Source organism: Aquibium sp. ELW1220 (assembly GCF_030398385.1).
Taxonomy (GTDB): domain Bacteria; phylum Pseudomonadota; class Alphaproteobacteria; order Rhizobiales; family Rhizobiaceae; genus Aquibium.
Genome location: NZ_JAOAOQ010000004.1, coordinates 111062 through 165692 on the forward strand (window position 1 = coordinate 111062; position 54631 = coordinate 165692).

Genomic DNA, 54631 nt, shown 5'->3' on the forward strand with positions numbered 1-54631 from the left:
GCGCGGTAGATGGTCTCCACGAAGGGTATCGCACCGACAGCCTTCTCGAACAGAGAGATGAGGCGCTGTCCGATGACACGGCCCGCCGCCCAGCCCAGCACGTAGAGGAAGACCAGCACCACCAGAACGGCGGCGATCGACTGCAGCGTGTCGTTCAGCAGGAGATCGGCGATGCCGGGATTCGTGGCCCGCAACCCGCGTGCGACGCCACGGATCCAGGGTTCGCCGACGCTCGACAGCAACTGGAAGAGGAAGCGCACGATCACATAGGTGATGACGAGCGGCGCGGCCGTGAGCAGCCCGATGACGATGGTGCGTCCGATCGGCTTCAAGAGCCTGGCCTCCATGGCGGGTTGGCGAGAGGGAACGTGACGACACAGTCTAGCCGAGCCGTCGGCTGCGGAGTACCCCCGCGCCGCGTGGCAGACGCGCAGCGGCGCCGGAGGTTCCACCGGACGCGCCGGATGCCCAACTTGCGCTGCCGCGGCCCTTCGGCTATAGCACCGCCACCCGCGTAGACACCCTTGGAGGCAACGCGGCTGAGGGCCGCCCCGTCAGGCGGCTTTCGACGTTTGAGGTCGGCCGTGCCGACCCCAGGCGCTCCAGCAACACCGAAAGGAAATGCCATGAGCCAGCAGGCTTACGAGCTGAAGGCCGAGGCGCGCGAACGGGTCGGTAAGGGGTCCGCCCGGGATGTTCGCCGCAACGGTAAGGTTCCCGCCGTGATCTACGGCGGCAAGCAGCCCCCCGTCGCCATCGCCCTGTCCTACAAGGACGTCTACATGAAGATCCACGGCGGCGGTTTCCTGACCACCGTCGCGACCATCGACGTGAACGGCGAGAAGATCCAGGTCCTGCCGAAGGACTTCCAGCTGGATCCGGTCAAGGACTTCCCGATGCACGTCGACTTCCTGCGCATCGACCGCGACTCCGTCGTCACCGTCGAAGTGCCGGTTCACTTCGTCAACGAGGAGAAGAGCCCCGGCCTCAAGCGCGGCGGCGTGCTCAACATCGTCCGTCACGAGGTCGAATTCGTCTGCCCGGCCAACGCGATCCCCGAATTCATCACGGTGGACCTCGAAGGCACGGATCTCGGCGACTCCATCCACATCTCCTCCGTGAAGCTGCCGGAAGGCGTCAAGCCGACCATCGCCGATCGCGATTTCACGATCGCCACGATCGCCGCGCCGGCCGGCCTGCGCTCGGAAGGCGCCGAGGAAGAGGCTTCCGAAGGCGAAGAGTAATCCTGTCGTCGGGAGGGCTGACCCGTGCACATCATCGCAGGTCTCGGCAATCCCGGCTCCAGATACGCCCGAAACCGGCACAATGTCGGTTTCATGGCGGTGGACGCGATCGCCCGCCGCCATTCCTTCTCGCCTTGGGCGAAGAAGTTCCGCGCCGAGATCGCCGAAGGCATGCTGGGCGGCGAGAAGGTGCTGCTGATCAAGCCGCAGACCTTCATGAACGCGTCCGGAGAATCCGTCGGCGAGGCGATGCGCTTCTACAAGCTCGCGCCGTCCGACATCGTCGTCCTCTATGACGAACTCGACCTCGCTCCCGGGAAGATCCGCATCAAGACCGGCGGCGGCGCCGGCGGCCACAACGGCATCCGCTCGCTCGACAGCCATGTCGGCAAGGACTATCGCCGCGTCCGCATCGGCATCGGCCATCCGGGCGACAAGGCACTGGTGCACAACTGGGTGCTCGGCGACTTCGCCAAGATCGACTCGATCTGGCTCGATCCGCTGCTCGACGCCATCGCCGACAACGCCGACATGCTGGCCAGGGGCGACGACAACTCCTTCATGAACAAGGCCGCCCTCGCCGTCCCCGGCGACGGGAAGTCGCGCCGCGACGGCGCGGAAGAAGAAGCGCCGGCCCCGCCGAAGGGCAAGAGCCACATCCGCCAGGCCCGCCCCCCGCAACAGCCGGTCAAGCTGCCCGAGAGCGGCCCGATGGCGGCGATGCTGAAGAAGCTGTTCGGCAAGGGGGAGTAGGCGGGCTGGGGAGTGTGGCTCGGCGTCTGGTTTCGACCCCTTGCAGTCAGTAGGCATGGTTTGGCAGCAGCCCGAAAACAGCCATTCGAAGGGAAGTCGGATCTCGGCTCGAACGGAACCGACTGCGGAATGGCGGGTTTCGAGTGATGGTCTTCGGTAACCTGCCGTACTTAGGCCGCCCATGAATGGTTCATTTTTCGAGGCAGCTCGCGCCCAACTCGGAACGCGGGCGACCGCCCCGGCGCTACCTTTCGCAGCCGGGATCGAACTGGCCTATGACCAGCTCGAAGTGAAATGCGGGCCGTTCAAGCCGGGCGCTGACATTACCGACTCGGCAGCTCCAATGTGTGATGGCCCTGCAGGCTGACGTCAGCTCCCCATCAGGTCCTTGATCCCGCCGATGAAACTCGCGTCGTCCTTAGCCTTTCGGTCGCCGAGAAGCGCATGGGCGTCCTGGCCCGCGCGGAAGCGGAGGCGGTTTCCGGTCTCGTTGGCGCTCTGCCAGATCACCTCGGCCACAACGTTGGGGGAGGACGGGCTCGCGGCCAGCTTGCCAAACAGCCGCCCCATGGCCGCGGCGGTCGGGGCATAGTCGGAGAGCGTTTCATCCATCGCAAAGTCGAAGGAACGGCCGCCGAAATCTGTCTTGATCATCCCCGGCTCGACGATGCGCACGCGGATGCCGAGCGGCTCGAGTTCATAGTGCAGCGCCTCCGACATCCCTTCGACGGCGAACTTGGTGCCGTGGTAGAGCGTGCCGAGCGGGAAGGAAATCTGCCCGCCAATGGACGAGATATTAACGATGGTGCCCGAGCGGTTCGCCCGCATGTGAGGCAGCACGGCCTTCGTCACCTCCAGCAGCCCGATCACGTTGGTGTCGAACTGGCGCCGGATGCGATCGGTCGAGAAGGCCTCGAGCGGGCCATATGCCCCGTAGCCGGCGTTGTTCAGCAGCACGTCGATCCGACGGAATCGCGCGATCCCCTCGGCCACCGCCTCCGCGATGGACCCCGCGTCGGTCACGTCGAGCCGTGTCACCATCACGTTGTCAAGCCTGGCCAGGTCCGCGCCGGCGGACGGGTCGCGCATGGTGGCGATGACATTCCAGCCCTCGGACTGGAACCGCAGGGCCGTGGCCTTGCCGATGCCGGACGAAGCGCCCGTGATCAGGATAGTGCTCATGATTGTCTCCTCAGGCGTTCAGGTCGAGCATCTGCGCAATGCCGAATTTGGTCATGACTGTGCGGGTCACGTCGTGCAGCACGTCGTTGTAGCGTTCGATCTGGGGGCCGACGCCAGTGTGGTCGACGACCGTGCGGAACGGCTTTTTCCCGAAGGGCATGTCTAGAAGGATAACCACGGCTTCAGCGATCCGCTCGGGGCGCTGGTCGGGCGTCGCCTCCAGCATCTGCGCCAGACCTGCCGCCGACATCGCGGGCACCTGTGCGAACGCGCCATAGCCAGCCTCGCGGCCCGGATCGTCGGGCGTGACCATCCCGTCGAAGAAGGCCGTTGGCATGGCGCCCGGTTCGATAATGCAGGATTCGATGCCAAAGCTCGAAAGCTCGGTCCGGTAGCATTCCACGATAGCCTCCAGCGCCCATTTCGAGGCCGAATAGGTACCGTAAAACGGTGTGGCGATCCGGCCGATCAGGCTGGAGGTATAAAGGATCGTGCCGCGGCCATGCGCGCGCATGTGGGGCAAGGCCGCGCGCATTACTCGCTGGATGCCCATAACGTTGACGTCAAAAACGCGGTTCATGTCCTCGGGCGACATCAGTTCCTGAATGCCGTAGGAGCCGATCCCGGCATTGTTGAACAGCACGTCCAGACCGTCCAGCACCGCGATGGCCTGCGCCACGCCCGCGTCACTGCTGGCGCTGTCCGTCACGTCCATCTCGACGATCCTCGCGCCCGCGGCCTCCAACTCGGCGACCGTAGCGGCGCTGCGCCCCGCACGGCTGCGTACGCTGCCCACGACTGCGTGCCCGCGCTCCAGAAGCGCCAGTGCCGTTGGCTTGCCAAAACCGCCCGCAATACCGGTGATGAAAATCTTCGCCATGTTCGCCTTCCTTTTGGTTGCTCAGACGAGCCTAATGCGACGGAGTCCCTCATTCTTTCCTGATTTTACGAGTTTCTTGCCTGATCCTCCGGGCACGGCGAGTTTCGAACAACAAGGCACGGGCTCTGTGCTAAAGGGAGGGCCAACGAGGAAAGCATGACACACGGCAACCTTTTGCATCACGTATCGTCGTTGCTTGACCGGGAGGGACCCGCGCAAGGCGTGCTTGCGGATGGCCCCAGCGGACTGCATTTCCTGCGGTTCGCGGCTCCGTCCGGGCAGGATGCGACCGTCTACCGCCCGCTTCTGTGCCTTGTTCTGCAAGGCGCCAAGGAGGTCGGCACGAGCACGAGAACCCTGCGCGTCGCGGACGGACAATCGCTCGTTGTCAGCCATGCCCTGCCCGTCGTCTCTCGCATCACCGAGGCCACGCCGGACCGCCCTTACGTTGCCCTCGTCGTCCCGATCGACCTCGACCTTCTGCGCGGGATGGTCGCCGACGTGGCGCCCGCCCGTGCCGCCAGCCCGCATGACCCGTTCTCGATCTCGCTCTGCCAGACTGACCTGGAAATGGAGGAAGCGCTTCTGCGCTATCTCAGGCAATGCGAGAGCGAAGAGGCGCGCCGCCTGCTGGCCCCGATCACGGCGCGGGAAGTCCACGCGCGGCTTCTCCTCGGTGCCCATGCTGAGCCGCTGCACAAGCTGCTCTGGCACGAGACAACGGCCAGTCGTATTTTCGAGGCCACGCGCGAGATCCAGTCCGACTTGGCCCGGCCGCTGGCGGTGCGCGACCTTGCGGACCGAACCGGCATGAGCAGTTCGGCCTTTTTCGAGCACTTCAAGGCCGTCACCGGCACCTCGCCGTTGCAATACCAGAAGGACCTGCGTCTCTTGCGCGCCCGCGAGGCGTTGCGCAGCACGAACAAGAAGGTCTCCGAGATCGCGTTCGGGGTCGGATACGAAAGCTCGGCCCAGTTCTCGCGGGAATACGCCCGCAAGTTTGGCTTGCCTCCAAGGCAGGACCGCTCCGTCCACGCAGCAGAGTAGCCGTCATTCAGCTGCTATCCTATCCGGATGGCCGTCGCTCCTTGAGATTTTCAGTGGCTTAGGGTGCGCTTAGTACCCAGATTTTAGGCGCGTTGCCGTCGAAGTGCGGTGGTCACCTGGATGGCCGCTTTCCCAACTCGTCGCCTAGAAGCCGACAGTCCGCATTCCACCCCATTGCAGCCACCCACCCCCACCTCCCCCCATGCAACGCCCCGCCCTCCCGCGCGTTTCGATCCCGAACGCACCAGCCACGGGAACGCCTGCATGAACGAGCCTTCCGAGCCGGGCGAGGTGGAGAGCCTCGTCGAGACGGTGGAGAGCGCGGCCGAGGGGGATGGCGACGTTTCCGTGGGGGAACTCGTCGAGACGATCGGCAATGACGCGCTGGCGTCGCTGATGCTGGTCTCTTCGCTCATCATGGTGTCGCCCGCGAGCGGCATACCCGGCCTGTCGACGGCCGGGGCCACCATCGTCGCGCTCGCCGCCATTCAGCTGGCGGTGGGACGACACACGATGTGGCTGCCCGGCTTCCTGGCGAAGCGGCGCGTTGCCCGCTCCAGGCTCCACAAGGCGGCCGACTGGCTGGACAAGCCGGCCCGGTTTCTCGACCGCATCACCGGCCAGCGGCTCAGCTTCCTTGCGGCGCGGCCGTTCAGCATCGCGCCGGCACTGCTGTGCGTCCTGATCGCGCTCTGCGTGCCGTTTCTGGAACTCATCCCCTTCTCCGCCTCGATCGCCGGCAGCGCCATCGCCTTCATCGCGCTCGGGCTCGTGGCGCGCGACGGCGTGCTGATCATCCTCGGCCTGCTGGCGACGCTGGGCGCGGCGACGCTGGTGTGGACGGTGGCGACTTAGGCCCTGGTTCGCTTGACCGCTCGTCACGAAACCACGATATCACGAAAACAGGAATCTCGTGATATCGTGAGGTCGCGGTGAAGAACGTTACCGTTTCCATGGATGACAGACTGGCCCAGGAAGTGAGGGTCGAGGCGGCGAAGGCCGGCAAATCCATGTCCAGGTACATTTCGGACGTGGTCGAGGCCGCCGTACGCGCATCGCCGGCAGGCGAGATACGCAACCGGCAACTGGACGCGATCGAGGCCATCCTGTCCGGCCCCAGATGGGACGTCACGGAAAACGGCAGGATGCCGACGGCGGACGAGCGCAATGCCCGTCGCTGAGGTCTTCGTCGATACCAACGTCCTGTTGTACGTGCACGATGCCCGGAACGCCGAAAAGCGGGACATCGCAGCTCGGTGGCTTCATCGGCTTGCTCGGGACCAGCGCGCGCGCGTCAATCTTCAGGTCCTGAACGAGCTTGCCTCCGTACTCGAGCGCAAGCGCTGGTTCGATACGCATGAAGACGTCTTTCGCATCGTCGATCACTTCGCGGCGCTCGGCTCCAGTCCCGTCACCCTGAAAGCCGTCGAAACGGCTCGGACGATCAAGCGCGCCAACGGGTTTTCCTGGTGGGACTGCCTGCTTTTGGGCTCCGCGGTGGAACTCGGGTGTAGCCATTTCCTCTCCGAGGATTTACAGGACGGCCAGCAAATCGGCGGCTTGACGGTCGTCAATCCATTCCTCCACGATCCGGCCGAAATCCTCGGCCCCTAGGAGAGTTCATACCCATGGGCTTCAAATGCGGCATCGTTGGGCTTCCCAACGTGGGCAAGTCGACCTTGTTCAATGCGCTCACCCGGACCGCCGCCGCGCAGGCGGCGAACTATCCCTTCTGCACCATCGAGCCGAACACCGGCGAGGTGGCGGTGCCGGATCCGCGGCTGAAGAAGCTCGCCGCTGCCGGCAAGTCGAAGGAGATCATCCCGACCCGCATCTCCTTCGTCGACATCGCCGGCCTGGTGCGCGGCGCCTCGAAGGGCGAAGGGCTCGGCAACCAGTTCCTCGCCAACATCCGCGAGGTCGACGCGGTGGTGCACGTGCTGCGCTGCTTCGAGGATGACGACATCACCCATGTCGAGGGCCGCATCGACCCCGTGGCCGACGCCGAGACGGTCGAGACCGAGCTGATGCTGGCCGACCTCGACAGCCTCGAGCGCCGCATCGTGCAGTTCCGCAAGCGCGCCGGCGTCAAGGACAAGGAAGCGCTGACCATCCTGCCGGTCATGGAACAGGCGCTCGCCCTGCTCAACGACGGCAAGCCGGTGCGCATTCTTCTGGGCAAGCTGGCAGCAGACGAGCTCGAGATCCTGCAGTCGCTCAACCTCCTGACCGCGCATCCCGTCCTCTACGTCTGCAACGTCTCGGAGGCCGACGCCGCCAAGGGCAATGCGCACACTGCCGCCGTGGAGAAGATGGCCGCCGCGCAGGGCGCCGGTACCGTCGTCATTTCCGCCGCGATCGAAGCGGAGGTGGCGCAGCTTCCCGACGAGGAGGCGCAGGAATTCCTCGCCGATCTCGGCCTCAAGGAGCCGGGCTTGGACAAGCTCATCCGCGCCGGCTACGACCTTTTGCACCTGATCACCTATTTCACCGTCGGTCCGAAGGAGACGCGCGCCTGGACCATCCACCGCGGCACCAAGGCGCCGCAGGCGGCCGGCGTCATCCACACCGACTTCGAGAAGGGCTTCATCCGCGCCCAGACCATCGCCTATGACGACTTCGTCACGCTGGGAGGCGAAGTCCCGGCCAAGGAAGCGGGCAAGGCGCGCGACGAAGGCAAGGAATACGTCGTCCAGGACGGCGACGTGCTGCTGTTCAAGTTCAACGTCTGAGCGACGCGCGGCGGGGTCGCCTCCGGCACCGGACGCCGATGCGACGCGTCCGGGAGGCGCCCTTGCCGATCCAGTCCCCGTCCCTTCGCCCGGCCACCCGAGCCGACGCGGCCTTCTTCGTGGATCTCGAGGAAGCCTGCATGCGCGCCTACGCGGTGGCGCTGTGGGGCGAGTGGCGCCCCTCGGCGACCGTCGAGAGCTTCGATCCGGCGGGCATGCGCGTCATCCTGATGGACGGACAGGACGCTGGCGTGCTCGTGACAGGACCGGAGGCAGGGCATCTGCGCGTCCAGAAGCTCTATGTATCGCCCGACTGCCAGAACCGTGGCCTGGGCGCCTGGGCCCTCGGCGTGGCGATCGCCGAGGCCGAGGCCGCCGGGCTGCCGGTGATGCTCACCGTGCTCACCACCAACCCCGCCCGCCGCTTCTACGAGCGCGAGGGGTTCCGTCTCGCGGGCGAGACCCCGGAGCGTCTCACGATGGTGCGTCCGTAGCGGGGACCGCGCCCGCCGGAAGAACGGCCGTTTCCGCGCCGTCCCGGGGCCGACGGCCTCCGTCCCCCCGGTCCCGCAGGTCCGGCCCGATCACGATCGCGAGGGTGCGCGCCGCCCCGCTTCCGCCGGTTCCCGCCGCGTGCGATGTCTGGGGCATGAACACGCAGACCCACATGCTGATGGGCGCCGCCCTGTTCGGCCGGCCGATGCCGAGGCTCGCCTGGGCGGCGGTTGCCGGCGGCATCGCTCCCGACGTCCCGATGTACCTCATCGTCGCCGGGCTGCGCATGGTCGGCTACCCGATGCGCGAGATTTTCGAGCGGCTCTACTGGGAGAACTGGTGGCAGATCGCCAATGCGATCGGCCATTCCTTCGTGCTCTGGGGCGGACTGGTCGCCGTGTCGCTTACCCTACTTCCCCGGCCCTGGTCGGACCGCTTCGCGGCGCAGCCCGCGTCGGCCACCGGACGCAACGATCCCGCGCCTCCGGCCGGCCGCCTGACGCGATCCGCGCCGCTGCTCTTCGCCGTCTCGGCCTCCGCGCTCCTGCATTCGGCGATCGATTTCCTCGTCCACCGCGACGATGCCCACATGCAGTTCTGGCCATTGACCGAGTGGCGGTTCCGTTCGCCGCTGTCCTACTGGGATCCGGCCCACGGCGGGACCTGGTTCGGCCTCTTCGAGGCCGCGCTCGGCATCCTGCTGATCGTCGTCCTCTTCCGGCGCTACCGCTCGCGCCGCCTTCGGGCGCTCCTTGCCCTGGCGCTCGTGCTCTACGCCGCGGTTCCCGCCTATTTCATCTTCGGCATGGCGCACCATTGACCAGGCCCGCCCGGAGGCGGGCCTGGCGATGGTCGCTGCAGACGCCTCAGGTCCGCTTGACCGGGCAGGTCGAGAGGCCGAGCACCGTGTAGAGCGGACACCAGCCCATCAGGCCGGTGGCGATCGGTACGAGGCCGATCAGGCTCCAGTAGCGCCAGGACGCATCGGGGTAGAGGAAGAAGAGCGACAGCAGCACGAGGCCCGCCACGACGCGCAGCGCCCGGTCGATCGTGCCTTCATTGATCTTGAACATGTAAGTCCCTTCCTTGATCCAGGATGGCCGCCAAGGTGCGCCACCCGTCAATGGCGCCTGTATGGTCTTTCACGAGCGTCCGGTCGGTGACGTCGTCACATTCGGAAGACTGCAATGTGCTGGCACTCCGGGCGGTCCGCCCGGGCTAATGGAACGCATCATCCGCCGACCAACGCAGCCAGGCGTCCCCGGTCCGTGATCCTGATCTGGCCGCGATCGAGGTCGACGAAGCCTTTCGCCGCCAGCGCCTCGAGCCGCCGCGAGACCACCTCGCGAGCCGAACCGATGGCGGTGGCGATCTGCTGGTGGGTCAGGTGCGCGACGCCGGAGGCATCGGCCCGCTCGAGCAGCAGCCCCGCCAGCCGCTCCTCGATCCGCACGAAGGCGACCTGTTCGAGCACGCGCGTCACGTCGCCCATGCGTTCGGCGAAGGCGCGGAAGACGAAGCGCCGGAAGGCCTTCGAGCTTTCCATCAGGTTCATGAACAGGCCGCGCGGCACGATCGCCATGGTTACCGGCGTCTCTGCGATTGCTTCCCCCGTATAGTGCTGGCCGCCCAGCATGCCGAGCGTCGTCTGGATGCAGGTCTCCCCGGCCTCGACCGTGTAGAGCAGGATCTCGCGGCCCGACCGCCCCGTCAGGTAGACCGCGACGCGTCCGGACTTGACCAGGACAAATCCCTTCGCCTCGTCGCCCGGGCGAAACAGCACCGTCCCCTCCCCGACCGTCGTCCTCGGCAGCCGCGAGAGGTGTTCTGCGGCGGACGGGTCGAGCGCCGCGACGAGATCGTCGATGTGATCGTCCATGGTCCCCCGCTCTGCCGCCGCCGTCCTGCTGCCCGCATTGTCGCGCGCATCGCGCCCGGGCGAAAGCCCGCTGCGACGATCCTCCGCAGGTGCGGGCGGCGCTTGCGCTCGCTGCGGAAACCGGCGAAAAACCGTTCGGCTTTGAACAAGGTGACCCGGATGACGGACAAGACATGGGCCTATGAGGATTTCGAGGTCGGCAGGATCATCGATCTCGGCCCCCGCAGGGTGGAGGCACCGGAGATGATCGAATTCGCCGCCGAATTCGATCCGCAACCGATGCATCTCGACGAGGAAGCGGGAAAGGCCAGCATCCTCGGCGGTCTCGCGGCGTCGGGCCTGTTCACCGCCGGCATCTTCATGCGCATGATGTGCGACGCCTATCTGCTGGACTCCACGTCTCAGGGCTCGCCCGGCGTCGATTACCTGAACTTCCGGCGGCCGCTGCTCGCCGGCGACACGCTGAGCGGCCGCACGACGGTGCTCTCGCGGCGCGTGTCGTCCTCCCGGCCAGGTCTCGGCTTCGTCTCCGTCCGGCATGATCTGTTCAACCAGCGCGGCGAACTCGTCTGCGAGATGGCAAACACCGGCATGTTTCTGCTGCGCAACCCCGGAGCGGCCGCATGAGCCTCGACCAGAGACTGGCCATCGGCGAGACGATCGTGCTCGGCAGCCACACCTTCGGCGCCGACGAGATCAAGGCCTTCGCCGCGAAGTTCGACCCGCAACGCTTCCATCTCGACGAGGAGGCGGCCAGGTCCAGCGTCTTCAAACGCCTCTGCGCGTCCGGCTGGCACACGATCTCCACCTGGATGAAATACAACGCAGCCGCCATGCCAGCCATCGTGGAACGGTCGAAAGCCTTTGGCGAGGCTATCGAGTTCGGCCCGGCTGCCGGCATCCGCGAACTGAAATGGCTGAAGCCCGTCTATGTCGGCGACACGATCACCTTCACCCGCAAGGCGCTCGGCCACCGCCCTCTCGCCTCGCGTCCCGGCTGGCGGATGATGACCATGGAGAACGAGGCCCTGGACCAGGACGGGACGGTGGTGATGCGCTTCTCGACGATGGTGCTGATGAAGACCGGCTGACCCGGCAGTCCCGCCTGCGCTACATTCCGTAGTGCCAGCTGGGTTTCGGCTCCGTGCCCAGGAACTGCACGCCGATCCGGTCGCCGATCCGCCAGCGCAGGCTGGCGCGATAGCCGATCCCGTCGGTGGGGACATAGAGAAGGAACGTTTCGGGCACCACCGTCGAAGGCGGCAGCCGGATTTCGGCACCATGCTCGTGCATGTTGCGGATCGTGCAGCTGATTTCCGAGTGCTTCATGCCGAGCAGGATAGTCGCGCCCTTGAGCACACGCCTTCTGTGTTCGCGGGCACCAAGGAGGGACGGCTGCGGGATCATCGGGCATCTCTTGGCATTGCTCGCCGAGACTAGCTGCCAATCGTTAACCGAGGGTAAGGATTGCGCGGAACCGGAGGATGGGACCGCCGGAAAATGCAGAGCGGTCAACAACTTATAATTGACGCCCCATTCCCGCCGGTGTGCCGCGGCCGCATGGCTCCCGCCGTTCTAGTGCCCTTCGAAGGCGATCAGCGTGCGCACGTCGACGCCCAGCGCCTCGAGCTTTGCGCGACCGCCGAGATCGGGCAGGTCGATGACGAAGCAGGCCGCAACGATGTCGGCGCCCATCTGGGTGAGAAGCCGGCAGGCGCCGTCCGCGGTCCCACCCGTGGCGATCAGGTCGTCCACGAGCATAACCCTCTCGCCCGGCTTCACCGCATCCCGGTGCATCTCCATCTCGTCGACGCCATATTCGAGGCTATAGGCCACCCGCACCGTGTCGTGCGGCAGCTTGCCCTTCTTGCGGATCGGGATGAAACCGGCCGACAGCTGGTGCGCGATCGCACCGCCGAGAATGAAGCCGCGCGCCTCGATGCCGGCGATCTTGTCGATCTTGGTCCCGGCATAGGGATGCACCAGTTCGTCCACCGCCCGCCGGAAGGCCCGCGCATCGCCGAGCAGCGTGGTGATGTCGCGAAACAGGATACCGGGCTTCGGGTAGTCGGGGATCGTGCGGATCGCCGACAGCAGCGTGTCCTGGAGGGTGGGGTTCATGGGTGCGCTCGGCTCGTCGGTCTGTCGGTCGGGAGGCGCGCCTTCCGGTGGAATCGCGCCGGCCCGCCTTGGTACAGGACTTGGCAATGCAAGGACAGGGGCGATGATCGACCGCTCGCGCGCCTTCGCCAGCGGCTATGCCGACATCGCGATCGCCGCGACGGCGAAGGTCCACCATCTCGTCGTGCTCACCGCGAACGGCCGCCATTTCGAGCCGCTCGGCGTGCCCTGGATGGACCCGCTGAAGGCGATACCGGCGGACTGACGAGCGAAACCGCGCGCAATGGGCTCACCGGCACCCCCGGAATGCCGAAAAGGGCGCCCTGCAGGACGCCCCCTTCATCGTTCGTTCCCTGGCCGGCAGCGCTCAGTGCGCCACTTCGGTCCAGACCTTGCGCTTGGTGAGATAGACCAGGCCGGCGAAGATCAGCAGGAAGATCATCACCCGGAAGCCGGTCTTCTTGCGGTCCTCCATGTGCGGCTCGGCCGCCCACATCAGGAACGCCGAGACGTCGCGCGAATACTGGTCGATCGTCTCGGGCGAGCCGTCCTCGTAGGTCACCTGGCCATCGGAGATCGGCTGCGCCATGGCGAGCGACTTCCCGGCGATGAAATACGGATTGTAGTAGGTGCCTTCCGCGATCTCCATGCCCTCCGGCGGCTCCATCTCGTAACCGGTCAGAAGCGCGTGGATGTAATCGGGGCCCGATTCGGCATACTGCGTGAAGACATCGAAGACGAAGGTCGGGAAGCCGCGTTCCACCGCCCGCGCCTTGGCGATGAGCGAGAAATCCGGAGGCGCCGCACCGCCGTTCGACGCAGCCGCAGCCGCCTCGTTGGGGAACGGCGACGGGAAATGGTCCGACGGCAGCGCCGGCCGCTCGAACATGTCGCCGTCCGCGTTCGGACCGTCGGTCACCGTGTACTCGGCAGCGATGGCCCGCACCTGGGCGTCCGAATAACCCAGTCCCTCGAGCGTCCGGAACGCGACGAGGCTCATCGAGTGGCAGGCCGAGCAGACCTCGCGATAGACCTTGAAGCCGCGCTGCAGCTGACCCTTGTCGTAGGTTCCGAACGGACCGGCGAAGGACCAGTCCATCTCCTGCGGCTTCAGGATCGGGAAGTGCGTGGGCTCTGCGGCGTTGTGGCCGCCCTCTTCGGCAGCAGTGGCGACCGCTGCCGAGAACATAAGGCCCACCGCCGCCAGACCGCTCAGAATCGTCTTCATTCGAAAAGTCCTTTCAGATTCCAAGGTCGGCTCAGGCGCGCTTCTCGGGGGCAGCAGCAGCGCCATGCGGCGTCACCGTTGCACTGCCCTTGGTCTTGGCGAGCACGGCCTCGGTGATCGAGTTCGGCAGGCGGCGCGGCGTCTCGATCAGGCCCAGCAGCGGCATGATGACGATGAAGAAGCCGAAGTAGTAGAGCGACGAAAGCTGCATGGCCGGGATGTACCAGCCTTCGGCAGGCCGCGAGCCGAGCCAGCCGAGGAAGATGGCGTTGATCACGAAGAGCCAGAAGAACAGCTTGTACCAGGGGCGGTAGACCGCCGACCGCACCTTCGACGTGTCGAGCCACGGCACCACGAACAGCACCGCGATGGCTCCGAACATGGCGAGCACGCCGCCGAGCTTGGAGTCGATCGGTCCGATGTTGAAGGTGACGGCGCGCAGGATCGCGTAGAAGGGCAGGAAGTACCACTCAGGCACGATGTGCGCCGGCGTCTTCAGCGAATTGGCGACGGTGTAGTTGTCCGGGTGGCCCAGGAAATTGGGGATGTAGAAGACGAAGTAGGCGAACACGGCCAGGAACACGACCATGGCGAAGCCATCCTTGATGGTCGCGTAGGGCGTGAAGGCGACGGTGTCGGTCTTCGACTTCACCTCGATGCCGGTCGGGTTGGTCTGGCCCGTCACGTGCAGGGCCCACACATGCAGCACCACGACGCCCGCGATCATGAACGGCAGCAGGTAGTGCAGCGAATAGAAACGGTTCAGCGTCGGATTGTCGACGGCAAAGCCGCCGAGCAGCAGCTGCTGGATCCACTCGCCGACCAGCGGGATGGCGGTGAAGAAGCCGGTGATGACGGTGGCGCCCCAGAAGGACATCTGGCCCCAGGGCAGCACGTAGCCCATGAAGGCGGTGGCCATCATCAGAAGGTAGATGATGCAGCCGAGGATCCACAGGAGCTCGCGCGGCGCCTTGTAGGAGCCGTAGTAGAGCCCGCGGAAGATGTGGATGTAGACGGCGATGAAGAAGAAGGACGCGCCGTTGGCGTGCAGGTAGCGCAGCAGCCAGCCGGAGTTCACGTCGCGCATGATCTTCTCGACGGATGCGAAGGCGAGCTCGGTGCTGGCCGCGTAGTGCATGGCGAGCACCACGCCGGTCAGGATCTGCAAGACCAGCATGATCGAGAGGATGCCGCCGAACGTGTAGGCGTAGTTGAGATTGCGCGGCACCGGGTACGCCACGAAGCTGTCATACACCAGCCGGGGCAGCGGCAGGCGCTTGTCCACCCAGCGTCCGATACCCGAGGAGGGCGTGTAGGTCGAATGTCCACCGGCCATGTTGTTCGCTCCCCTGTGACTCAGCCGATCCGAATGGTCGTATCGGAAATGAAGGAAAAGGTCGGGATCGGAAGGTTCGTCGGCGCCGGACCTTTTCGGATGCGCCCGGCCGTGTCGTAGTGCGAACCGTGGCAGGGACAGAACCAGCCGCCGAAGTCACCGGCCTGGCCGAGCGGCACACAGCCGAGATGGGTGCAGGAGCCGATCATCACGATCCAGTTCTCGCGCCCTTCGCCGCCCGAGCGATCCTCGCTGGTGGCCGGTGCGTCGCCTGGCAGGTTGTCGTTGCGGGCTATCGGATCCTTGAGATCGGAAAGCGGCGTGCCGCGTGCTTCCTCGAGTTCCTGCGCCGTCCGGTTGCGGATGAAGATCGGCTTGCCGCGCCACTTGGCGGTAATCGACATGCCCTCTTCGATCGCGGAGACGTCGACCTCGATGGTCGCCAGCGCGAGCGTGGAGGCATCCGGGCGCATCTGGTCGATGAACGGCCAGGCGACGCCGGCCGCGCCGACGACCGCAGCGGTCCCCGTCGCGACGTACAGGAAATCCCTGCGATTGGGTTCAGTGGTGTCGTGTGCGCTCACGGGCCCTATTCCTCTCGCCACTCTTCGCCGGCGCGGGCTTCCGCATCCCTAGGTCGGGCGCCAGATCGCGCAACCATGGCTACGCGACCGGCAGGAATCCCCCGGCGATTGGCGTGGTTTCTAGGCGCGATGCCTTATCTTGTCCATATGATAGCCATGGAGGTGGGCAGTTTGTCGCGGGCATTTCACAGCGGCGGGAAAGGGAGCGATCCGCAGCCCGGTCCTGGACGCCCGATATGGCGCGGGGGATCAGCGTGCGCCTAGCCTGGAAAGCACTTCGCGCGGGATCCGGTAGTCGGCGATCACGTCGTGGTGGCGACGGATTCCGCACAGTTCGCGCTGGATGAAATAGCCGTAGACCGCGTCCGCCGCCTGCGCGACGAGACGCCTGCGTTCAGCCTCGTCGCCGGCATGGGCCGCGAGTGCGGCGATCGTCTTCTCAACCTTCTCGCCCGCCCTTCCAAGCGACGACGCCTTCTCGCCCATGATCTCGACGCCGAGCGGATCGAGAAAGCTGTCCTGGGCTTTCAGATCGGGCGGTCGCAGCGACAAGGATCGTCACTCCGCCGCAAGGCTGCCGGGCAGGAAACCGCCGGACTGCCGCTTCCAGAGCTGGGCATAGAGCCCGTCGCGGGTGAGCAGGTCGGCATGCGACCCTTCTTCGACCACGCGGCCACGGTCGAGAACGATCAGGCGGTCGAGCGCGGCGATCGTCGAGAGACGATGCGCCACGGCGATCACCGTGCGGCCCTCCATCATCCGGCCGAGATTGTCCTGGATCGCCGCCTCGACCTCCGAATCGAGTGCGGAGGTCGCCTCGTCGAGGATGAGCACCGGCGCGTTCTTCAGCATCATCCGCGCGATCGCGATGCGCTGCCTCTGGCCGCCCGACAGCTTCACGCCGCGCTCGCCGACATAGGCCGAGAACCCCTTGCGCCCCTTCGGATCGCGCACGTCGGCGATGAAATCCAGCGCTGCCGCCTTGCGCGCGGCTTCCGCGATCTCGTCCTCGCTGGCGGCGGGAAGGCCGTAGGCGATGTTCTCGCGGATCGAGCGGTGCATCAGCATCGGCTCCTGGCTCACAACGCCGAACTGCGCCCTGAGCGAGGCCTGGGTGAGCGTGCGGATGTCGACCCCGTCGAGCAGGATGCGGCCCTGCTCGACGTCGAACAGTCTCAGCAGGAGGTTGACGATCGTGGTCTTTCCGGCCCCCGAAGGTCCGATCAGGGCAACGCGCTCGCCAGGCCGGATGTGCAGGTCGAGATCGGCGATGACGCCTTCGCCTCGTCCGTAGTGGAAGGTGACGTTCTCGAAGCGGATGTCACCCGAAGCGCGTGGTGCCGCCACCGCACCCGGCCTGTCGCGGATCGCCGGCTCCACCGAGAGGGTGCCGGTGGCGTCCTGCACGGTCGCGTAGGAGCGGATCAGGCCGTTGATGTTGAACATCATCCAGCTCGACATGTTGTTGAGCCGGAACACGAGGCCGAGTGCGGCCGCCACCGCGCCTGTCGAGATCGACCCTTCCGTCCAGCCGATCACCGCGAGCGCGCCGATGGCTGCCATCATGGCACCGTTGAGGAGGTTCACGGCGGCGCGCACGCTGGTGATGTTGCGGGTCAGCCGCGTCACGGCGCGGTAGTAGTTCGACAGCCCCTCTCGTACGAAGGCGTGCTCGCGGCGCCCCGAATCGAAGAGCTTCACCGCCATGATGTTGGTGAAGGAATCGACCATGCGGCCCGAAAAGATCGAGCGCTGGTCGGCCGTCGCGCGGCCTGCCTTGCGGAGTTCTGGCAGGAGGTAGCGGATGATGAGGCCGTAGCCGGCGCACCAGACGAGCAGCACCACGCCCATCAGCGGGTCGAGTGCCGCGAGCAGCGCCGCCGCCAGGAAGAGGAAGGTCACGAAGGACCAGATCGACTGCAGCACCGAAACGATGAAGTCGCCCACGGCCTCGCCGCCCTGCATGATCTTCTGGGCGATGCGGCCGGCGAAATCGTTCTGGTAGAACTCGTAGGGCTGGTCGATGACCCGCCGGAACGCCTGCCAGCGCACCATGGAGAAGAAGCCCGGCACGATGATCTGCTGCTCGACGAGCGCCGAGCCGATCAGGACCGCCGAGCGCACGACGAAGACGAGGAGCACCAGCGCGAGGAGTTCCGGCCAGTGCTGGGCCACCAGTTGCGCCGGGTCGGACCGGTCCAGCAGGTCGACGAGCCAGCCGATCGACCAGTAGAGCGCGGCGTCGACCGCGCCGACGAGCCCGCCCATGATCAGAAGCAGCACGAAGGGTCCCCTCGCCTGCCGCGCGAAGTAGAGGATGAAGCTCCACGCGTCCTTGGGCAGCACTTCGCGGTCGGTGTCGTGGAAGGGATCGAGGACCCCTTCCACGCGCCGCCAGAACCTTTCCCGGAGGCCCGCCGCCTCGCCGTCGTCGTCGCTGATCGTCGTCATGTCGCCTTTCTTGGAGATCGGGCGCGGTGGCCACGTCGGCCACGGCCTCGGTAGCCGTCACTCGGCCGCCTGCGCCTCGCCGACGTCGAGGAAGCCGCCCGACTGATGCTGCCACAACTGGGCGTAAAGACCACCGCGCACGATGAGTTCCTCATGCGTGCCCTCCTCGATCACCTCGCCCTTGTCGAGCACGATGAGGCGGTCCATCGCGGCGATGGTCGACAGGCGGTGTGCGATCGCGATCACCGTCTTGCCCTCCATCAGGCGGTAAAGGTTCTCCTGGATCGCCACCTCGACCTCCGAATCGAGGGCGGAGGTCGCCTCGTCGAGGATCAGGATCGGCGCGTCCTTCAGCATCACCCGCGCGATCGCGATGCGCTGGCGCTGGCCGCCGGACAGCTTCACGCCCCGCTCGCCGACATGAGCGTCGAAGCCCCTGCGGCCCTTGGGATCGCCGAGTGTCGCGACGAAATCCACCGCCTCCGCCCTGCGCGCGGCCTCCAGCATCATCTCCTCGGTCGCGTCGGGGCGACCGTAGAGGATGTTGTCGCGAACCGAGCGATGCAGCAGCGAGGTGTCCTGCGTCACCATGCCGATACTGGCGCGCAGGCTGTCCTGGGTGACCGTCGAGATATCTTGCCCGTCAATCAGGATGCGGCCGCTCTCGATGTCGTAGAAGCGCAGCAGCAGGTTGACCAGCGTCGACTTGCCGGCGCCCGAGCGGCCGACGAGGCCGACTTTTTCGCCCGGCCGGATTGTGAAGGCCAGCTTCTCGATGACGCCTTTCTGCTTGCCGTAGTGAAAGCGCACGTCGTCGAAACGGATCTCGCCGCGCTTGACGACGATGTCCTTGGCGCCCGGCCTGTCTTCCACGAGGCGCGGCATCGAGATCGAGTTGATGCCGTCCTGCACGGTGCCGATGTTCTCGAACAGCGCCGACAGTTCCCACATGATCCACTGCGACATGCCCCACAGGCGCAGCACCAGCGCCAGCGCCACCGCGATCGCGCCCACCGACACCGCATCCTCGAGCCAGAGCCAGATGCCCACGGCGCCGACGAGGAACAGGCAGACCGAATTCAGCATGTAGAGCATGCCGTAGAGGCCGGTCACCAGCCGCATCTGTGCATAGACCGTGTCCAGGAACCCGCGCATGCCGTCGCGCGCGAAGCCGGCCTCGCGGCGGGCATGCGAGAACAGCTTCACCGTCTGGATGTTGGTGTAGCTGTCGACCACGCGCCCGGTCATCATCGAGCGCGCGTCGGCCTGCTTCTCGGCCACCTCGCCCATGCGGGGCACGTAGTAGCGCATCAGGAGCACGTAGCAGACCAGCCATCCCGCGATCGGCGCAGCCAGCCGCCAGTCGGCCGAGCCGACGATGATCAGCACGCCGAGGAAGTAGACCACGACGTAGTTCATCACGTCGATCAGCTTGATGACGCATTCGCGTACGGCGAGCGCCGTCTGCATCAGCTTGGTGGCGATGCGTCCTGCGAACTCGTCCTGGTAGAAGGTCATCGACTGCTTGAGCAGATAGCGGTGCACCTGCCAGCGGATGCGCATCGGATAGTTGCCCATCAGCACCTGCTGGTTGATCAGCGAATGGAACCAGACCATCAGCGGCAGGCCGACGAGCAAGAGGCCCGCCATGACGGCGAGCGTCGTCCCCTCGTCGCGCAGGAAGGTTTCCCGGTCGCGCACGGCCAGCCAGTCGACGATGCTGCCGACGAAGGAGAACATCCACACTTCGGTGATGGCAATCATCGACATCAGGATCGCCGACGGCACCAGCCAGCGCCAGGAACCCTTCGTGTAGTGCAGGCAGAAGGCCACCAGCGTCTTCGGCGGCTCCTGCGGCTCTTCGGCCGGGAACGGATCGAGTCGGGTCTCAAACCAGCGGAACATGGCATTCGTCTTTCGAAACAGGGGCTTGCCGACGAGAGCGGAATCGCGATGCGAGACCGGCCGTCACATCTGCGCTGGCCGGCCAGAAGATGGAGGAACTGCGGCCCGAGACAAGCCGATGTGCAACAGGTTCCCGCCAGAGCGGTGTCAGCAGGAGGTCCGGCCACGCCGCCCCCGATGAGGCGGCGGGCGTGAAATCGGGGAATGACCGGCCGAGCCGGCGATGGCGCAGAAGGGCAGACATGACACGAAATCCGGGAGCGACGGAACGATGGTCCGGCGGGATTCGGGCGATGACGTCAGTCTGGAAGAGCGTTCGTCGGGTCCGAAGCCGCCGTCAGAGCGGGCGCGCGTGGCGCAGGCAGAATGAAGATGGATACATGATGACGTCCATTCCTGCCTCCTCGGTTGGGGTTGACGATCGATAAGCCTATAGACCGCTTCGCGCGGCTTGGCTACCCGGTGGATCGCATCCGGGTCGCGCAAGCCCGGTTTGTTGCCCATCTACAACATCGAGGAGGCAGCCGTGCCAGACGACATCCGCATCGCGCTGTTCCAGCCCGACATTCCCGGCAATACGGGGTCGATCCTGCGGCTCGGCGCGTGCCTGGGGATTGCCGTCGACGTGATCGGCCCGGCAGGCTTCGACCTGTCTGACCGCACGCTGAAGCGCGCCGGCATGGACTATCTGGAGATGGCGGCACTCGCCCGCCACGACGACTGGGCGGCCTTCGAGGCCTGGCGCCGCGCCGAAGGCCGTCGCCTGCTGCTGTTCTCGACCAGGGCCACCCTGCCCTACACGCGCTTTGCCTACCGCCCGGGCGACGTGCTGCTGTTCGGCCGCGAAAGCGCCGGTGCCCCCGATCACGTGCATGACGCGTCCGACGAACGCCTGCTGATCCCGATGCCCGGCGGCGGCCGCAGCCTCAGCCTGGCGCTGGCGGCGGCGATGGCAGTGGGGGAGGCGTTGCGGCAGACGGAAGGCGTCAATCCGCCGTCGGCAGCCGGCGCATCGTGAACTCGATGACATCTTCGGGCCTCTCGCACCAGCTTTCGATGGCGGTCCAGTAGGCCTGCTTGGGCCAGCGGTCGAACCATTCGCGCGCCTTGTCGCGGGCGGCCGTGCGCGGCAGGGCGTAGGTCTCGCGGACGAAGCCGTCGCGCGGCAGTCGGGCCGAATCGCCGGAACGGTGGCGGTCGAGCCGCTTCTTCAGGCCGTCGAGCGGCGGTCGGGGCGGCGTGCGCACAGAACCTCTCCTCGCTTGATCAGGAAAAAATCTAGGACCCTGCGGCACCGATTGCGAGTCATTTCTGATTCGCCGCTCTCCCCGGTCGCTTGGCAGGATCCGCCGGCGTCGAAGCGTCCGGCTTGCGGCGATGGCTGGCTTGGCCTTATCTCGGCATGACAGCGACCAGGACGCCAAGCGGAGGGGCTCCATGCAACGACCCGACATCCCGGCAGACATGCCCGACGACATCGAAGGCAAGAAGGCCACGGCGCGCGCCTGGTTCGAGAGCCTGCGCGACCGCATCTGCGCCGAGTTCGAGCGGCTGGAGGACGACCTCACTGGCCCGATGGCGGACAAGGCGCCGGGCCGTTTCGAGCGCACGCCCTGGCAGCGCGACGAGGGCAAGGGCGGCGGCGGCACCATGTCGATGATGCATGGCCGCGTCTTCGAGAAGGTCGGCGTGCACACGTCGACCGTGCATGGCGAGTTCTCGGCCGAATTCCGCAAGAAGATGCCGGGCGGCGAGGAGAACCCGGCCTTCTGGGCCTCGGGCATCTCGCTGATCGCGCATCCCTGGAACCCCAATGTTCCGGCCGTGCACATGAACACGCGCATGGTGGTGACCGCGCGGCAGTGGTTCGGCGGCGGTGCCGACCTCACCCCCGTGCTCGACCGCCGCCGCACCCAGGACGATCCCGACACGGTCGATTTCCATACCGCCATGGAGGCCGCCTGCGCACGCCATCAGGCCGTCGCCGACTATCCGAAGCTGAAGGCCTGGTGCGACGATTACTTCTACCTGCCGCACAGAAACGAGGCGCGCGGCATCGGCGGCATCTTCTATGACTGGCTGCACTCGAAGCCCGAGGCCGGCGGCTGGGAGGGAGACTTCGCCTTCACCCGCGACGTCGGCGAGAGCTTCGCCACGATCTACCCCGCGCTCGTGCGGCGCAACTTCAACGAAGCCTGGACCGAAGAGGACCGCGACGAACAGCTCGTCCGCCGCGGCCGCTATGTCGAGTACAACCTGCTCTACGACCGCGGCACCACCTTCGGGCTGAAGACCGGAGGCAACGTCAAGTCGATCCTGTCGTCGATGCCGCCGATGGTGAAGTGGCCGTAGGCATGGAAACCGGCATCAATCGATGCTATTTCTGATGCGGAACGACAGGAGGCGCCGGTGCGCACTACAGTCACCCTGGATGATGTGCTGCTCGAACAGGCGCAGCGTTTCAGCGGCATCAAGGAAAGATCGGCGCTTATCGAGGCAGCCCTGAAAGCGCTTGTCGAACGTGAGGCCGCGAGGCGCCTGGTCAAGCTCGGAGGAAGCCAGCCCGATCTGGAGATCCCGGACCGGCGGCGTCCCGCGGCAGAATGATCCTCGTGGATTCCGTCATTTGGGTCGATCACATCAGGCAGGAACTGCCGAGGCTCAGCCGACTTCTGGACAACAGCGAGACTCTCTGTCACCCATTCGTCGTCGGAGAGATCGCGCTCGGAAGCCTGCGTGATCGTCAGTTCGTCCTCGAAAGCCTGTCATCGCTTCCGCAAGCACCCCTTGCCGACCACGAAGAGGTTCTGTTCCTCCTCGAAGAGCGGAGACTTTTCAGCTTGGGGATCGGATACGTCGACTTGCACCTTGTCGCTTCCTGCCTTCTGTTGCCTGGCACCTTGCTATGGACCCGTGACCGGCGACTGGATGCTGCTGCTCACTATCTGGGGATAGACTATCTGCGGGACGGCTGATCCTGCAGCGCCGCAGCCGTCAGGGCCACAAGTCGACGCAACAAAACGCCGCGTCCTGTGTTAGGATGCTGCCGTAAACGACGACAAACCACAGGAGGAAATCATGAAGGAATTCCACTGCGGAACGCTGGTTCCCGGCTGCGACTGGCACACCCGACACGAGGAAGAGGCCGAGATCATGCGCCGTGCAGTCGAGCACATGCGCATCGACCATGGCGAGACGGTCATCCGTGAGACGATGATCGACGCGATCCGCTCGCGCATCGAGAAGCGGCGCGACGCCGCATAAGGGCAAACACGCCTTGTGCGAACCCGGCGGGAGCGAGGCTCCGGCCGGGCTTTGCGGCTCAGCCGGATTAGCTGCTTTGCACGTGTGCGGTGCCGGGTGCGGCATTTACTTCGGCGTGGCGGGAACCCCTCACCTTGCCCGGCGAACGATAGCGCACCAATGCATCCGGGCATGCGTACCCGCAGGGCCATCACTGCTTGCTGACTCGATCTCCTAAAATTTCGCTCAAAGATACTGGTTCTTCAGGCTTTCCGCCTTTTCGAGCAATCCGGCGTGATCGGGGGTGAAACCCGCGTCCACCCACGCCTCCTCGAGGTCGCGCAGCAGATTGCCCATCTTCGGCCCGGCCGGCACGCCGATGGCGATCAGGTCCGCCCCCGCCAGCGGGAACTTCGGCGGCGTCCAGCCGGCGAGGAAGCGCCGGAGGCGGAAATAGCCGCCGGCTTCCAGCATCGCCTTGTCGTCGGCAGCGGCCCGTGCGCGAGCACCGGCGAGCGCGAGCGTCACCCGGTCGGCTATGCCTTCGCGGCCGGCCCGGTAGGCGAGCCTGGCCAGGTCGCCTTCCCCCATCGCCGGCGCGATCGACGGCGCAGCCGCCCAGGCGGTGAGCCGGTCGCGTTCGGCATTGGCCGCCCTCAGCCGCAGCGCCAGCGCCCCGACCCGCACCGGGTCCGGCGGCACCATGCTGGCCAGCCGCAGCAGCGGGTCCGGCGGCCAGCCGAGGTCGCGTTCGGCGGCGATGAGACCGTGAACGGCGTCGATGCCCCATTTCTCGCTTTCGGGCAGGACGCGGGTCAGAACGCCGGACTGCCGCATCCAAAGGAGCGCCCGCGATGGATCGGCGGCCGACAGCAGCTTCTTCAGCTCCATCCACACCCGTTCCGCCGACAGGCCGTCGAGCCCCTCCTTCAGCCGGGCGCAGGCCTTCAGACCGGCCGCATCGGGCCGGCCGGCGCCGTATCGCGCGAAGAAGCGGAAGAAGCGCAGGATGCGCAGATAGTCCTCGCGAATCCGGTCTTCCGGATCGCCAATGAAGCGCAGCGTGCGGGTTTCGATGTCGGCCAGCCCGCCGACGAGGTCGATCACCGTGCCGTTCGCCGTCGAGTAGAGCGCGTTGATGGTGAAGTCGCGCCGCTCGGCGTCCTGTTTCCAGTCGCGACCGTAGCGGACCTTGGCGCGGCGCCCGTCGGTCTCGACGTCGGCCCGGAGCGTCGTCACCTCGTGCGGGATGCCCGCCGCCACCACCGTGATCGTGCCGTGCTCGTAGCCGGTCGGGACAGCCTTGAACCCTGCCCTCTCGGCCCGCGCGATCGTGTCGTCCGGCAGCGTCGTCGTGGCGATGTCGATGTCGCCCGCGTCTTCGCCGAGCAGCGCGTTGCGCACCGCGCCGCCGGCGATCCGCGCCTCCTCGCCGCCATCGGACAGCACGGAGAGCAGCCGCTGCAGCGACTCGTCCTTCAGCCAGGAGGCGCGGTCGGCAATCGAGACGGTGCTCACGCGTAAAGTCTCTCCCAGAGCGTGCGGATGATGCCGGCGGTGACGCCCCAGATGTACCGTTCGCCATGCGGCATGGTGTAGAAAAAGCGCTCCTGGTCCTGCCAGACCCGGCTTTCGCGGCGATGGTTCACCGGGTCCATGAGGAAGGAGAGCGGCACTTCGAAAGCGTCGTCCACCTCGTCGGCATTGATGGTGAGCAAAAAGCCCGGCCGCACGACGGCAAGCACCGGCGCAATCCGGTAGCCGCTGCCGGTCACATAGTCCGGCATGCGCCCGACGACGTCGATGAAGGAGGCGTCGAGGCCGATTTCCTCTTCCGCCTCGCGCAGCGCGGCGTGGACCGGCGTCTCGTCCTCCGGATCGATCCGCCCGCCGGGGAAGGCGATCTGGCCGGAATGGCTGCGCAGTTTCTCGGTGCGCTTGGTGAGCAGCAGCGTCGCGTCCAAGCCGCGGTCGACCACCGGCACCAGCACCGCCGCGTCCCGCAGCAGCGTCGGGCGGATCAGGTGCGCGATCGTCGGATTGAGCACGTGGTCGCCGAATTCGACCGCATGCGGCGCCTGCTCGCGCGCCGCGCGGCGGCGAAAGTCCTCTGCGGAGAAGGATGGGGCCAGCGAGGCGTCCATGGTCAGCGGCTCAACCTCTCCAGGTCGGCGGCCGGCATGATCGGGAAGACCGCGCCCTTCGAGCGGATGGCGAACATCATCCGCCCGTCGACTTCGATCTCCTCGCCATGCTCGACGAGTTCATACATCACCGGACGCGCCACCAGCGCCTCCAAACGGCCGCGCACCAGGAGATAGGGCTTCAGCCCTCCGGTGTCCGGCTCGTCGACGAAGCGGATCGGATGGTCGGGACCGGCCTCCACGACGTCGCCGACATTGGTGCGAAAGGTCATCACCTGCGCATCCCCTTCACCCGCGACGTCCGCCTCGACCGCGACGAAATGCGCATCCGCGACCCGGATGCCGACGCGCTCGACCGGGGTGACGAGATAGGTCCTGCCATCCTCGTCCTTGCGCAGCACGGTCGAGAACAGCTGAACGAGCGCCGGCCGCCCGATCGGCGTTCCCATGTAGAACCAGGTGCCGTCGGCGCGGATCTCCATGTCGAGGTCGCCGCAGAAGTCCGGGTTCCAGCGTTCGACCGGCGGCAGGCCCTTGCCCGCCCGTGCTGCGCGCGAAACCAGCGCCGCCAGTCCGGCCGGATCGGCCGCCGCCTTCAAACCGCCGCCTTCACCGCCGTGGATGGGGGTGTGATCGGAGTCGCTCTTGGAATTGTTGTCGGGGTCGGCCATGGTCACGAAATAGTCACTCCCGTTTCGCTTGTCAGCCTGCGGGGCTGATTTAAGTTCGATTGCCTGAGATGCCGAAAAGGCGCGGATCGAGGGAACGACGAGGCTGGCGCTGGGTTCGCGGCAAACAGAGGGAAACACGCATGGGCGTTATGGCGAAAGACAAGGCGATCAGTGACGCGGACATGATCGCCGAGGCCGAAGCCGCCCTGGCGGACCTCGCGCGGATCCGCGCAGGCGTCGGCAAGGTCATCTTCGGTCAGGAGATGGTGGTCGAGCGCACCATGGTGGCGATCCTGGCCGGCGGCCATGCCCTTCTGGTCGGCGTTCCCGGGCTCGCCAAGACGAAGCTCGTCGAGACGCTCGGCACCGTGCTCGGCCTCGACGCCCGCCGCATCCAGTTCACGCCCGACCTGATGCCCTCCGACATCCTCGGTTCCGAGGTGATGGAGCAGGACGAGGCTGGCAAGCGCTTCTTCCGCTTCCTGCCAGGCCCGATCTTCGCCCAGCTGCTGATGGCCGACGAGATCAACCGCGCCAGCCCGCGCACGCAGTCGGCACTGCTGCAGGCGATGCAGGAGTATCACGTGACGATCGCCGGTGCCCGGCACGACCTGCCCGCCCCGTTCCACGTGCTTGCCACCCAGAACCCGCTGGAGCAGGAGGGCACCTATCCTCTGCCCGAGGCGCAGCTCGACCGCTTCCTGATGCAGGTCGACATTCTCTACCCCGAACTGGAGGCCGAGCGCCGCATCCTGCTCGAGACCACGGGCATGGCCGACAGCCGCGCCGAGAACGTGCTGTCTGCCGAGCGGCTGCGGGCGATCCAGGCGCTGGTCCGGCGCATGCCGGTGCCGGAGAGCGTGGTCGAGGCGATCCTGACTCTGGTGCGCTCGGCGCGCCCGGGCAACGGCAATCCGGATACCGACAAGCACGTCGCCTGGGGCCCCGGACCGCGCGCCAGCCAGGCGCTGACGCTCTGCGCCCGCGCCCGCGCCCTTTATGACGGCCGGCTGGCTCCGTCCGTCGACGACGTGCACGCCCTCGCCGAGCCTGTCCTGCAGCACCGCATGGCGCTGACCTTTGCCGCCCGCGCCGAAGGCATGAACGTGCGCGACGTGATAGCCCGGCTGGTGAAAGCATCCGCCTGATGGCCCGTGTCGGCGAGCAGACGGCCCCGGTCACGACTCGCGATGCGCTGGCGCGCGGACGGTTGCGGGCGTCTCTGGTCCCTGATCTGCTGGTCGACGCGCGCCGCATCGCCAACACCGTGATCTCCGGCTGGCACGGACGGCGGCGCCGGGGCGTCGGCGAGAACTTCTGGCAGTTCCGCCCCTATGTCGAAGGCGAGGCCGTGTCGCGCATCGACTGGCGCCGCTCGGCCCGCGACGACCAGCATACCTTCGTGCGCGACCGCGAATGGGAAGCCGCCCATACCGTCTGGCTCTGGGCCGATCCCTCGCCCTCGATGCTCTACAAGTCGGCCTCTGCCAGCGTGTCGAAGGAATCGCGTGCGCTGGTTCTGGTGCTGGCCATGGCCGAGCTTCTGTCGCGCAGCGGCGAGCGCATCGCCTGGCCCGGCCTCTCCGATCCCTTCACGGCCCGCAACGGCGCCGAACGGCTGGCGGCAGTGCTCGCCCAGGCCGCCGACGTGCCCGCCCGCCCCGATCTCCTGGCCATCCGCCGCTTCTCCGACCTCGTGGTGGCGAGCGACTTCCTCGACCCTGTCGAGGAGACGATGGAATGGCTGGACGTGCTGGCAAGGCATGGCGTGCGCGTGCACCTGGTCGAGATCGCCGATCCGGCCGAGGAGACTTTCCCCTATTCGGGGCGCACCGAATTCGTCGATCCCGAGACGCAGCAGAAATACACGGCCGGCCGCGCCGAGACCCTGTCGCAGGAATATCGCCGCCTCTACGTCGCCAGGCGCGAGGCGCTGATCTCCTGGAGCACAAGGCTCGGCTGGAGCTATACGGTCAACCACACCGACCGCCTCGCCTCGGATGCGCTGGTCCGCCTTCACATGGCAATGTCGGGCGGAATCGGAAACGGAGGCGCGCGATGAACTTCCTCGCCTTCGGCCAGCCGCTCGTCCTGTTCGGTCTGCTCGCGCTTCCGGTGATCTGGTGGCTGCTGCGCCTCACCCCGCCGAAGCCGCAGACGGAAGTGTTTCCGCCGCTGCGCATCCTGATGCGCGTGCTCAAGCCCGAGGAGACGCCGCACCAGAGCCCTTGGTGGCTGACGCTGTTGCGGCTCATGATGGCGGCGCTGGTCATCTTCGCTCTGGCCGATCCGGTGTTCAATCCGCGCGAGCGGCTGGAAACCGGTGGCGGCGCGGTGGCGATCGTCATGGACAATGGCTGGGCGACCGCCGACGACTGGGATCTGCGGGTCGCGACTGCCGAGCGCCTGATTGCCGATGCCGGCGCCTCGGAGGCCCCGGTCATCCTCGCCTTCACGGCGGACAAGCCCAACGCCGAGATCGGACCGTTCGACGCCGAGCAGGCCGTCGACCGGCTGCGCGCGGCCGAGCCTCGCCCCGTGCCGGCGGACCGTGCCAGCGTCTATGGCCGTGTGGCGGCGGCGCTCGAGACGGCGCCGGGCACGACGGTGGCAGTGCTGACAGATGGCCTCGCCACCGCGGGTGACCAGGCCGCGTTCTCCGCCCTGCTCGCAGAAAACGCCGGCCGACTCGTCTGGATCGAACCGGAGCGCCTGACGATGGCGGGCCTTACGGCCGTCGACAACCAGCCCGACGCCTTCCTCGCCACGGCGGTGCGTCCGGCCGGCGATACCGCGCCGCGACAGCTGACGGCAGGGGCCTTCGACGATCGCGGCCGTCGCATCGCCGACACCGTCTTCACCTTCGGCCTGGGTGAGACGACGGCCGTCGGCGAGATCCGTGTCCCCTTCGAACTGCGCAACGACTTCGCCGCCATCCGCCTCGACGGCGAAAACCAGGCCGCAGCCGTGCGCGTGCTCGACGAGAACTCCAGGCGCCGCCGCGTCGGGCTGATCTCGCAGTCGGAAGCCGACCAGGCGCAACCGCTGCTGTCGCCGCTGTACTACATCCGCCGCGCGCTTCAGCCCTTCGCCGACCTCGTCGAGCCATCGACGCCGGACCTTGCCGAAGCGATCCCGCAGATCCTCGAGCAGAAGCCGGCGATGATCGTGATGGCCGATGTCGGCACCCTGCCGGACAATGCCCGCGACGCGCTGATCGACTGGTTGAACGAGGGCGGGACTCTCGTCCGCTTCGCCGGATCTCGACTGGCCGCGGCCGAGAACGATCCCGAGCTCCTGCCGGTGCGGCTGCGCCTGGGCGAACGCTCCCTGGGCGGCTCCTTGTCGTGGACCGAGCCGCAGGCCGTGGCGGAGTTCCCGGCGAGCGGCCCCTTCTCCGACCTGACGCCGCCCCGCGAGGTCTCCGTCGCGCGGCAGGTGCTGGCCGAGCCGACGCCCGACCTCTTCGAGCACACATGGGCGAGCCTCGCCGACGGCACCCCGCTGGTGACCGGTGCCCGCCGCGGCGACGGGACGCTGGTGCTCTTCCACGTGACGCCCGAGGCGACCTGGTCGAACCTGCCGATTTCGGGCAGCTTCGTGGAGATGCTGCGCCGCGTCGTGCAACTGTCGCGCAATCAGGGCGTGATCGACGCGTCGGGCCGCTCCGGCGAGCAGTCTCTGGCCCCCTATCGCATGATTGCCGCGAATGGCGCGCTCGTGCCGCCGCCGGCGGACGCCGAGCCACTGCTCGTCGGCGCCGGTGCCAGCCGCGGCGTCACGATCGCCAATCCGCCCGGTCTCTACGGCACCGACGAGGGCGTGGTTGCCCACAACCTTCTCCCCGCGGACGCGGTGCTGAGCCCGATCGAACGTCCAGAAACGTCGCTGCCGGTTTCCGAATTCGCCTATGCCGCCGATGAGTCCCGCGACCTGAAAGGCCTTCTCGTCGCGCTGGCGCTGGCGCTGATGGTGCTCGACACCCTCGCGGTGTTCTGGATGGGCGGTATCTTTCGGCGCGGCGGCCGGATGGGACGTCGTGCGGCTGGCAGCGCCGCGGCCGGGCTGCTGGCGCTCGCCGCGCTCGGCCTCGTCGTGCTGGCGCCCGGCCACGCGCTCGCTCAGGATGGCGTGCCCCAGGGCGGCATGAACGACGTCGACGCGGTCGACGCGGTGTCGAAGACCCGCATTGCCTATGTGTTGACGGGCGATTCGTCGGTCGACGCGGTCAGCCGCGCCGGACTGTCCGGCCTCACCCGCTTCCTGATCGAGAAGACGGCGCTGGAACCGGGGCAACCTGCCGGCATCGACGTCGAGACCGACGAGCTCTCGTTCTACCCGTTGATCTACTGGCCGATCGACGAGACCTCGGCGATGCCGAGCCAGGCCGCCATCGCGCGCGTCGACGCCTACATGCAGCAGGGCGGAACGGTGCTCTTCGACACCCGCGACCAGTTCTCCACCGGCATCGGCCTCTCAGGGTCGGCCAGTCCGGCGACGCAGCGTCTGCGCGACATCGTCGCCGGCCTCAACGTGCCGCCGCTGGAGCCGGTGCCTGACGACCATGTGCTGACCAAGTCCTTCTACATCCTCCAGAACTTCCCCGGCCGCTACAATGGCAGCCCGCTCTGGGTGGAAGCGTCGCTGGATGCGTCGAACGTCGAGGAGCGCCCGGTGCGGACGGGCGACGGCGTCTCGCCGATCATGATCACGGCCAACGACTTCGCCGGCGCCTGGGCGATCGACGCCAGCGGCGACCCGCTGCTGCCGACCGTGCCGGCCGATCCGATGCAGCGCGTCTACGCGCTGCGGTCGGGCGTCAACATCATGATGTACATGCTCACCGGCAACTACAAATCCGATCAGGTGCACGTGCCGATCCTGCTCGAGAGGCTCGGACAATGATGATGTTCACCGCCGCAGCCGGGAGGCCGACATGAACTGGTCCATCGCCTTCGAGCCGTTGCTCGACTGGGCCTGGCTCGGCGTCGTCCTCGTGCCGCTCGCCCTGCTCGCGCTGGCGGGCCTCGTGCTGCGCCAGCGGGGCGCGCCGTTCCGTGCCGCCGCGATGGCCGCGCTGGCGCTGGCGCTCCTCAACCCCGTCCTGCTCGACGAGGAACGCGACCAGTTGCAGAGCGTCGTTGCCATCGTCGCCGACCGCAGCCAGAGCCAGGAGATCGGCGACCGCGCCGCCATCACCGACGCCGCCGTCGAGGATCTGAAGGCCAGGCTGGCTCGATTCCCGCAATTCGACGTGCGCGTCGTCGATGCCGGTCGCGCAAGCGACAGCGAGGACCGCACCGAGACGCGCCTCTTCGGCGCACTGGACGGCGTGCTGCGCGACGTGCCGCAGTCGCGCGTGGCCGGAGCGATCCTGGTCACCGACGGCCAGGTGCACGACGTGCCGGAACGGCTGGAGGGGTCGAACGCGCCTCTCCATGCGCTGATCACGGGGTCGGAGGACGAGCGCGACCGGCGCGTTCGTTTCGAGAACGCGCCGCGCTTCGGCATCGTCGACCGGCCGCTCGCCATGACCTACCGCATCACCGACACCGCGGGCGGCCAGGACGCGGTTGACGTCCGCGTCAGCGTCAACGGCGAGCAGGTCGCCGTGGAAACGGCGATCGTCGGCGAGGAGATGTCGCTGGAGATCATCGTGCCCGGCGCCGGGCGCAACATCGTCGAACTGTCGATCGACCGTCTCGACGGCGAGATCACCGAGACCAACAACCGCGCCATCGCCCTGGTGGACGGCATCCGCGAGAACCTGCGCGTGCTGCTCGTGTCGGGCGAACCGCATGCCGGCGAGCGCACATGGCGCAATCTTCTGAAGTCTGATGCCGCGGTCGATCTGGTCCACTTCACCATCCTGCGGCCGCCGGAAAAGCAGGACGGCACGCCGATCAACGACCTGTCGCTGATCGCCTTTCCGACCCGCGAGCTCTTCGTCGAGAAGATCAACGATTTCGACCTGATCATCTTCGACCGCTATCAGCACCGCGACGTTCTGCCGATCCTCTATTACGACTACATCGCCGAATACGTTGAAAACGGCGGCGCGCTGCTGGTCGCGGCGGGTCCCGAATATGCCGGCGCGCAGTCGATCTCGCGCACGCCCCTGATGGCGGCGCTGCCGGGCCTGCCGACGGGCCAGGTGATCGAGCAGGGCTTCTTCCCGCGCCTGACCGAGACCGGCGAGCGCCATCCGGTGACGCGCGGTCTGGAAGGCTCGGGCCAGGAACCGCCGGCCTGGAGCCGCTGGTTCCGCCTGATCGGCATCGACCGCCCCGAGGGCCAGGTGGTCATGGACGGGCCGAACGACCAGCCGCTGCTCATCCTCAACCGCAAGGGCGAAGGCCGCGTCGGGATGTTCCTGTCCGACCAGGGATGGCTGTGGGCGCGCGGCTTCGAGGGCGGCGGCCCGCACGTCTCGCTCTACCGGCGCATCGCCCACTGGCTCATGAAGGAGCCTGAACTCGAGGAGGAGCGGCTGACGGCTTCCGGGCGCGGCATGACGCTCGACATCCGCCGCCAGTCGATGAGCGACGACCCGGGCGTAGCGAGCGTCATCACCCCGGCCGGCGAGCGCGTCGACGTGCCGCTCCAGGCCGAGAGCCCCGGCATTTTCACCGCAAGCACGACCGTGGAGGACATCGGCCTCTATCAGGTGGCCAACGGCGATCTCGCCACGCTCGCCCATGTCGGACCGGTGAACGCGCCGGAATTCGCCGAGACCATCTCCACGACCGAGGTGCTCGCACCGTTGGCCGAGGCCACCGGCGGCAGCGTACGGCGGCTGGAAGGCATTGCCGGCGGCCTGTCGATGCCCGGCATCGTGCCTGTTCGCGCGAGCGGCGCCACGTCGGGCAGCGACTGGATCGGCTTGCGCACGACGGACGATTCGGTGCTTCGATCGGTCAACCGCGTGCCGCTGTTCGGCGGCTTCCTCGGGCTCGGCCTGCTGCTTCTGGCGCTCGGCTCGATGTGGTGGCGCGAGGGGCGTTGAGCCCTTCGCTTCACGCAGTTGCCGCGACGCGCTCCTTCGCGCCTGACGGCGCATCCGCGACGAAATCGGCGTGCCGCATCTCGCCGGTCAGCGCCGCCAGCGCACCGGGCTCGATCTCGTGGACCAGCAGCCTGCGATAATCCACCGGGCGCGGCATGGTGATCTGGCCGATCGGCACCTGCCGGAAACCGAGCGGACCGTAATAGGGCTCGTCGCCGACGAGGATGACGGACGCCCAGCCGGCATCCCGCGCCGCCTCGAGCGCGATCCGCACCAGCTTGCGTCCGATGCCGAGGTCCTTGTGCGACGGCCGGACGGCCAGCGGGCCGAGCAGCAGCGAACGCCCTTCCCCCGCCGCAATGCGCGTCAGCCGCACGGTGGCGACGACGCGCCCCTCATGCGTGGCAACGAAGGACAGCGCCCGCTCGTGCGGACCACCCTCGCGGATCTTGTAGGCCGCGCGGGCGAAACGCCCGGGCCCGAAAGCCTCGGCGTTGATCTCCTCGATCTCATGGTCGTGCGCGGCCGTCTCGGCCAGATAGCTGATCTCGTGCATGAAACTCGTCCGTATCGTCGGGAAGGATGCCGCGGCTGCGGCGGACGCAAAGAGTCGGCGCCGGTCAGGCGCGGGCGCTCATTCGTCGTCGTGCGATACGGGTAGCGGACACGGGTGTTCCTCACAGGTTCGGCTCCGCTATCACCATTTTCGGGTATCGTCCATCGACATTTCACCGGACGACTTCGTTCCGGTGGCCAGGGTGACGAACTGTTCAGGCGCCGGACCGTTGGGATGAACGGGCAGGCAGCCTAGGTTAGTGTGGACAGAACAGGAGACGATCGATGGGATTGCTGGTCGACGGCACGTGGCAGGACAAGTGGTACGACACCTCGAAGAGCGGCGGGCGCTTCCAGCGCTCCGAGTCGCAGTTCCGCGATTTCGTCACAGTCGACGGCGCCCCCGCTAAGGGGCGCACGCGCGGCTTCAAGGCGGAGCCGGGGCGCTACCACCTCTACGTCTCGCTCGCCTGTCCCTGGGCGCACCGGACGCTGATCTTCCGCGCGCTGAAGAAGCTCGAGGACGTCATCTCCGTCTCGATCGTCGACCACTTCATGGGCAAGGATGGCTGGACCTTCGTCGAGCGCGACGGATCCACCGGCGATACACTTCACGGCTCGGACTTCCTGCACCAGATCTACACCAGGGCCGATCCGGCCTATTCCGGCCGCGTCACCGTGCCGGTGCTGTGGGACAAGCAGGAGGAAACGATCGTCTCCAACGAATCCTCCGAAATCATCCGGATGCTGAACAAGGCTTTCGATGCCTGGGGCGACTCGTCGGTCGACTTCTACCCGGAAGGTCTTCGCGCAGAGATCGATGCCTGGAACGAGCGCGTCTACGGCTCGATCAACAATGGCGTCTACCGCTGCGGCTTCGCCACCACCCAGGAAGCCTATGACGAGGCTTTCGACGAACTCTTCGGCGCACTCGACGCGGTGGAGGAGCAGTTGTCGAAGCACCGGTACCTGGCCGGCGATTCCTTGACCGAAGCCGACTGGCGGCTGTTCACCACGCTGGTGCGCTTCGATCCGGTCTATTTCGGCCACTTCAAGTGCAACCTGCGCCGGATCGCCGACTATCCCAACCTGTGGAACTACACCTGCGACCTATTCCAGGTGGCCGGCGTGGCCGAAACGGTCGACCTGCACCACATCAAGCATCACTACTACGGCAGCCACCAGACCATCAATCCGACGCGGATCGTGCCGCGCGGCCCGGCGATCGACTACGCGCAGCCGCACGATCGCGACCGGTTCGCTCCGGGCGGCCGAGGCGAAGCGAACTACCAGTAGGGCGACGGCGCCCTGCCCTCGAACTGTTCGGCCAGCCGCGCGCGCGTTGCGCGCGTGGTGCCTTCGGGGAGCGCGTCGAGGCGGAAGAACGCCGCTTCGGCGATCTCCCTGTCGGCCTGCTTCGGCGCGGTCTGGTGAAAGTCGCTGACGACGTAGAGGGCGACGTGATCGCGCCGGCTGGCGGCGCGGTTGTAGTACATGGCGGCAAGCCGCGGCGCGCCGCGCATCTCGATGTTGCATTCCTCGATGAGTTCGTGGCGCAACGCCTCCACCAGCGTCTCCCCGGTCTCCACCCCGCCCCCCGGCAGTTGCCAGCCGGCGACATAGGTGTGCCGCACGAGGAACACGGTGCCCTCGGCTTCGTTGACAACGAGCGCCCGTACGCCGAGCGTCATCGGCCGCCGCAGCAGGAACCAGAGGTGGAACAGGCGTCCGCGCAGGCGAGCCAGCCGGTTCCGGCCAAAGGGACCGGGGTCGCGCCGCTCGCTCATCCGCGCGACCGTCCGCACTGGTACGCGCGCGGTCCCTGTCCTAGAAGGTTCCGATGTTTCGTCTCGCGCATCTCTCAGACCTGCATCTCGGCCCCCTGCCGGACATCTCCTACCGGGAACTCGCTTCCAAGCGCATTACCGGCTACGTGAACTGGCAGAGACATCGCCGCAAGGCGATCCACAACGGCGTCACCGACGCCCTCCTGCAGGACATCGCCCGGCACGACGTCGACCACCTCGCAGTTACCGGCGACCTCGTCAACCTCGCGCTCGACGCCGAGATCGACATCGCCCGCGAGTGGCTGGCGATGGCCGGCGACCCCGAGCGCCTCTCGGTCGTGCCGGGCAATCACGACGCCTATGTGCCCGGCGCGCTGCACAAGGCCTGCAAGGCCTGGCGTCCCTGGATGACCGGCGAGAAGACGCATGTCTGGCAGAGCGAATCGGGGTTTCCCTACCTGCGCACCTACGGCAACGTGGCGCTGATCGGCGTGTCTTCGGCGCATGCGACAGCCCCGTTCCTGGCGCTCGGCACCTTCCGCGAGGAACAGGCGGCGAGCGTGGCGAAACTGCTCGACATGGCCGCCGGGCGTGGCCTCTTCCGGATCGTCATGATCCACCATCCGCCCGTGCGCGGCCTGACAACCGCCCACAAGCGCCTCTACGGCATCGGGCTGTTCCAGAAGACCATCGCCCGCCACGGCGCCGAACTCGTGCTGCACGGACACACGCATGACCCGACACTGTCCTGGATTCGCGGCAAGGGACACCGGGTGCCGGTGCTGGGCGTCACTGCGGCCGGCCAGGGCACGGCCGGAGAGAAGCAGCCGGCGCAGTACAATTTGATCGAGATCGACGGTGAACCGGGCGCCTGGCGGGTGATGCATTCGCGCCGGGGTATCAAGGGTCAGATCCCCATCCTCAAAGTTGAGGGAGGCGAGCCGACGGACCTTTTCTCGGCGCCTCAGTTCGACGCGAAATAGGCGGCGATGCGATCGTAGTAGACGGCGGCGAGCACCGCCAGGCCGGCCAGCGCGCCGGCCAGCACCACGCCGACCCCGGAGAGGAACGCGCGCAACCGCCCGGGCGGGCGGCGCGGCATCCGGTAAGCCTGCCCGTCGTCCCTTCCATCCTCCTCCTCGGCACGGCCACGGCCGGCGTAGGACAGCAGCGAACCGCCCTGTCGTTCGTCCCGAGCAGGAGATGGCGGAGCATGGTCGCGCGGACCTTGCGTGTCCCGGCGGCGAGGCGCCTGCCGGAACGGTTCGTCGTCAGCCGGAGCACGGTCACGCTGCACCAGCACCGGCTCCACGGGGCCGTCCAGCCAGCGCTGCCGTTCGACCATGCGCTCGGCGATGTAGCGGGTGACCTGCTGCGCGACCGGCCGCATGTCGGTCGATTCCGCCAGGACGATGCGCCCCATCCGCGTGTCGCGGACGAAGCGGTAGGTGCGGCGATCGCGGCCCATGGCCACATGGCTGACGGCGTCGATCCATAGCCGCGGCTGAAGCCCGGACGAGATCGCGAAGTCGAACAGGATTTCCTCGTCGGGCACCTCGGCAAACACCGGCGCCAGTTCCTGTGCCAGCAGTTCCAGCCGCATCCGGGCGGCCTCGCGCATGTCGACGACGACATCCTCGCGCTCGGCGGCGGCGATCCTGATCTCGCGGATGGCCTGCGAAAGCCGGCCCTGCCGGTCAGCAACGCTGTCCCTGTCGTTCATCCGATGGCTCCACGCGCCTGCACACAATTAACCGAACGTTAACACAGCCGCGCCGGCGAACAAAAGGCGAATTCGAAGCATCGTAAACGCGGCGGCACCGGCCGGGATCGCGTGGTTTCAACTTCGGCTCCGCCCGGCTATCTTGGCGGACGAGCAACGAGCGGAATCAACGATGGCATTGGCGGATCGCGTGGGAACGGCAATCGCGGGCCGCAGGATGCGGCGTCGCGTGAACTTTCCCAAACTGCTCGACGAGACGTTCCGCAGCCACGAGCGAGAAGGTCGCAAGCTGCAGTTCCACGGCAGATCCGTCTCGCTGCTCATGGCCTTCGTCCTGACCTACTTCATTGTCCCCTATCCGGAGGCCTATTTCTATCAGGGCACCATGGTGCTCTTCATCCTGACCGGTTTCGTACCGACCTGGCTGGACCGGCGCGGCTGGCTGCGCGAGTGGCATCCCTACCTGTTCGTGACGCTCGACTTCGTCGCCCTCACCTTCATGATGGTCGTCCCCAATCCGCTCGCGCCGGCCGATCTGCCGCCGCAGATCATGCTGCATTTCGACCCGTCTCTCTATCTGTTCCTCCTGCTGTCGAGCCTCGCCTTCGCCGACAGCCCGCGCCTCGTCGTCTGGGGCGGCGTCGTCGGCGCGGCGAGTTGGATGGTCGGCATCGCCTGGCTCGCCTCGCTGCCCGACAGCATCGTGATCTGGCCCGGCAACGGTTCCATCGGCCTGAATGACGTGCAGACGCGACTGCGCATCGTCGGCACGCCGACGACCGTCGATCTCAGCGTACAGATGCAGACCTCCATGATCTTAATCATGGTTTCGCTGGTGCTAGCGGCCGGTGTCGCACGCTCGCGGCGCCTGGTGTGGCGCTATGCCGTCATCGAGCGCCAGCGCCTCAACCTCGCCCGGTATTTTCCGCCGGCCACGGTCGATCAGCTCGCCCGCGAGGATGAGCCGCTGCAGCACATCCGGGAGGTCAGGGCGGCGATCCTCTTCGCCGATCTCGTCGGTTTCACGCGCTGGTCGGAACGACACACCCCGGCCCAGACCATCGCCATGCTGCGGGAGGTGCACGGGCTGCTCGAGGAGGCCGTGTTCCGCCATGGCGGAACGCTGGACAAGTTCATCGGCGACGGTGTGATGGCGACCTTCGGCACCCCGGAGCCGACGTCACGCGACGCCATCAATGCGTTCAGATGCGTCAAGGCGATCCTCGAAGACTTCGCAAAGTTGAACGCGCGGCGGATCGAGCGCGGCGAGGAGACGATCCAGATCGCCGTCGGCGCGCATTACGGCTCCGTCGTCGTCGGCAACATCGGCACCGACCGGCGACTGGAACTGGGCGTCATCGGCGATACGGTGAACGTCGCGAGCCGACTGGAAGAACTGACGCGACAGATCGGCCGCGCGGCCATTGTCAGCGACGACCTCGTGTCCGACATGCGGCGCGAGGATGCCGAGGGGGCCGAATTGCTGCTGGCCGGCTTCGACGATCTCGGCGGCAACCAGCTCGACGGCCGCCGCCAGGACGTAGGGGTCTGGGCAAGCGCCCAGACGCTCCTGACGGCAGAGAGCCGCTCGCGCTGGGCGCGTTCGGCCTAGGCGGCGCCGCCTGGCTAGCCGCGCAGCGACCTGCGGATGGCGCGGATGACCGGCTCCTTGGCTTCCTCGAGCAGCATGTGCCCCTTGCCGGGCAGCGTCTCCAGCGCGATGTTCCCGGGCAGATCCGTCGTCTGCCCGTAGGGCAGGACGGTGTCTTCGGTTCCCCAGAGCACCCTGGTCGGCATGGCGAGCGTCGCCAGCGTGTCGCGCGGGATCTCGCCCTGCCGATCGCCTTTGGTGATGAGGGCGCCGATCTCGATCAGTTTCTCGCGCTGCCCCGGGACGGCCCGGACCGCCATCAGGCCGGCGACGAACTTGGTCGGCATCGGGAAGCCGGGCGCCGACATCTCGTCCATGCAGGCGCGCAGCTCATCCGCGTTCGCAGCCGCCGCATAGCGCCGGAGCAGGTCGAAATTGATCTCGGGGCCGAAACCGCCCGGCGCCACGAGGGTCAGCGACGCAACCGCTTCCGGCGCCCTGAGCGCAGCGAGCACCGCGATCGCGCCGCCCATCGAATGCCCCGCGAAGTGCACCCGCGAATGGCCGCGGGCGGCGAGGTCGGCAAGGATCGCCTTCGCCGCCACATGCGCCGGGCCGGCTCCGGGAAAGGCCAGCGACCGCCCGTGTCCCGGCAGATCATAGGCGAGCACCCGTGCGCCGGCGGCAAGCGCCGGCTGGATGTCGTACCAGCCGTCGTGATGACCGCCGAAACCGTGCAGGAGGACGACCGTCTCGGTCCCCTTCCCCTGCACGCGCGCATAGATGTCAGTGGTCATCCATCCCCTCCCCGGGATCACTCACGGCCGGGCTCCAAAACTTCCCGAGGATCCTGTTGGCGGCCGACACCACCGCCTCGAGCGACGCGGCGACGATGTTGGTGTTGATGCCGGCACCGAACAGTTTTCCGCCCGGATGCTCCATCTCCATGTAGCTGATCGCCGCGGCATTGGAGCCGCTGTGCATCGAATGCTCGGAATAGTCGAGCACCGTCATCGGCACGCCGATGTGGCGCGAGAGCGCATCGACGAAACCGTCGATAGGGCCGGTGCCGGAGCCGGTGATCGTGACCTCCCTGCCATTGTCGACGATCGTTGCCTCGACGATCCGCCGGCCCTTGGCCGCCGTATCGGGATAGGTGTGGTGGTCGACGAACTTCAGCCGACCGTCCGGCTGCTCGACATAGAGCTCGAGGAAGCGGTCGTGGATTCGCTTCGACGACAATTCCTTGCCTTGCGCGTCGGTGATCGCCTGGATGTCCTTCGAGAACTCCACCTGCAGGTTGCGCGGCAGGTTCAGCCCGTAATCGGCCTGGAGGATGTAGGCGATGCCGCCCTTGCCCGACTGCGAGTTGATGCGGATGATCGCCTCGTAGGTGCGGCCGACATCCTGCGGGTCGATCGGCAGGTAAGGCACTTCCCACAATTCCGTGTTGGCCTTCGCCTTGGCCTTCATCCCCTTGTTGATGGCGTCCTGGTGCGAGCCGGAAAAGGCCGTGTAGACCAGTTCACCGACATAGGGGTGGCGCTCGGGCACCGGCATCTGGTTCGAGTACTCGAACACCTCCTTGATGCGGTTGATGTCGGTGCAGTCGAGTTCGGGATCGACGCCCTGCGTGTACATGTTGAGCGCCAGCGTCACGACATCGACATTGCCGGTGCGCTCGCCATTGCCGAACAGCGTGCCTTCGACGCGGTCGGCGCCGGCCATCAGGCCGAGCTCGGTGGCCGCGATGCCGGTGCCGCGATCATTGTGCGGGTGCAGCGAGATGATCAGGCTGTCGCGGTTGTCGAGGTTGCGGCACATCCACTCGATCTCGTCGGCATAGATGTTGGGCGTCGACATCTCCACCGTCGCCGGCAGGTTGAGGATCAGCCGGTGCTCCGGCGTCGGCTTCACGATCTCGGCGACCGCGTTGCAGATCTCCAGCGCCACTTCGAGTTCCGTGCCGGTGAAGCTCTCGGGAGAATACTCGAAGCGGTAGCCGCCGCCCGCCTTCGCCGCCATGTCGGTGATCAGCTTGGCCGCGTCGGTGGCGATCTGCTTGATGCCGCGCACGTCCTTCTCGAACACGACGCGCCGCTGCAATTCGCTGGTGGAATTGTAGAAGTGCACGATCGGCGTCCTTGCACCCTGCAGCGCCTCGAAGGTGCGCGCGATCAGTTCCGGCCGGCACTGGACCAGCACCTGCAGGTCGACGTCGTCGGCAACGTTGCCTTCCTCGATGCACCAGCGGGCGAAGTCGAAATCGGTCTGCGAGGCCGACGGGAAGCCGATCTCGATCTCCTTGAAGCCCATGTCGAGCAGGAGCGCGAACATGCGCGCCTTGCGGTCGTGGCCCATCGGGTCGACCAGCGCCTGGTTGCCGTCGCGCAGGTCGACCGAGCACCAGATCGGCGCCTTCTCGATGCGCTTGCCGGGCCATGTACGGTCGGGCAGGACGATGGCCGGATAGGGATGATACTTGCGCGGCGCGTCGGGCATTCCCTTGGAGGAACGCTGGCCGCTGGAGGCAGTGAAGGTTTCGGGCTTGTTCATGGTCGTCGCTCCCGCGCCTGCCGGACCGTCAGGCCGGGGCGCTCATATCACGGATTTGCTGGATTGCGAGTATCGGGAGCACGGCGCTTCGGCGTCGAACCGATCGCCGGGCGCTCCCTGTCAGCGGACCCGGCGATCGCCGATAAGACCGAGAAGAAGCAGCGTCGAGGACAGCGCACGCAGCGTCTCGCCGGCGAAGAACCGGGCGGACGAGGCTTTGGAGGTGGCGCGCATGGACGACATGATGGTGCGTATAGCGGGCTCAGCGGTGCGTGGCAAGGAGGGATTGCGACGGGTGCGGCGGCAGCAGCGAGACAGGTCGCTACGATGCGGAGGCCGAGATGGGGATGGGAGGCCATTGAGGCACGGGCGGCAGTCACTTGCCGATCCCGGCACAGGCCATTGCACCCAGCGCGTATCCACGATCATCGGCTTCCCTTTCCCGGCCTGTCCTCCCGTATCTCCGCCAGATCTCCCCCCCACCCGATCCCCCTCAGCTCGGAGATTGCCTGCAATTGCGCCTGTCGCTCGAGCAACACTCTCAATCCGGCTTCGACCGCCGCCGTCTCGTCGGGCAATCCGGTGATCCGCATGACTTCTTCTATGAATTGGGCGTCGATTTCGATCGTCGTGCGCATGTGCTGGACCGATACATCTTCTTCGGTCTGTCATTATGCACGTCCAAGTGGCGGGCATCAACGAAAGCGGGACAACCATCATCCCGAGTTGCAGCCATCTACTAGCGACAAGCGCTGTTCAATGTTGACTTGGACCATCTTCAGGACCAGATTCCCCCAATCTCGAGAGCCACGATGAAGGTATCGATCAGTGACGCCAAGGCGCGGTTGACCGATCTCGTCCGTCGCGCCGAAGCGGGCGAGGAGATCATCCTGACGCGCCACGGTCAGGCGGCGGTTCGCCTCGTCGTCGTCGGTGCCGCAGCGGACGCCGGGCAGCGCAGGGCGCTGATGGAGAAGGTGCGCCGTTCAGGCGCCGCAAAGGCGACCGCAGGACCCGATGCTGTCCGCAGCCAGGATTTCCTCTACGACGACGCCGGTCTGCCGGCGTGATCGTGGTCGATACATCCGCGCTGATGGCGATCGTGCTGGACGAACTGTCGGCAGACGCTTGCATGTCGGCGATCGCCGGCGCGGACGCCCTGCTCATCTCGGGCGGGACGGTCGCCGAAGCGCTCGTCGTCGCGGATCGCCGTAACGTCGGCGAGGACATGCGGGAACTGATCGACGGACTGGGCTTGGAGGTCGTAACGGTATCGAGAGCCTCCGCCGAGCGGGTCGCCGCTGCCTATGATCGCTGGGGAAAGGGCGCGCATCCAGCGGGGATCAACCTCGGCGACTGCTATGCCTACGCCGTCGCCAGGGAGCACGCATGTCCGCTGCTCTTCATCGGCGGCGACTTCGCTGCGACCGACATCGCGCCCGCCCTCCCCACCAACGAATGACGCCCGCTTTGCTGCAACCCGCCTCTTGCGCTCCGCAACATACCCGGTAGTATGTCGCGCGTCAGGGGAGGACATCCATGGCGTTTGCACGCGTGAACGGCGTCGTTCTGCACCACGAGGATCGTGGCGGCACGGGAAAGCCCGCGATCGTCTATTCGAACTCGCTCGGCACCGACTTCCGCATCTGGGACGAGGTCGTCGCGCGTCTCGGCGACCGTTTCCGCCACATCCGCTACGACAAGCGCGGCCACGGCCTGTCGGAGGCGACGCCGGCGCCCTATGCGATGAACGACCATGTCGGCGACCTTGAATCGCTTCTCGACCATTTGGGCGTAAAGGCTTGCGCCCTCGTCGGATTGTCGGTCGGCGGCGTGATCGCGCAGGGGCTGGCGGCGAAGCGGCCCGACCTCGTCGAAGTGATGGTTCTGATGGATACCGCCCACAGGATCGGCACCGCCGAGATGTGGAACCAGCGCATCGACGGCGTGACGAGCAACGGCATCGCCCCGCTCGCGGACGCCATCATGCAGCGCTGGTTCACGCCGGCTTACCGGTCCCCGGACAATCCCGACTTCGTCGGCTACACCGCCATGCTCACCCGCACCACGGTCGACGGCTATGCCGGCACCTGTGCGGCGCTGCGCGACACCGACTATACCGAACAGACGAAGGCGCTCTCGCTGCCGGTGCTCGCCATCGTCGGCGACCAGGACGGCTCCACCCCGCCCGACCTCGTGCGCTCCACCGCAGACCTGATCCGCGGCGCCCGATTCCGCATCATCCCGGACGCCGGTCACCTGCCCTGCATCGAACAGCCGCAGGCGGTGACGAACCTCATTCACAATTTCCTGCGGGAGACGCGGTTCGCGGGCTAGACGCTCGCCCCTCGAAGACCTGCGGAGCGGTGACGCCGGACGACGGCGCACCGCTGCCCCAAGACGAAGATTGCCATTCCGGAGTATATTCGATGTCCCAGTATGTGACCGTCCGCCGCGAGGGCGACATTGCCGTCGTCACGCTCGACAACCCGCCCGTCAATTCGCTGTCCCACCACCTGCGCGAGCCACTGGACGCCGCATTGCGTGACCTGCGCGACGACCCGTCGGTGGCGGCCGTGGTCATCCACTGCGCCGGCCGGACCTTCATCGCCGGTGCCGACATCACCGAGTTCAACACGCCCAGGGCCACCGCCTCCCCCAACCTGCGCGAACTGATCGTCACGCTGGAAGGCTTCGCCAAGCCGACGGTCGCCGCCATCCACGGCACCGCTTTCGGCGGCGGCCTCGAACTCGCCATGGGCTGCCATTTCCGCGTCGCCAACGCCCGCGCCCAGTTCGGTCTGCCCGAGGTCAAGCTCGGCCTGCTGCCGGGCGCCGGCGGCACCGTGCGCCTGCCGCGCCTCATCGGACCCGAGAAGGCGCTGCCGGCGATCGTCTCCGGCAATCCGATCGGCGCCAAGGCTGCCCTGGCGGACGGCCTCGTCGACGCCGTCAGCGAAGATGATCTCGTCGCCAACGCCGTCGCCTTCGCCCGCGACGCCCTCTCTGCCGGCAAGCCGCTCGTGGCCGTGCGCGACCGGGAGGACAAGCTCGCCGCCGCCCGCGCCGACATGGCTGGTTTCGACGCGCAGATCGCCGAAACGCTGAAGAAGACGAAGGGCCTCGACGCGCCGAAGCGCTGCGCCGACGCGGTGCGCAACGCGCTGACCCTGCCCTTCGACGAGGCGCTGACCACGGAGCGCAGCTACTTCGTCGAACTGGTCGAGGGCGACCAGTCGAAGGCGCAGCGGCATCTGTTCTTCGCCCAGCGCGAGGCTGCAAAGGTCGAGGGCATCGGCCCGGACGTGAAGCCCCGCACGGTCAAGCGCGCCGGCGTCATCGGCGCCGGCACCATGGGCGGCGGCATCGCCATGTCCTTCCTCAACGGCGGCATCCCCGTCACCATCCTGGAGATGACGCAGGAAGCGCTCGATCGCGGCATCGCCAACATGGAGAAGAACTACGCCATCTCCGTCCAGCGCGGCTCGATGACCGAGGAGGCGAAGGCCAATCGCATGGGCCTGCTCACCGGCACCACCGACTATGCCGACCTCGCCGACTGCGACCTGATCATCGAGGCGGTCTTCGAGGAGATGTCGGTCAAGAAGGAGGTCTTCGGCAAGCTGGACGCGATCGCCAAGGCCGGCGCCATCCTCGCCTCGAACACCTCCTATCTCGACGTCAACGAGATCGCGGCCTCGACGTCCCGGCCGTCCGACGTGCTCGGCCTGCACTTCTTCTCGCCCGCCAATGTGATGAAGCTGCTCGAGATCGTGCGCGGAGCGAAGACCGCGCCCGACGCGATCGCCACGGCGCTCGACGTGGCGCGGCGCATTGCCAAGGTGCCGGTCGTCGTCGGCGTCTGCCATGGCTTCGTCGGCAACCGCATGCTGGCGTCCCGCTCCGCCGAACTGGAGGACCTGCTGCTCGAAGGCGCCACACCGGCCCAGGTCGACAAGGTCTTCACCGATTTCGGCTGGCCGATGGGGCCCTTCGCCATGGGCGACCTCGCCGGCCTCGACATCGGCTGGCGCAACCGCAAGTCGCTCGGCAAGACGGCGGCGATCGCCGACGCGCTCTGCGAGCAGGGTCGCTACGGCCAGAAGACGGGCAAGGGCTTCTACATCTACGAGGCCGGTTCGCGCGCGCCGAAATCCGATCCCGAAGTCGAGGCGCTGATCGAGGCGAAGGCGCGCGAGAAGGGTGTCAACCGCCGCGACATCTCCGCCGAGGAGATTGCCGAACGCACCATGTACCCGATGATCAACGAGGGTGCGAAGGTGCTCGAGGAAGGCATCGCCGCCCGTGCCTCCGATGTCGACATCGTCTGGATCAACGGCTACGGCTTCCCGATCGGCAAGGGCGGGCCGATGTTCTGGGCCGAACTCGAGGGTCTGGGCAAGATCGTCGAGCGTCTCGATCATTGGCACGGCAAGACCGGCAAGGACGTCTTCAAGCCGTCAGAGTTCCTCAAGCGCGCAGCCGGGACCGGCAGCTTCCGCAAGGCCGCCGCCGCGGGAAAGGCCGCCTGACGATGGACCTCGCCGCCGCTCCCTGGCGCGCGCTCTACCCGGCCGGGCTCTCGCCCGACGCCCGCCTCGCCGGCTTTGCCGTGCACGCGATCGTCGACGAGGCGGCCGGGAAGTGGCCGGACCGGGCGGCGGCGATCTTCCGCGACACCACTCTCACCTTCGGCGAGCTCGCCGCGCAGGTCGATCGCACCGCCCGCGCCTTCCGCGAGGCGGGCGTCGAAAGCGGGACACGGGTCGCGCTGCTTTTGCCCAACACGCTCTACCACCTCCTCGCCTTCTTCGGCGCGTTGAAGGCCGGCGGCACCGTCGTGCACCTGTCGCCGCTCGACGGCGGCGCGGTGCTGCGCCACAAGCTCGCCGACAGCGGCGCGCGGCTCGTGGTGACGACCAACATCGGCGACCTCGCGGTGCGCGCCGGCGACTTCGTCCGCGCCGGGCTGGTCGAACGGCTGATCGTCGGCGACGACGCGGCCTACGGCCCCTCCCCGCTGACCGGCGCGATGCCGCAGGACTGCGATTTCAACGACTTCGCGGCGTTCCTCGATTCGGTCTCCGAGACGGTTGATTCAGTGCCCGAGGAGCCAGGCCTTCCCGACGTCACGCTCGACGACCTCGCGCTGCTGCAATACACCGGCGGCACCACCGGCATGCCCAAGGGCGCGATGCTGACGCACCGCAATCTGTCGACGGCGGTGGAGAGCTACGACCTCTGGTTCGACGCCTGGGGCCTGATGCGGGAAGCGCAGGAGCGCGTCCTTCTGTTCCTTCCTCTCTTCCACATCTACTCGCTGTCGGCGGTCATGCTGCGCTGCGTGCGCGGCGGCCAGACGATGATCATCCACACCCGCTTCGACGCCGGCACGGCGCTGGCCGAGATCGAGGCCGGCGCGACGAGCTTCCCCGGCGTGCCGACGATGTGGATCGCGATCTCGGCGATGGCCGGGGTCGAGAAACGCGACTTCTCCTCGCTGCGCTACTGCGCCTCCGGCGGCGCGCCGCTGGCCGTGGAGACCGCGCGGCGGCTGAAGGCGATCACCGGCCACGACCTGCTCGGCGGCTGGGGCATGACCGAGACTTCGCCCGCCGGCACCAACATCCCGCCGACGCGGCCCGACAAGGTCGGTACCATCGGCGTGCCGCTGCCCGGCATCTTTCTCGACATCGTCGCGCTGGAGGATCCGCAGCGCGTGCTGCCGCATGGCGAGATCGGCGAACTGCGCGTCTTCGGCCCCAACGTGACCGTCGGCTACCTGAACCAGCCGGCCGAGAACGCCCGCGCCTTCAGCGGCGGCGGGTTTCTCACCGGCGACATCGGCTTCATGGACGAAGAAGGCTTCTTCACCATCGTCGACCGCAAGAAGGACATGATCCTGTCGGGCGGCTTCAACGTCTATCCGCAACTGATCGAGCAGATGATCTACGAGCATCCCGACGTCGAGGAGGTGCTCGTCATCGGCATCGCCGACGCCTATCGCGGCGAGGCGGCGAAGGCCTTCGTCAAGCTGCGCGCCGGCGCAGCGGCGCTGTCGCTGGAGGCGCTGCGCGCCTTCCTGAAGGACCGGCTCGGTCCGCACGAGATGCCGGCCGCGCTCGAACTGCGCGACGCCCTGCCGCGGACGCCGGTCGGAAAACTGTCGAAAATCGAACTCAAGCAGGAAGAGGCAGCGCGCATCGCGCGCGCCTCGTAAGGGAGAACATCATGCGCGAAGCCGTCATCGTTTCCACCGCCCGCACGCCGATCGGCAAGGCCTATCGCGGCGCCTTCAACGACACCGAGGGTCATGTGCTCGGGGGCCACGCCATCCGCCATGCGCTCGTCCGCTCCGGCCTCGATGGCGGCGAGATCGAGGACGTGATCATGGGCTGCGCCATGCAGGAAGGCACCACGGGCCTGAACGTGGCACGCCGCGCCCTTTTGTCGGCCGGCCTGCCCATCACCGTTGCGGGCACGACGATCGACCGTCAGTGCTCGTCCGGTCTCCAGTCGATGGCGCTGCTCGCCAATGCGATCCGCAACGACGGCGTCAAGGCCGGCATCGCGGGCGGCCTGGAATCGATCAGCCTCGTCCAGAACGATCACCGCAACACCTTCCACCTCTTCGACAAGAGCCTGAGCGGCGCCGCGGCCGACGTCTACCTGCCGATGATCGACACCGCCGAGAACGTGGCCAACCGCTACGGCATCTCGCGCGAGGCGCAGGACGCCTACGGGCTGGAATCGCAGAGACGCGTCGCCGCCGCCCGCGAGGCCGGCCGGTTCGATGCCGAGATCGCGCCGATTTCGGTACGCATGGCCTCGGTCGACAAGGAGACCAGGGAGGTCACCCACAAGGACGTGACGCTTTCCCATGACGAGGGGCCGCGCCCGGAGACCACCGCCGAGGGCCTCGCCGGCCTGAAGCCGGTGCGCGAGGGCGGCTTCATCACCGCCGGCAATGCCAGCCAGCTCTCCGACGGCGCCTCGGCCTGCGTGATGATGGAAGCGAAGGAAGCCGAGAAGCGCGGCCTGACCCCGCTCGGCATCTTCCGCGGCTTCAACGTCGCCGGCTGCGCACCCGACGAGATGGGCATCGGCCCGGTCTTCGCCGTGCCGCGGCTGCTGGAGCGCCACGGGCTGAAGGTCGACGACATCGGCCTGTGGGAACTGAACGAGGCCTTTGCCGTGCAGGTGCTCTACTGCCGCGACCGGCTCGGCATCGATCCGGAGAAGCTCAACGTCAGCGGCGGCGCCATCGCGGTGGGCCATCCCTACGGCATGTCGGGTTCCCGCCTCGCCGGCCATGCGCTGATCGAGGGCAAGCGCCGCGGCGTGAAATATGCCGTCGTTACCATGTGCGTCGGCGGCGGCATGGGCGCGGCCGGGCTGCTCGAGATCAACTGAGGAGAGCTCTCTTCTCCCCGTTTGCGGGGAGAAGATGCCGGCAGGCAGATGAGGGGCTGCGCCGACATTTCATTGCTCGCACTGCCCCTTATCCGGCCCTACGGGCCACCTTCTCCCCGTGAACGGGAGAAGGAACAAGGAGGAGACAACCATGGACCTTCGCTTCACCGACGAGGAAAACGCCTTCCGCGAGGAGGTGCGTAGCTTCTTTCGCGACAACCTGCCCGACGACATCCGCGCGAAGATGATCGACGGCGAGCACCTCGACAAGCCGGACTTCGTCCGCTGGACGAAGATCCTCAACGCGCACGGCTGGGGCGTGCCGCACTGGCCGGAGGAGCATGGCGGAACCGGCTGGGGACCGATGAAGCAGTACATCTTTCTTGAGGAACTGCAGAAATATCCCGCTCCGCAGCCGCTCGCCTTCGGCGTCAACATGGTGGGGCCGGTGATCTACACCTTCGGCAACCAGGCGCAGAAGCAGCGCTTCCTGCCGGCGATCGCCAATCTCGACGACTGGTGGTGCCAGGGCTTCTCCGAGCCCGGCTCCGGCTCGGACCTCGCCTCGCTGAAGACCCGCGCCGTCCGCGACGGCGATCACTACGTCGTCAACGGCCAGAAGACCTGGACGACGCTGGCGCAATATGCCGACTGGATCTTCTGCCTCGTGCGCACCGACACGGCCGCCAAGAAGCAGGAAGGCATCTCCTTCCTGCTGATCGACATGAAGACGCCCGGCATCGAGGTCCGTCCGATCGTCACGATCGATGGCGGCCGCGAGATCAACGAGGTCTTCCTGACCGACGTGCGCGTGCCGGTGGAAAACCTCGTCGGCGAGGAGAACAAGGGCTGGGACTACGCCAAGTTCCTGCTCGGCAACGAGCGCACCAACATCGCGCGCATCGGCGTCTCGAAGCAGCGCGTGGCCCGCATCCGCGAACTCGCCGCGCTGGAAATGGCCGGCGGCCGTCCGCTGATCGAGGACGAGCGCTTCCGCGAGAAGCTGGCCACGATCGAGATCGACCTGAAGGCGCTGGAGATGACGCAGCTGCGCGTCGTGGCGGCCGATGCCAAGCGCGGCAACACCGGCAAGCCCGACCCCGCGTCCTCGATCCTGAAGATCAAGGGCTCCGAGATCCAGCAGGCCACGACGCACCTTCTGATGGAGGTGATGGGTCCCTACGCAGCGCCATATCTCCCCGAGCACGACGCCCGCTGGAACGAGCCGTCCGAGGTGCCCGAATACGCGCCGGTGGCCGCGCCGAACTATTTCAACAACCGCAAGGTCTCGATCTACGGCGGCTCGAACGAGATCCAGAAGAACATCATCGCCAAGGCGGTGCTGGGGCTGTGACCGCCCCCGCCCGCAACGAGACGACAGGAGGACGCGATGGATTTTGATCTTTCGGAAGAGCAATCGATGCTCAGGGACTCGCTCGACCGGCTTCTCGCCGACACCTATGGCTTCGAGGACCGCAAGGGCTTCATGGCCACGCCCGAAGGCTGGAGCACCGACATCTGGCGGCAATTGGCCGAGATGGGCCTGATGGCCCTGCCCTTCGCCGAGGCGGACGGCGGCATCGGCGGCGGCCCGGTGGAGACCATGATCGTCATGGAATCGCTCGGCAAGGCGCTGGCGCTCGAGCCCTATTTCGCGACGGTCGTGCTTGGCGGCGGCTTCCTGCGGCTGGGCGGTTCGGCGGCACAGAAGGCGGATCTGGTTCCACAGGTGGCCGACGGCTCGCTCAGGCTCGCCTTCGCCCACACCGAGCGTCACTCCCGCTTCGATCTCGCCCATGTGGCCACGACGGCCACGAGGGACGGCGACGGCTGGGTGCTGTCGGGCTCGAAGAGCGTCGTCCAGCACGGCGACTGCGCCGACAGGATCTTCGTCACCGCCCGCACGTCAGGCGGTACGACGGACGAGAACGGCATCGGCATCTTTCTGGTCGACACCGGCGCCGAGGGCGTCTCGCGCCGCGGCTATGCAACGCAGGACGGCCTGCGCGCCGCCGAACTGACACTCGACAAGGTGCGCGTGCCAGCAGGGGCCGTCTTCGGCGACCCGGAAAACGGCCTGCCGCTCGCCCGCCGCGTGGTCGACCAGGCGATAGCCGCGCTCGCCGCCGAATCGCTCGGCGTGATGGGAGCCATGCATGCGCTCACCGTCGACTACATGAAGGTGCGCAAGCAGTTCGGCGTGCCGATCGGCTCGTTCCAGGTGCTGCAGCACAAGGCGGTGGACATGTATGTCGCCATCGAACAGGCGCGCTCGATCACGCTCTACGCCACGATGATGGCCGACAGCGAGGACGATGCCGAACGGGCGCGCGCCATGCATGCGGCAAAGGCCGAGATCGGCCGCGGCGGCCGCGTGGTCGGCGAGAATGCGATCCAGATCCACGGCGGCGTCGGCATGACGATGGAATATGCCGTCGGCCACTATTTCAAGCGCATGACCATGATCGACGTCGCCTTCGGCAATGCCGACCACCATCTGCGCGAACTCGCCCGCGCCGGCGGGCTGTTTTCCGCAGCCGCCTGACGGCAGCCGCGGAGCCCGGACGTCGAGGCGCGCCTTCGCGCTTCAGCGGGAGTTCACGCGTCGAGCGCGGCAAGTGGCCGGTCGGCAGCTTCGGCTGCCGCCGGCCGGCAGTAGAGGCCGTAGAGGGTCTGCAGGATTTCTTCCACCTCGCGCGAGGCGACGCTGTAGTAGATTTCCTTGCCCTGCCGCCGCGTGGTCACCAGCCGCGACAGCCGCAGCTTCGCCAGTTGCTGCGACAGCGCCGACTGCGACATGCCGACGGCGTCTGCAAGCGGCTGAACCGCCATTTCCTGGTTGAGCAGGTTGCACAGGATCATCAGACGGTTCTTGTTGGCGAGAGCCGACAGGAGTTCGGCCGCCTGCTCCGCCGACGCGTCCAGCCTGGCAATGTCCATTTTCATCGGATCAATCCCTTGAACACATGAATACCTTGTCATATGTAGTGACTTGTTCGAATTTGGCAACCATAGCCGAAACGCACAGGGGCACTGAATGACCGAATTCACACCATGGATGTCGCTTGCAGGCGGAATCCTCATCGGCCTCTCGGCCGTGCTGCTGATGGCCTTGCATGGCCGTATCGCCGGAATGACGGCGATCCTGGCGGGCATCATCCCGCCGGTGCCCGTCGACTGGGCCTGGCGCGCCGCCTTCCTGGCGGGCGCCGTGATCGCGCCGCTCGCCTACATCGCGACCGGCAACACGATCGCGTTCGCGGTGCCGATCTCCACCACCGCGCTGGTGATCGGCGGCGTCATCGTCGGCATCGGCGTGACCTACGGCTCCGGCTGCACCAGCGGCCACGGCGTCTGCGGCATGGCGCGCCTGTCGCCGCGCTCGATCGTAGCCACGCTCGTCTTCATGGTGTTTGCGATCGCCACCGTCTACGTCGTCCGCCACGTGATCGGAGCCTGATCGCTATGAACAAGATCCTCTCAGCCTTCGCGGTCGGCGCCGTCTTCGGCCTCGGTATTGCCATCTCCGGCATGGCCAACCCCGCCAAGGTGCTGAACTTCTTCGACATTGCCGGAACCTGGGACCCGAGCCTGCTGTTCGTCATGGGCGGTGCCCTTCTGACCGCCGCGATCGGTTACCGCGTCGTCTTCGGCGCGAGGCCCAAGCCCGTGTTCGAGAAGAGCTATGCGCTGCCCACAGCGCGGCGCATCGATGCCGAACTGGTCGGTGGATCGGCCGTGTTCGGCATTGGCTGGGGCATTTCCGGCTTCTGCCCCGGCGGGGCGGTGCCAGCCCTTGGCCTCGGCTATTCCGAGACCGTCATCTTCATCGCCGCCATGATGGCCGGCATCGTCCTGGCGCGGGCCATCAGGACCCGCACCGCGCAGGCCGCACCGGCCTGACGAGACCCGTGAGACATGGAGACAAACCGATGACTTCTTCCCTGCCCTTCACGCCCGACATTTCGGTGAAGCCCGACGTCACCGCCTTCTTCGACGCGGCCACCAACACGGTATCCTATGTCGTCAAGGACCCGGCCTCCGACGCGTGCGCCGTCATCGATTCGGTGATGGACATCGACTACGCCGCCGGCCGCATCACCTACGACCACGCCGACGCGATCATCGATCACATCCGCAAGAACGGCCTGACACTCGAGTGGATCATCGAGACCCACGTCCATGCCGACCACCTCTCGGCCGCGCCCTACATCCAGCAGAAGCTGGGCGGCAAGCTCGGCATCGGCGAGAACATCACCATCGTCCAGGACACGTTCGGCAAGATCTTCAACGAAGGCACCGAGTTCCAGCGCGACGGCTCGCAGTTCGACCGACTGTTCAAGGACGGCGACAGCTACACGATCGGCACCATGACCGCCCACGCCATGCACACGCCCGGCCACACGCCCGCCTGCATGACCCACGTCATCGGCGATGCCGCCTTCGTCGGCGACACGCTGTTCATGCCCGACGGCGGCTCGGCCCGCGCCGACTTCCCCGGCGGCGATGCCCGCATCCTCTACCGATCCATCATGCGCGTGCTGTCGCTGCCGGCCGAGACGCGGCTCTTCATCTGCCACGACTACGGTCCCAATGGCCGCGACATCAAATGGGAGACGACGGTGGCGGAGGAGCGGGAGCACAACATCCACGTCCGCGACGGCGTCTCGGAGGACGAGTTCGTGACGATGCGCGAGACGCGTGACGCGACGCTTGCGATGCCCAGGCTGATCATCCCCTCGCTGCAGGTCAACATGCGCGCCGGCCGCTTGCCGCCTCGCGACGAAAGCGGCAAAACCTTCCTGAAGGTGCCCGTCAACGGCCTCTGAGAAACAACACATCGCGCCGGGGCGGCATGCGCCTCCGGCTTCGCTTGCAAGGGATCGAGAGAATGGAAATCCGCAGGATCAACGACGACATCGCCGTGGCGCCGCAGATCACGGCCGAGCACGTGCCGGCCATCGCCGAGGCCGGCTTCAGGAGCATCGTCTGCAACCGGCCCGATTCGGAAGACGGCGCCGTTCCGCATGACCTTGTCGAGCAGGCCGCCAAGGCGGCGGGCCTGGAGTTCCGCTTCATCCCGGTCGTTTCCGGGGCGATCAGCGAAGACAATGTCCGCGACATGGCCGCCGCGCTGAAAGCGCTGCCAACGCCGGTGCTGGCCTATTGCCGGACCGGCGGCCGCTGCATGAACCTCTACGGCCTCGTCCAGCAGACGAACGGCTGAGCGGGGCGGCGGGAACCGCCGCCCTCGATCGGTCCTGGAAACGACGGGACGCGTGCGCATCAGCGCACGCGGCGGCGGAGCCTTGCGACCTGGGAAGGACACCCGATGACGAGCCCCAAGACCGCACGGCGAAGCTGGAAAGCCTATCTGCCAATCCTGGCCTGGGCTCGAACCTACGATCGCGACGCATTGACCAACGATCTGGTCGCGGCCGTCATCGTCACCATCATGCTGATCCCGCAGTCGCTCGCCTATGCGCTGCTGGCGGGCCTGCCGGCGGAGATGGGTCTGTACGCGTCGATCCTGCCGCTGGTGGCCTACGCGATCTTCGGCACCAGCCGCGCACTGGCGGTCGGCCCGGTGGCGGTCATCTCGCTGATGACGGCGGCCTCCGTCGGCGCCGTCGCTGCACAGGGCACGGCCGGCTACGTCGTCGCCGCCATCACGCTGGCCTTCCTGTCGGGGGTCTTCCTGATCCTCATGGGCGTCTTCCGGCTGGGCTTCCTCGCCAACCTGCTGTCGCACCCGATCGTCTCCGGCTTCATCACCGCATCGGGACTGATCATCGCGGCAAGCCAGATCAAGCACATCCTCGGCATCCAGGCCGAGGGCCACAACCTGCTGGAACTCATCCTGTCCCTGGGCTCCGGTCTCGGCGACGCCAACCCGGTGACGCTCCTGATCGGCCTGTCCTCGCTCGCCTTCCTCTTCTGGGTGCGCAAGGGCCTGAAGCCGCTGCTCGCGCGGGCGGGACTGCGGCCGCGGCTGGCCGACATCCTTGCCAAGGCCGGGCCGGTCGCAGCCGTCGCGGCAACGACGCTGGCCGCCTGGAGCCTCGACCTCGGCGCGGCGGGCGTGAAGCTCGTCGGCGCGGTGCC

At 67.0% G+C, this 54631-nt stretch carries 60 protein-coding genes and 1 pseudogene (2 of these 61 cut by a window edge); 37 read left to right on the forward strand and 24 right to left on the reverse strand.

Going from position 1 to position 54631, the window contains the following annotated elements; all coding sequences use genetic code 11:
* Positions 1-332 carry the 5' end (the start) of a DUF502 domain-containing protein gene (locus N1F91_RS05205; protein WP_289990682.1) on the reverse strand. 403 nt of this gene lie to the left of the window's left edge, so the window shows 332 of its 735 coding nt (coding positions 1-332); it begins with the start codon at positions 330-332; the stop codon falls past the left edge of the window.
* Between the two features lie 294 nt (positions 333-626).
* Here N1F91_RS05205 and N1F91_RS05210 point away from each other — a divergent pair, with 294 nt between their 5' ends.
* Together N1F91_RS05210 and pth are read left to right on the forward strand one after the other, a co-directional pair.
* A complete protein-coding gene (locus tag N1F91_RS05210) occupies positions 627-1244 on the forward strand; it encodes a 50S ribosomal protein L25/general stress protein Ctc (protein WP_289990683.1) in 618 nt (205 codons plus the stop codon).
* 24 nt (positions 1245-1268) lie between these two features.
* Positions 1269-1997: an aminoacyl-tRNA hydrolase gene (gene pth / locus N1F91_RS05215; RefSeq protein WP_289990684.1), complete on the forward strand. Its 729-nt coding sequence runs from the start codon at positions 1269-1271 to the stop codon at positions 1995-1997.
* Between the two features lie 369 nt (positions 1998-2366).
* On the opposite strand, the gene N1F91_RS05220 is transcribed toward pth, so the two are convergent.
* Together N1F91_RS05220 and N1F91_RS05225 are read right to left on the reverse strand one after the other, a co-directional pair.
* Positions 2367-3179 (reverse strand): SDR family oxidoreductase, encoded by an 813-nt coding sequence (locus tag N1F91_RS05220; protein WP_289990685.1) that lies wholly within the window; start codon positions 3177-3179, stop codon positions 2367-2369.
* Between the two features lie 10 nt (positions 3180-3189).
* Positions 3190-4059 carry an SDR family oxidoreductase gene (locus tag N1F91_RS05225; protein ID WP_289990686.1) on the reverse strand — a complete coding sequence of 290 codons (870 nt, stop codon included), beginning with the start codon at positions 4057-4059 and terminating at the stop codon, positions 3190-3192.
* A gap of 156 nt (positions 4060-4215) precedes the next feature.
* Here N1F91_RS05225 and N1F91_RS05230 point away from each other — a divergent pair, with 156 nt between their 5' ends.
* The 7 genes from N1F91_RS05230 (at position 4216) to N1F91_RS05260 (ending at position 9153) form a co-directional block, all read left to right on the forward strand.
* The gene (locus N1F91_RS05230) at positions 4216-5106 is read left to right on the forward strand and encodes an AraC family transcriptional regulator (protein ID WP_289990687.1); all 891 of its coding nucleotides are present in this window, start codon (positions 4216-4218) and stop codon (positions 5104-5106) included.
* A 264-nt stretch (positions 5107-5370) separates the two neighbouring features.
* Positions 5371-5961, forward strand: a complete 591-nt coding sequence (locus N1F91_RS05235; protein WP_289990688.1) for an exopolysaccharide biosynthesis protein — start codon at positions 5371-5373, stop codon at positions 5959-5961.
* 98 nt (positions 5962-6059) lie between these two features.
* Positions 6060-6287, forward strand: coding sequence for a hypothetical protein (locus tag N1F91_RS05240; protein WP_289990689.1), 228 nt, complete (start codon positions 6060-6062; stop codon positions 6285-6287).
* Positions 6274-6720 (forward strand): PIN domain-containing protein, encoded by a 447-nt coding sequence (locus N1F91_RS05245; RefSeq protein WP_289990690.1) that lies wholly within the window; start codon positions 6274-6276, stop codon positions 6718-6720. Before N1F91_RS05240 ends, N1F91_RS05245 begins: the two co-directional genes overlap by 14 nt.
* 14 nt (positions 6721-6734) lie before the next feature.
* Positions 6735-7838 (forward strand): redox-regulated ATPase YchF, encoded by a 1104-nt coding sequence (gene ychF, locus N1F91_RS05250; RefSeq protein WP_289990691.1) that lies wholly within the window; start codon positions 6735-6737, stop codon positions 7836-7838.
* Positions 7839-7900: 62 nt separating this feature from the next.
* Positions 7901-8332: a GNAT family N-acetyltransferase gene (locus N1F91_RS05255; protein ID WP_289990692.1), complete on the forward strand. Its 432-nt coding sequence runs from the start codon at positions 7901-7903 to the stop codon at positions 8330-8332.
* Between the two features lie 155 nt (positions 8333-8487).
* Positions 8488-9153: a hypothetical protein gene (locus tag N1F91_RS05260; RefSeq protein WP_289990693.1), complete on the forward strand. Its 666-nt coding sequence runs from the start codon at positions 8488-8490 to the stop codon at positions 9151-9153.
* Positions 9154-9199: 46 nt separating this feature from the next.
* On the opposite strand, the gene N1F91_RS05265 is transcribed toward N1F91_RS05260, so the two are convergent.
* On the reverse strand, positions 9200-9406 hold the full coding sequence (locus N1F91_RS05265) for a DUF2892 domain-containing protein (RefSeq protein ID WP_289990694.1): 207 nt from the start codon (positions 9404-9406) through the stop codon (positions 9200-9202).
* 158 nt (positions 9407-9564) lie between these two features.
* Positions 9565-10212, reverse strand: a complete 648-nt coding sequence (locus N1F91_RS05270; RefSeq protein ID WP_289990695.1) for a Crp/Fnr family transcriptional regulator — start codon at positions 10210-10212, stop codon at positions 9565-9567.
* Positions 10213-10371: 159 nt separating this feature from the next.
* Here N1F91_RS05270 and N1F91_RS05275 point away from each other — a divergent pair, with 159 nt between their 5' ends.
* Both N1F91_RS05275 and N1F91_RS05280 read left to right on the forward strand, forming a co-directional pair.
* Complete coding sequence (locus tag N1F91_RS05275; RefSeq protein WP_289990696.1) at positions 10372-10839, forward strand: MaoC family dehydratase; 468 nt, start codon at positions 10372-10374, stop codon at positions 10837-10839.
* Positions 10836-11303 (forward strand): MaoC family dehydratase, encoded by a 468-nt coding sequence (locus N1F91_RS05280; protein ID WP_289990697.1) that lies wholly within the window; start codon positions 10836-10838, stop codon positions 11301-11303. The genes N1F91_RS05275 and N1F91_RS05280 overlap by 4 nt, the downstream gene beginning before the upstream one ends.
* 19 nt (positions 11304-11322) lie before the next feature.
* On the opposite strand, the gene N1F91_RS05285 is transcribed toward N1F91_RS05280, so the two are convergent.
* Together N1F91_RS05285 and N1F91_RS05290 are read right to left on the reverse strand one after the other, a co-directional pair.
* Positions 11323-11619 (reverse strand): PilZ domain-containing protein, encoded by a 297-nt coding sequence (locus tag N1F91_RS05285; protein WP_289990698.1) that lies wholly within the window; start codon positions 11617-11619, stop codon positions 11323-11325.
* Positions 11620-11787: 168 nt separating this feature from the next.
* Complete coding sequence (locus tag N1F91_RS05290) at positions 11788-12333, reverse strand: adenine phosphoribosyltransferase (protein WP_289990699.1); 546 nt, start codon at positions 12331-12333, stop codon at positions 11788-11790.
* A 103-nt stretch (positions 12334-12436) separates the two neighbouring features.
* Between N1F91_RS05290 and N1F91_RS05295 the strand changes: the two genes are divergently transcribed.
* Entirely contained in the window at positions 12437-12598 is a 162-nt protein-coding gene (locus tag N1F91_RS05295) for a hypothetical protein (RefSeq protein WP_289990700.1), read from the forward strand.
* A 102-nt stretch (positions 12599-12700) separates the two neighbouring features.
* On the opposite strand, the gene N1F91_RS05300 is transcribed toward N1F91_RS05295, so the two are convergent.
* From N1F91_RS05300 to N1F91_RS05325, 6 genes are all read right to left on the reverse strand, one after another.
* Positions 12701-13561 (reverse strand): cytochrome c1, encoded by an 861-nt coding sequence (locus tag N1F91_RS05300; RefSeq protein ID WP_289990701.1) that lies wholly within the window; start codon positions 13559-13561, stop codon positions 12701-12703.
* A gap of 31 nt (positions 13562-13592) precedes the next feature.
* Positions 13593-14897 carry a cytochrome b N-terminal domain-containing protein gene (locus N1F91_RS05305; RefSeq protein ID WP_289990702.1) on the reverse strand — a complete coding sequence of 435 codons (1305 nt, stop codon included), beginning with the start codon at positions 14895-14897 and terminating at the stop codon, positions 13593-13595.
* 20 nt (positions 14898-14917) lie between these two features.
* Positions 14918-15481 (reverse strand): ubiquinol-cytochrome c reductase iron-sulfur subunit, encoded by a 564-nt coding sequence (petA, locus tag N1F91_RS05310; protein ID WP_289990703.1) that lies wholly within the window; start codon positions 15479-15481, stop codon positions 14918-14920.
* Positions 15482-15730: 249 nt separating this feature from the next.
* Entirely contained in the window at positions 15731-16033 is a 303-nt protein-coding gene (locus N1F91_RS05315; protein WP_289990704.1) for a DUF6665 family protein, read from the reverse strand.
* Positions 16034-16039: 6 nt separating this feature from the next.
* A complete protein-coding gene (locus N1F91_RS05320; RefSeq protein ID WP_289990705.1) occupies positions 16040-17932 on the reverse strand; it encodes an ABC transporter ATP-binding protein in 1893 nt (630 codons plus the stop codon).
* Positions 17933-17989: 57 nt separating this feature from the next.
* Positions 17990-19837 (reverse strand): ABC transporter ATP-binding protein, encoded by a 1848-nt coding sequence (locus tag N1F91_RS05325; protein WP_289990706.1) that lies wholly within the window; start codon positions 19835-19837, stop codon positions 17990-17992.
* 526 nt (positions 19838-20363) lie between these two features.
* Between N1F91_RS05325 and N1F91_RS05330 the strand changes: the two genes are divergently transcribed.
* Complete coding sequence (locus N1F91_RS05330; RefSeq protein WP_289990707.1) at positions 20364-20855, forward strand: TrmH family RNA methyltransferase; 492 nt, start codon at positions 20364-20366, stop codon at positions 20853-20855.
* Here the strand turns inward: N1F91_RS05330 and N1F91_RS05335 are convergent.
* Complete coding sequence (locus N1F91_RS05335) at positions 20824-21084, reverse strand: hypothetical protein (protein ID WP_289990708.1); 261 nt, start codon at positions 21082-21084, stop codon at positions 20824-20826. The genes N1F91_RS05330 and N1F91_RS05335 overlap by 32 nt on opposite strands.
* Before the next feature lie 190 nt (positions 21085-21274).
* Here N1F91_RS05335 and hemF point away from each other — a divergent pair, with 190 nt between their 5' ends.
* The 4 genes from hemF to N1F91_RS05355 all read left to right on the forward strand — a co-directional run bounded on the left by hemF (position 21275) and on the right by N1F91_RS05355 (position 23101).
* Positions 21275-22189, forward strand: a complete 915-nt coding sequence (hemF, locus tag N1F91_RS05340; RefSeq protein WP_289990709.1) for an oxygen-dependent coproporphyrinogen oxidase — start codon at positions 21275-21277, stop codon at positions 22187-22189.
* Positions 22190-22246: 57 nt separating this feature from the next.
* Positions 22247-22444, forward strand: coding sequence for a type II toxin-antitoxin system VapB family antitoxin (locus N1F91_RS05345; protein ID WP_289990710.1), 198 nt, complete (start codon positions 22247-22249; stop codon positions 22442-22444).
* Positions 22441-22812: a VapC toxin family PIN domain ribonuclease gene (locus tag N1F91_RS05350; protein WP_289990711.1), complete on the forward strand. Its 372-nt coding sequence runs from the start codon at positions 22441-22443 to the stop codon at positions 22810-22812. The genes N1F91_RS05345 and N1F91_RS05350 overlap by 4 nt, the downstream gene beginning before the upstream one ends.
* Positions 22813-22915: 103 nt before the next feature.
* Positions 22916-23101, forward strand: a complete 186-nt coding sequence (locus N1F91_RS05355) for a DUF1059 domain-containing protein (RefSeq protein ID WP_289990712.1) — start codon at positions 22916-22918, stop codon at positions 23099-23101.
* Between the two features lie 225 nt (positions 23102-23326).
* Here the strand turns inward: N1F91_RS05355 and N1F91_RS05360 are convergent, their stop codons facing one another.
* Genes N1F91_RS05360 through N1F91_RS05370 form a run of 3 tightly spaced genes read right to left on the reverse strand, consistent with a single transcriptional unit; the run spans position 23327 to position 25895 of the window.
* On the reverse strand, positions 23327-24598 hold the full coding sequence (locus N1F91_RS05360; RefSeq protein WP_289990713.1) for a CCA tRNA nucleotidyltransferase: 1272 nt from the start codon (positions 24596-24598) through the stop codon (positions 23327-23329).
* Complete coding sequence (locus N1F91_RS05365; protein WP_289990714.1) at positions 24595-25224, reverse strand: CoA pyrophosphatase; 630 nt, start codon at positions 25222-25224, stop codon at positions 24595-24597. Before N1F91_RS05365 ends, N1F91_RS05360 begins: the two co-directional genes overlap by 4 nt.
* A gap of 2 nt (positions 25225-25226) precedes the next feature.
* A complete protein-coding gene (locus N1F91_RS05370) occupies positions 25227-25895 on the reverse strand; it encodes a DUF1285 domain-containing protein (RefSeq protein ID WP_289990844.1) in 669 nt (222 codons plus the stop codon).
* Between the two features lie 140 nt (positions 25896-26035).
* Here N1F91_RS05370 and N1F91_RS05375 point away from each other — a divergent pair, with 140 nt between their 5' ends.
* From N1F91_RS05375 to N1F91_RS05390, 4 genes are read left to right on the forward strand one after another with little or no spacing between them, the layout of a single operon-like run.
* On the forward strand, positions 26036-27043 hold the full coding sequence (locus N1F91_RS05375; protein WP_289990715.1) for a MoxR family ATPase: 1008 nt from the start codon (positions 26036-26038) through the stop codon (positions 27041-27043).
* Positions 27043-27957 (forward strand): DUF58 domain-containing protein, encoded by a 915-nt coding sequence (locus tag N1F91_RS05380; RefSeq protein ID WP_289990716.1) that lies wholly within the window; start codon positions 27043-27045, stop codon positions 27955-27957. Before N1F91_RS05375 ends, N1F91_RS05380 begins: the two co-directional genes overlap by 1 nt.
* Positions 27954-30800, forward strand: a complete 2847-nt coding sequence (locus N1F91_RS05385; RefSeq protein WP_289990717.1) for a DUF4159 domain-containing protein — start codon at positions 27954-27956, stop codon at positions 30798-30800. The genes N1F91_RS05380 and N1F91_RS05385 overlap by 4 nt, the downstream gene beginning before the upstream one ends.
* A 31-nt stretch (positions 30801-30831) precedes the next feature.
* On the forward strand, positions 30832-32901 hold the full coding sequence (locus N1F91_RS05390; protein ID WP_289990718.1) for a hypothetical protein: 2070 nt from the start codon (positions 30832-30834) through the stop codon (positions 32899-32901).
* A gap of 10 nt (positions 32902-32911) precedes the next feature.
* On the opposite strand, the gene N1F91_RS05395 is transcribed toward N1F91_RS05390, so the two are convergent.
* Positions 32912-33457 (reverse strand): N-acetyltransferase, encoded by a 546-nt coding sequence (locus tag N1F91_RS05395; RefSeq protein ID WP_289990719.1) that lies wholly within the window; start codon positions 33455-33457, stop codon positions 32912-32914.
* A gap of 284 nt (positions 33458-33741) precedes the next feature.
* Here N1F91_RS05395 and N1F91_RS05400 point away from each other — a divergent pair, with 284 nt between their 5' ends.
* On the forward strand, positions 33742-34752 hold the full coding sequence (locus N1F91_RS05400) for a glutathione S-transferase family protein (protein ID WP_289990720.1): 1011 nt from the start codon (positions 33742-33744) through the stop codon (positions 34750-34752).
* On the opposite strand, the gene N1F91_RS05405 is transcribed toward N1F91_RS05400, so the two are convergent.
* On the reverse strand, positions 34743-35243 hold the full coding sequence (locus tag N1F91_RS05405; RefSeq protein WP_289990721.1) for an NUDIX domain-containing protein: 501 nt from the start codon (positions 35241-35243) through the stop codon (positions 34743-34745). The two genes, N1F91_RS05400 and N1F91_RS05405, sit on opposite strands and share 10 nt — an antisense overlap.
* A gap of 53 nt (positions 35244-35296) precedes the next feature.
* Between N1F91_RS05405 and N1F91_RS05410 the strand changes: the two genes are divergently transcribed.
* Positions 35297-36226, forward strand: coding sequence for a metallophosphoesterase (locus N1F91_RS05410; protein ID WP_289990722.1), 930 nt, complete (start codon positions 35297-35299; stop codon positions 36224-36226).
* 323 nt (positions 36227-36549) lie between these two features.
* On the opposite strand, the pseudogene N1F91_RS05415 reads toward N1F91_RS05410, so the two are convergent.
* A pseudogene (locus N1F91_RS05415) lies at positions 36550-36966 on the reverse strand (hypothetical protein); the annotation flags it as partial.
* 229 nt (positions 36967-37195) lie between these two features.
* Between N1F91_RS05415 and N1F91_RS05420 the strand changes: the two are divergent.
* Complete coding sequence (locus tag N1F91_RS05420) at positions 37196-38578, forward strand: adenylate/guanylate cyclase domain-containing protein (protein ID WP_289990723.1); 1383 nt, start codon at positions 37196-37198, stop codon at positions 38576-38578.
* 14 nt (positions 38579-38592) lie between these two features.
* Here N1F91_RS05420 and N1F91_RS05425 read toward each other — a convergent pair whose 3' ends face one another.
* From N1F91_RS05425 to N1F91_RS05435, 3 genes are all read right to left on the reverse strand, one after another.
* Positions 38593-39354, reverse strand: a complete 762-nt coding sequence (locus tag N1F91_RS05425) for an alpha/beta fold hydrolase (RefSeq protein WP_289990724.1) — start codon at positions 39352-39354, stop codon at positions 38593-38595.
* Complete coding sequence (gene leuA / locus N1F91_RS05430; protein ID WP_289990725.1) at positions 39344-41113, reverse strand: 2-isopropylmalate synthase; 1770 nt, start codon at positions 41111-41113, stop codon at positions 39344-39346. The genes N1F91_RS05425 and leuA overlap by 11 nt, the downstream gene beginning before the upstream one ends.
* 425 nt (positions 41114-41538) lie before the next feature.
* Entirely contained in the window at positions 41539-41751 is a 213-nt protein-coding gene (locus N1F91_RS05435) for a type II toxin-antitoxin system VapB family antitoxin (protein ID WP_289990726.1), read from the reverse strand.
* A gap of 174 nt (positions 41752-41925) precedes the next feature.
* Here N1F91_RS05435 and N1F91_RS05440 point away from each other — a divergent pair, with 174 nt between their 5' ends.
* The 8 genes from N1F91_RS05440 (at position 41926) to N1F91_RS05475 (ending at position 51071) form a co-directional block, all read left to right on the forward strand.
* Complete coding sequence (locus tag N1F91_RS05440) at positions 41926-42183, forward strand: type II toxin-antitoxin system prevent-host-death family antitoxin (RefSeq protein ID WP_289990727.1); 258 nt, start codon at positions 41926-41928, stop codon at positions 42181-42183.
* On the forward strand, positions 42180-42575 hold the full coding sequence (locus N1F91_RS05445) for a type II toxin-antitoxin system VapC family toxin (protein WP_289990728.1): 396 nt from the start codon (positions 42180-42182) through the stop codon (positions 42573-42575). The genes N1F91_RS05440 and N1F91_RS05445 overlap by 4 nt, the downstream gene beginning before the upstream one ends.
* A gap of 77 nt (positions 42576-42652) precedes the next feature.
* On the forward strand, positions 42653-43450 hold the full coding sequence (gene pcaD / locus N1F91_RS05450) for a 3-oxoadipate enol-lactonase (RefSeq protein ID WP_289990729.1): 798 nt from the start codon (positions 42653-42655) through the stop codon (positions 43448-43450).
* Positions 43451-43542: 92 nt separating this feature from the next.
* The gene (locus N1F91_RS05455; protein WP_289990730.1) at positions 43543-45645 is read left to right on the forward strand and encodes a 3-hydroxyacyl-CoA dehydrogenase NAD-binding domain-containing protein; all 2103 of its coding nucleotides are present in this window, start codon (positions 43543-43545) and stop codon (positions 45643-45645) included.
* A gap of 2 nt (positions 45646-45647) precedes the next feature.
* Complete coding sequence (locus N1F91_RS05460) at positions 45648-47333, forward strand: AMP-binding protein (protein ID WP_289990731.1); 1686 nt, start codon at positions 45648-45650, stop codon at positions 47331-47333.
* An 11-nt stretch (positions 47334-47344) separates the two neighbouring features.
* Positions 47345-48526, forward strand: coding sequence for an acetyl-CoA C-acyltransferase (locus N1F91_RS05465; RefSeq protein WP_289990732.1), 1182 nt, complete (start codon positions 47345-47347; stop codon positions 48524-48526).
* A gap of 151 nt (positions 48527-48677) precedes the next feature.
* Positions 48678-49880, forward strand: a complete 1203-nt coding sequence (gene pimC / locus N1F91_RS05470; protein WP_289990733.1) for a pimeloyl-CoA dehydrogenase large subunit — start codon at positions 48678-48680, stop codon at positions 49878-49880.
* A gap of 36 nt (positions 49881-49916) precedes the next feature.
* Positions 49917-51071, forward strand: coding sequence for an acyl-CoA dehydrogenase family protein (locus N1F91_RS05475; protein ID WP_289990734.1), 1155 nt, complete (start codon positions 49917-49919; stop codon positions 51069-51071).
* 53 nt (positions 51072-51124) lie between these two features.
* Here N1F91_RS05475 and N1F91_RS05480 read toward each other — a convergent pair whose 3' ends face one another.
* On the reverse strand, positions 51125-51472 hold the full coding sequence (locus tag N1F91_RS05480) for a metalloregulator ArsR/SmtB family transcription factor (RefSeq protein WP_289990735.1): 348 nt from the start codon (positions 51470-51472) through the stop codon (positions 51125-51127).
* 91 nt (positions 51473-51563) lie between these two features.
* On the opposite strand from N1F91_RS05480, the gene N1F91_RS05485 reads away from it, so the two are divergent.
* The 5 genes from N1F91_RS05485 to sulP all read left to right on the forward strand — a co-directional run.
* Entirely contained in the window at positions 51564-51986 is a 423-nt protein-coding gene (locus N1F91_RS05485) for a YeeE/YedE family protein (protein ID WP_289990736.1), read from the forward strand.
* Between the two features lie 5 nt (positions 51987-51991).
* A complete protein-coding gene (locus tag N1F91_RS05490) occupies positions 51992-52429 on the forward strand; it encodes a DUF6691 family protein (RefSeq protein WP_289990737.1) in 438 nt (145 codons plus the stop codon).
* 29 nt (positions 52430-52458) lie between these two features.
* Positions 52459-53355, forward strand: coding sequence for an MBL fold metallo-hydrolase (locus N1F91_RS05495; RefSeq protein WP_289990738.1), 897 nt, complete (start codon positions 52459-52461; stop codon positions 53353-53355).
* Positions 53356-53417: 62 nt separating this feature from the next.
* On the forward strand, positions 53418-53753 hold the full coding sequence (locus N1F91_RS05500) for a TIGR01244 family sulfur transferase (RefSeq protein ID WP_289990739.1): 336 nt from the start codon (positions 53418-53420) through the stop codon (positions 53751-53753).
* Positions 53754-53858: 105 nt separating this feature from the next.
* Positions 53859-54631: the 5' end (the start) of a sulfate permease gene (gene sulP / locus N1F91_RS05505; RefSeq protein WP_289990740.1), read on the forward strand. The gene runs 994 nt beyond the window's last position; 773 of the gene's 1767 nt are visible here — the first part of the coding sequence; it begins with the start codon at positions 53859-53861; its stop codon lies beyond the right edge, outside the window.

Excerpts from the sequence above, each read along its gene's own strand:
- N1F91_RS05230 (WP_289990687.1), top strand. The coding sequence starts at position 4,216 with ATGACACACGGCAACCTTTTGCATCACGTATCGTCGTTGCTTGACCGG.
- N1F91_RS05455 (WP_289990730.1), top strand. The coding sequence starts at position 43,543 with ATGTCCCAGTATGTGACCGTCCGCCGCGAGGGCGACATTGCCGTCGTC.
- hemF (WP_289990709.1), top strand. The coding sequence starts at position 21,275 with ATGCAACGACCCGACATCCCGGCAGACATGCCCGACGACATCGAAGGC.
- N1F91_RS05305 (WP_289990702.1), bottom strand. The coding sequence starts at position 14,897 with ATGGCCGGTGGACATTCGACCTACACGCCCTCCTCGGGTATCGGACGC.
- N1F91_RS05240 (WP_289990689.1), top strand. The coding sequence starts at position 6,060 with ATGGATGACAGACTGGCCCAGGAAGTGAGGGTCGAGGCGGCGAAGGCC.
- N1F91_RS05410 (WP_289990722.1), top strand. The coding sequence starts at position 35,297 with ATGTTTCGTCTCGCGCATCTCTCAGACCTGCATCTCGGCCCCCTGCCG.
- N1F91_RS05295 (WP_289990700.1), top strand. The coding sequence starts at position 12,437 with ATGATCGACCGCTCGCGCGCCTTCGCCAGCGGCTATGCCGACATCGCG.
- N1F91_RS05465 (WP_289990732.1), top strand. The coding sequence starts at position 47,345 with ATGCGCGAAGCCGTCATCGTTTCCACCGCCCGCACGCCGATCGGCAAG.
- N1F91_RS05220 (WP_289990685.1), bottom strand. The coding sequence starts at position 3,179 with ATGAGCACTATCCTGATCACGGGCGCTTCGTCCGGCATCGGCAAGGCC.
- pimC (WP_289990733.1), top strand. The coding sequence starts at position 48,678 with ATGGACCTTCGCTTCACCGACGAGGAAAACGCCTTCCGCGAGGAGGTG.
- N1F91_RS05245 (WP_289990690.1), top strand. The coding sequence starts at position 6,274 with ATGCCCGTCGCTGAGGTCTTCGTCGATACCAACGTCCTGTTGTACGTG.
- N1F91_RS05370 (WP_289990844.1), bottom strand. The coding sequence starts at position 25,895 with ATGGCCGACCCCGACAACAATTCCAAGAGCGACTCCGATCACACCCCC.
- N1F91_RS05380 (WP_289990716.1), top strand. The coding sequence starts at position 27,043 with ATGGCCCGTGTCGGCGAGCAGACGGCCCCGGTCACGACTCGCGATGCG.
- N1F91_RS05260 (WP_289990693.1), top strand. The coding sequence starts at position 8,488 with ATGAACACGCAGACCCACATGCTGATGGGCGCCGCCCTGTTCGGCCGG.
- N1F91_RS05400 (WP_289990720.1), top strand. The coding sequence starts at position 33,742 with ATGGGATTGCTGGTCGACGGCACGTGGCAGGACAAGTGGTACGACACC.
- N1F91_RS05375 (WP_289990715.1), top strand. The coding sequence starts at position 26,036 with ATGGGCGTTATGGCGAAAGACAAGGCGATCAGTGACGCGGACATGATC.
- N1F91_RS05275 (WP_289990696.1), top strand. The coding sequence starts at position 10,372 with ATGACGGACAAGACATGGGCCTATGAGGATTTCGAGGTCGGCAGGATC.
- N1F91_RS05490 (WP_289990737.1), top strand. The coding sequence starts at position 51,992 with ATGAACAAGATCCTCTCAGCCTTCGCGGTCGGCGCCGTCTTCGGCCTC.
- N1F91_RS05365 (WP_289990714.1), bottom strand. The coding sequence starts at position 25,224 with ATGGACGCCTCGCTGGCCCCATCCTTCTCCGCAGAGGACTTTCGCCGC.
- N1F91_RS05210 (WP_289990683.1), top strand. The coding sequence starts at position 627 with ATGAGCCAGCAGGCTTACGAGCTGAAGGCCGAGGCGCGCGAACGGGTC.
- N1F91_RS05320 (WP_289990705.1), bottom strand. The coding sequence starts at position 17,932 with ATGACGACGATCAGCGACGACGACGGCGAGGCGGCGGGCCTCCGGGAA.
- N1F91_RS05435 (WP_289990726.1), bottom strand. The coding sequence starts at position 41,751 with ATGCGCACGACGATCGAAATCGACGCCCAATTCATAGAAGAAGTCATG.
- N1F91_RS05300 (WP_289990701.1), bottom strand. The coding sequence starts at position 13,561 with ATGAAGACGATTCTGAGCGGTCTGGCGGCGGTGGGCCTTATGTTCTCG.
- N1F91_RS05495 (WP_289990738.1), top strand. The coding sequence starts at position 52,459 with ATGACTTCTTCCCTGCCCTTCACGCCCGACATTTCGGTGAAGCCCGAC.
- N1F91_RS05385 (WP_289990717.1), top strand. The coding sequence starts at position 27,954 with ATGAACTTCCTCGCCTTCGGCCAGCCGCTCGTCCTGTTCGGTCTGCTC.
- pcaD (WP_289990729.1), top strand. The coding sequence starts at position 42,653 with ATGGCGTTTGCACGCGTGAACGGCGTCGTTCTGCACCACGAGGATCGT.
- N1F91_RS05325 (WP_289990706.1), bottom strand. The coding sequence starts at position 19,837 with ATGTTCCGCTGGTTTGAGACCCGACTCGATCCGTTCCCGGCCGAAGAG.
- N1F91_RS05225 (WP_289990686.1), bottom strand. The coding sequence starts at position 4,059 with ATGGCGAAGATTTTCATCACCGGTATTGCGGGCGGTTTTGGCAAGCCA.
- N1F91_RS05425 (WP_289990724.1), bottom strand. The coding sequence starts at position 39,354 with ATGACCACTGACATCTATGCGCGCGTGCAGGGGAAGGGGACCGAGACG.
- N1F91_RS05280 (WP_289990697.1), top strand. The coding sequence starts at position 10,836 with ATGAGCCTCGACCAGAGACTGGCCATCGGCGAGACGATCGTGCTCGGC.
- ychF (WP_289990691.1), top strand. The coding sequence starts at position 6,735 with ATGGGCTTCAAATGCGGCATCGTTGGGCTTCCCAACGTGGGCAAGTCG.
- N1F91_RS05285 (WP_289990698.1), bottom strand. The coding sequence starts at position 11,619 with ATGATCCCGCAGCCGTCCCTCCTTGGTGCCCGCGAACACAGAAGGCGT.
- leuA (WP_289990725.1), bottom strand. The coding sequence starts at position 41,113 with ATGAACAAGCCCGAAACCTTCACTGCCTCCAGCGGCCAGCGTTCCTCC.
- N1F91_RS05235 (WP_289990688.1), top strand. The coding sequence starts at position 5,371 with ATGAACGAGCCTTCCGAGCCGGGCGAGGTGGAGAGCCTCGTCGAGACG.
- N1F91_RS05485 (WP_289990736.1), top strand. The coding sequence starts at position 51,564 with ATGACCGAATTCACACCATGGATGTCGCTTGCAGGCGGAATCCTCATC.
- N1F91_RS05265 (WP_289990694.1), bottom strand. The coding sequence starts at position 9,406 with ATGTTCAAGATCAATGAAGGCACGATCGACCGGGCGCTGCGCGTCGTG.
- N1F91_RS05405 (WP_289990721.1), bottom strand. The coding sequence starts at position 35,243 with ATGAGCGAGCGGCGCGACCCCGGTCCCTTTGGCCGGAACCGGCTGGCT.
- N1F91_RS05395 (WP_289990719.1), bottom strand. The coding sequence starts at position 33,457 with ATGCACGAGATCAGCTATCTGGCCGAGACGGCCGCGCACGACCATGAG.
- N1F91_RS05475 (WP_289990734.1), top strand. The coding sequence starts at position 49,917 with ATGGATTTTGATCTTTCGGAAGAGCAATCGATGCTCAGGGACTCGCTC.
- N1F91_RS05355 (WP_289990712.1), top strand. The coding sequence starts at position 22,916 with ATGAAGGAATTCCACTGCGGAACGCTGGTTCCCGGCTGCGACTGGCAC.
- N1F91_RS05480 (WP_289990735.1), bottom strand. The coding sequence starts at position 51,472 with ATGAAAATGGACATTGCCAGGCTGGACGCGTCGGCGGAGCAGGCGGCC.
- N1F91_RS05500 (WP_289990739.1), top strand. The coding sequence starts at position 53,418 with ATGGAAATCCGCAGGATCAACGACGACATCGCCGTGGCGCCGCAGATC.
- N1F91_RS05460 (WP_289990731.1), top strand. The coding sequence starts at position 45,648 with ATGGACCTCGCCGCCGCTCCCTGGCGCGCGCTCTACCCGGCCGGGCTC.
- N1F91_RS05440 (WP_289990727.1), top strand. The coding sequence starts at position 41,926 with ATGAAGGTATCGATCAGTGACGCCAAGGCGCGGTTGACCGATCTCGTC.
- N1F91_RS05290 (WP_289990699.1), bottom strand. The coding sequence starts at position 12,333 with ATGAACCCCACCCTCCAGGACACGCTGCTGTCGGCGATCCGCACGATC.
- N1F91_RS05350 (WP_289990711.1), top strand. The coding sequence starts at position 22,441 with ATGATCCTCGTGGATTCCGTCATTTGGGTCGATCACATCAGGCAGGAA.
- N1F91_RS05390 (WP_289990718.1), top strand. The coding sequence starts at position 30,832 with ATGAACTGGTCCATCGCCTTCGAGCCGTTGCTCGACTGGGCCTGGCTC.
- N1F91_RS05270 (WP_289990695.1), bottom strand. The coding sequence starts at position 10,212 with ATGGACGATCACATCGACGATCTCGTCGCGGCGCTCGACCCGTCCGCC.